The following is a 55,529-nucleotide window of genomic DNA, read 5'->3' on the forward strand; positions in this document are numbered from 1 at the left end:
TCTCCACCCGCTCTCCACCCGCATGTGCAGCGGCTCGTCTATCGTTATTTTCTTGGCAATACCGGCGATGACGAGGAGGATACGCCTCCGCTCACGACTATCCTGACGACGCACTCACCGCATATCGCCAGTGTCACCCCAATCCGTTCGATCGTGTTGCTGCGCCACGACGTTAGCGAGGAGACGACGAACGCGGTTTCAACCGCGAAGGCGCCACTTACAGAGCGAGATGAGGCGGACCTTCAGCGCTACATTGACGTCAGCCGCGGCGAAATCTTCTTCGCACGCGGCGTGATTCTGGTTGAGGGCGATGCCGAGCGATTTCTCATCCCCGCCTTTGCGGAGGCGCTGGACATCCCACTCGACATGTTGGGCATCACCGTGTGCTCGGTGAGCGGCACGAACTTCACTCCCTATGTGAAGCTGCTAGGCCCCCAGGGGCTGAACATCCCGCATGTCATCCTGACCGATCGTGATCCGAACGGCACCAACCCGCCACTCGTCAGGCGACGATTGATCAACATTCTTTCGCTCCTGGAGACGGGCGTGAACTACGTTCCTCTGGATGCGGACGCGATGATCGCGCGCGCCGAACCATTTGGCTACTTCGTCAACGGCAACACCCTCGAGCCCGAGCTTTTCGTCGGCGGGCTGGCGGAGGCCATGCTGGAGGTTATCGAACAAGAGCTGCCCATCAACCAGACCACGCGCGATCTTGTGCAGAGCTGGGTGGACGATACCGATGACCTCGACGAGGAGCGCCTGATCAAGCTCATTGAGCGCATTGGAAAAGGCCGCTTCGCACAGGCGCTCGCTCCCCACGTCAGCAATGAGGCGTGCCCGGATTACATTCGGCAAGCGTTGGAGCATATCCGCGATGCCGTTTCGTAGCGTCAGCGCCGCATATCTCGCCCAGGCGGGCGATCTGGCTGGCAATCCGGGCCAGCAGGCGGCTTACGATTCGACCGGCCATTGCGTCGTTCTGGCCGGCCCGGGCAGCGGCAAGACCAAGACGTTGGTGCTCAAGCTGGCCCGGATCATGGCCGAGGATGTGCGCACGCCTCGCGGCGCCGCCTGCATCACCTATAGCCAGGAATGCGCACGCGAGCTGACGAGGCGTCTGGAACGGTTGGGGCTGCGTGAGGCGCCGAACCTGTTCATCGGCACGGTTCACGGCTTTTGCCTGAGGCATCTCCTCATGCCTTATGCCCGTCTCGCCAATCTGCCCGTGCCGTTCCCACTTGCCGTTGCGACCCAGCGGCAGAGCGACCAGGCGATGAAGCGGGTCGGCGATCGGCTCTTCGGCGTGGGGCATCCCAACAAGCCGATGGATCTGGGACGCCATAGGCGGTCGATCCTCGATCGCGGCTCGGTTGCCTGGACCAGCGAAGAAGAGCTGGCCGCATGGGCGGAAGAGTACGAGGCCGAGTTGCGTAAAATGGGCCTGATTGACTTCGACGATCTCGTAATTTTCGGGCAACGGCTGGTGTCGGAGCATGACTGGGTGCTCCCCTTGCTTCAGGCGAAATTCCCGGTCCTGGCGGTCGATGAATATCAAGATCTCGGAGTGGCGCTGCACCGTATCGTCAAGCGCATGGCGTTCGACGGCGGCGTTCGGCTCTTTGCCGTGGGAGACTCGGACCAGTCGATCTACGGCTTTACAGGCGCGGACGGCGCGCTGCTGCAGGAGCTCGCCGAGCGGGAAGACGTAGAGCGGGTCCAGCTCCAACTCAACTATCGCTCGGCCTCGCAGATTGTCAGCGCCTCTGAATTGGCGCTTGGCGAGGTGCGTGGCTACGTCTCGAGCGAGCCGGATCGGCAAGCGGTGATCGCGTTCGTCGAGTGCGACGATGGGCTCGAAGGTCAAGCGGTGCACGCCGTGGCTGAAATAATCCCGGCGGCGCTGGCCGCGAAGCCTGGCCGCGCGTTAGGTGACATCGCCATCCTGTACCGGGACTATCGCACCGGCGACGTCGTCGCCGAGGCCGCAGCTGCTGCAGGCCTCGACTTCATCCGCGTCGATACAGCCGCGCCATATCGCAAGGTGGCGCTTACAAGCTGGATCGAGGATTGCGCAGCCTGGTGCGCCGATGGTTGGCGTGAGGGGCGGCCACAATTACGCGGATTGCTTGACCGGTGGCTTGGCTTTCACCGCACCCGTCTCGCAGAGGCCGAATCCCGCGGCGAGGCCCAGCGGCTGACCAAGCTCCTCTGGTCGCTGCGGACCGACGCCGGGTTGGCGCGGGACTTCGTCGGCGCGCTACGGGTGGGAATGCTCGACGCGCTGATGACGGCAGAGCCAAGCCTTGCCGATCAGCGCGAGCAGGTGGTGCGCATGTCGGCGGCGCTCGCTGTCGGTGGGACGCTCGCCGACTTGGATTTGGCGAGCCTCGGTGGACGCGACGGGTCGCCTCTCCATTTGAATCTGTTGACGCTGCACTCCGCAAAAGGCTGTGAGTATGACGTTGTGATCATGGTGGGGCTCGATCTGGGCGGTTTGCCGTGGAGGAACGAGTTGCCGGCGGCGCGACGCGAAAGTCGAAGGCTGTTCTATGTCGGGCTGACCCGGGCTCGTGACGAAATCCACATGCTGTATTCCGGCTACGTCGATACGCGCAGCGGAAGGATGTATTGGGGCCGCTCGCCGTTCCTGAACGAACTCGAAGCGCGCATGGAGGGGGCCGAGGTCGAGTAAATTATGCTGTCATTCCGTGAAGCCCAGGCTGTCGAGGACCTGGCCGATCTCTTCTACGATTTCCTTCCCGGCAGTGGGAACACTCGCACGGCGTTTCCGCTTGCAGCTGCCCAGGCTGGCGTCGGCGAGCTATGGATTCCAGGGAGCAAGCGGCCGGCGATCGTCCAGCTCTTGACCGGCACTCTCGAACAGCGCCGGTCGCTTTTCACCAAGCTCATCGTCGCGATCGTTCGACAGGCGATGACCTATCGGCGCGGCAAGGCGAATCCCTTGACCCGCGCCGAAATCGATCGCCTGAACGCGCTCCTTCCGGGCGTACAATTCAAGATTCCCGAATTGCTCGATCCCAGCTTCCTCAGCAGCTTTGGCCAGCCCAAGACGGAGGAGCCTTCCTCACAAGCGGCGACGGTGCTGAGCGAGGCAAAGGCACAGGAGCTCGCGACGCTTCTGATCGAGATCACCAAGCTTGATCCCCAAACCCGGGGGCTCCGGTTCGAGGGCTTCCTCAACGAATTGTTCGCCGGGTTCGGGCTTGCGCCACGCGGCGCGTTTCGGATCGTGGGAGAGCAGATTGATGGCAGCTTCAGGCTGCAGGGCCACACCTATTTGGTGGAGGCCAAATGGCACGGACCGCAGATTGGCTTTGCCGATTTGATGACGTTCTCAGGAAAGGTCTCGGGCAAGGCGGCTTGGTCACGCGGGCTGTTTGTCAGTAATTCCGGATTTACGGCCGAAGGGCTGGAGGCGTTTTCTCGAGGGCGACAAACCAATCTCATCTGCGTCGATGGGCTCGATCTGTACGAAGTGCTGTCGCGCAAAGTGTCGTTGATCGACATGCTGGAAGAGAAGTCGCGTCGCGCTGCCGAAACAAATCGCGCCTTCATCGCGGTGCGAGATCTCAATCTTCGAGGCAGTTGAACAGCGGCATCGATCCTCAATGACGGTATAGAAAGATGGAGCGTAGTTCGCCCTGGGCGTAGTTTAGCGTGGAAACGGCGATGTCGGTCTGAATGCCTTGCGAGAGACCGTTTCAGCCGTGGTTGGCGATAGATGGCGGAAGGTCCTTTTCCGATATCCAGCCAAAAAACCCAGTGTTTTCAGAAGCGCCGTTTTTTGACGGTGCGCTTGGCGGTATAGCGTTCCGTGAAAAATATTTTATCAAATAAAATCAGTTTGTTATGGCGCTAGGAAATAATCGAGTGGGAGTGACGGGGAGTACCGTGGAGTGGTATTGGATAGCGCAGGACACTCGAGCGAATCCTGGGCCACCGATAGCGGTCGATAGATTCTAAGCAACCCGCAGATCTAGCCACTCTGTCGGGCGTCTCCCCGCTCCTCGAACGGCGCCTATGCGCCGTCAGGCCCACCCCAACCCTCGCAACTTTGTGGCCTTCAAATATTCGGTCGCGCGCTGCTCGAAGAAGTTAGCGCGCGCGACCAGCTTTCGGCGTCGATCAAGCGGCGTAGATCGATTACTGCTCCTTCTTGAACAAATCCTGGAAGATGAGCTGGCCCCAGATGCGGTCGCGTGCGTGCACCAGCGCGCCACCTTCGTTGAGCTTTCCCAGTTTGACGGGTGCGAATCCCAGTTGTTTGGCCAAGGCCGCCACGGGAGCGGTCGCATCCTCGTCGTCGCTCGACAGGAAGACCACCCGGTGGCCGCCCTCGATGATCGGATCGGCAGCGAGGGTGGCCGCGACCAGGTGATTGAAACCTTTCACGAGCTTGGCGCCGGTGAACGCCTTCGCGACGAAGGCGGAGGACGGGAGGCCGTCCAGCTCCTCAAGGGGAACTAACGCGTTCATGGCATCGATGATCGTCTTGCCTTTCCAGCTCGGCAGGGCCTTCGCAACCTCGCGATGTTCGCCGAACGGGACCGCCAAGATGATCGTATCGGCCTCGAGTGCATCCCGCAGCGACCTGGCGGCGACCGTGGGTCCAATCGCCCGAGCCTGCGGCGCCAACGTCTCGGGCGGCCGGCGGCTCGCGACGGTCACGTCGATGTTCTTACGGGCGAAGGCGTGGGCGAGAGCCTGGCCTACCTTACCGAATCCTACAATCGCATAGCTCATAATGCTTCTCCAATCCGTGTTGATATTGATTCCGGCCTTCAACGGCGCCGGGTTATCCGTTTCGCAGTGTGGCGACCTTCGTAGACGTTCCCGCCGATCACCACTCCCCACGATCCGGTGCGAATTCAGATGGCCGAGAAGCCGCCGTCGACAGACAATTCCACGCCATTCACGAAGCTCGAATCGTCTGAAGCGAGAAACAGCGCAGCCGCTGCAATTTCCTCAGGACGACCCATCTTTCCCCGCGGGATCAGGGATTCGAACATCCGCTTCGCTTCTTCGGTGAGAACCTGGTCCTGCATCGGTGTGGCGATCGGCCCCGGGCTCAGCACGTTCACCCGGATATTCCTGCCCTTCAGTTCGTTGAGCCAGGTGCGTGCGAATGAGCGCAACGCCGCCTTGCTCGCCGCATACACGCCGTAACCAGGAAAACCTTTCACCGAAGCAACTGACCCGGTCATGAAGATCGATCCGCCGTCGTTGAACAGCGGCAACGCCTTCTGAACCGTAAACAGCGTGCCGCGCGTATTCAGGTTGAAGGCCGCATCGAAGTGCTGCTCGGTAATCTCGCCCAGTGGGACGGCTTCGCCCATGCCGGCGCTCGCGTACAGGACGTCGATCTTGCCCTTTTCCCGCTTGACCGTATCGAACAGGCGGTCGAGGTCGTCGAGATTGGACGCGTCGCCGCGCACACCGGTCACGTTCCGGCCGATCAGCCTGACGGCCTCGTCCAGCGCCTCCTGTCTCCGGCCCGTGATGAAAACATAGGCGCCTTCTTCAACGAACCGCTTGGCGCTCGCCAGCGCCATGCCGCTCGATCCACCCGTGATGACTGCAACCTTACCGTCTAGCTTTCCCATGAATTTCTCCTTTCGGGCTTTGTCTTTGACCGTTCGGGGAGGCCCCCGAGAACCTCGAAATAGGTCTGCTAGCTTCAGGCGTTGAGTGCGGAAACGCGCATATCGGTGGTGCGAAATCGATCCGGTTGGACGACTGACGGCAGCGGCGGCGATCGGCGTCCGCCATTCGGAATTAGGACCTGTTTGTCGGGCATTGAGCTATGATGGCCGCCCGTGCTACCCCACATTCGAGAGGATGTTCGATGGCGTTGGACACGGGCCTTGGGAGGCGCACCCCGCGGTGCGGGATTGCACCATGATCGACTGGGACGACGTTCGCTATTTTCTTGCCGTCGCGCGCGGAGGCTCGGTGCGGTCTGCCGCCGAGCGCCTCGGCGTGAACCACTCGACTGTGCTGCGACGCATCGCCCAGCTCGAGGAACGCCTCGGCGTGCAGATGTTCGAAAAGCTGCCTTCGGGCTACCGCCTGACGGCTGCGGGCGAGGAGGTCCTCGAGTTCGCGGACCAGATGGAAGCGTCGTCGCACCTCTTGGAAACGCGCGTCTTCGGGCGCGACCAGAGCGTGCGTGGGCTTCTGCGGGTGACGCTGGCACCGCCCCTTGCGGCACACCTGCTCATGCCGGACTTCGCCGATTTCGCGCGCCTGCATCCGGACATCGAAATGGAAATCTTGTCGTCGGGCGAGCTGGCAAATCTGACCAACCGAGAGGCCGACGTCGCGATCCGCGTCGTCTACGACCGCAAATCCCTGCCGCTCAATCTTCACGGTCTGAAAGGACCGGAGCTGTTCGGCGGCGTCTACATGTCCCGCGATCGACTGGCCGCGTGGCGCGCGGGGGCGCCTGATCCCATCCGGTGGATCGTCATAAGCATTCATGGAATTCCGGACTGGGCCAGCGACGGTGAGGTTCGCGCCACAGGGGTTCCGTTCAGGACCACGGACGGCGAGGCGCAGATCGTCGCGGTGCGGCAGGGGCTCGGGATGACGGCGCTGCCGTGCTTCGTCGGAGATGCCGACCCCCTATTGGTGAGGGTGCCGGGCACCGACCTGCACATGTACGGAACGCTCTGGCTTCTCACACAGGGGGAGACACGCAAGACCAAGCGCGTGCGGCTCTTCACGGAGTTCGTATCCCGCAGGCTCGCCGCCTACGCTCCGCTTCTCGCGGGCTTGTCCATTTCGCGCGACTGACGCGCGGCGGGTCGCCGGCGACCCGGATTGTCCACCGGCGCTCAGCGAGGCTGCCGAGGTGCTGTTCGACGTCGATCACGACGGAATGCTGCCGGATGACCGGCTGAACGAGATCGAATCTTTCTTCGCCGCTGCATCGAGCCTGGACCATGAGTTTCGCGCCTATGACGATGCACTCGATTTCATCGCGGGACGGCGCGATGCGGAGATCCGGGTGTCGTCCGCCTTGGGTGCGCGCAGCCAGGTGGGGTTCGACGAGCGGAAGGGTGCGACCAGTCGGCGGCAGGCGGCGAACAGCGCCACATAGAGCGTCGTCGTGGTACCTGATATCCGATCGAGATGCACCCCGTCCGGGGACTTGGTCATGCTGCCGACCAGGCTTCGGCGGATATTCTGTTCGATGCCACGGATAAAGGCGGCGGTCTCCGGATCGAACCAGCCCAGAAGCGCGTCATTCGGCGACAGTTTCGGCGGTGCCGAGCGGGCGTGCGATAGAATCGTCGCTGCCAACGGTCGGAGGTGATCTGCCTCGCTCGGCGGCAACGGGCGGGCGCGTTCGACGATGATCAGACCGGGTTCAGGTCGATCCTGATAGCGTTCAGACCGAGCGACGTGGCCCTATAGGTCGTGGTGCCGCTGCCGTTCCACGGATCTAACACGACTGCGCCGCGCGGTAGCTTGGCGCTCTGCAGCAACTCGCGGGCGAATAGCTCGGGATAGCCGGCGTAGTAAGGAAAGAAGCCTTCCCAGTCTGCAGGCGTTTGTTCCGCTTCGGCGAAACGATGCGAAGTCGCTTGGCCATTAGTTGGCCCCAGGGCGGACGGAAGGGCGGTGAGATGGCCTGATCATGGCGCATAGCCCCGTTGGCGGCGTAGCGTGATCCCCAGGCGGGTGATTTCGGCCGGCAGCAACGCTGCCTGCAGCAGGCCGATCGGGACTGTTGCCGACAATGCGGAAAAGGCGCGATCGTAGATGGCGACGCAGGCACCACTGGTCAGGCGCGAGTCGAACAAGATGGCGTCGACATCTGCCATCTGATCGTGGACAAGTTGGGAGAAGGTCTGGCCGGCGGTGTGGTCGCGAGCCCGACTCGCGTCGGTGTCGACACCCAGCTCATAGGCCGCGGCTCCCCGCAGATCGAGCAGCGTGAGATCTCGGCTGGAACCGATGGCGGTTAGGCACACCTGCTCCAGATGAGGCCGGTAGAGATAGCGCCGTGACTTGTCCTCAAATCGGTCTCGCACGACGGCCTCGGCGAATGCAGTAGAGAAGTTGTCCGCCGCGTAGAGCACGCGGAAGGAGTCGGTCGGACTAGAGTAGCGGCTCGACCCGAACCCGGCGCCGGKCGGCGCCGCCCGGTGCTTTGTGGGCAGAATGCGCGGCCAGTCTGAGAGACACGCGGCGATCACCCGGTCACGAAGTTTGGACATTACGAGCTTCACGCGTAATCAAAGGCGCCCGCCGCCGCGCTCACGACGCCACGAACGTCGCCGGCATGCAGGGCGTCGATCGGAGCCTTGCCGTCCGTCATCCGATTAGGCGCGACCAACCACTCCCACGTCTCTTCGGCTGAAGCGAAGTGCTCCGCCACCTCGTCGAGACCGTCTAAAGGCCGGCGACGATCAAACTGCCGAAGTGGATACACGAAATTCCGCAACCCCTTTCGCAGCGCGATGACCTTTCCCGCCTTACGCCAGTTATCGAGGGTTCCCCGCGCAATGCTSAGTCGCCGGACTAAATCTCCAGCCCCGACGAGTTCGCTCTCGGTCCAGTTGGCCGCTTCATCGTCGACAGTGATGGCATCCAGAAGCCTGCCGCCCTCCGCCGCCGAGACGACCGGGCCGACACCGTCGCCTTGCAGCACGCGGCCATCGGAAGGTGGCGGCGACGACATTGATTTCGGCTCTCGCCGACGGATCGCTTTAGCGACAGCGGGCATAGGCACCTTCAGCGTCGAAGCCAGCTCGACAAGGTCATGCAAGGGCATGCGCTCGACCTTGCTTTCGATCGCCTTGGTCAGGGCGGCCCGCGTAAGATGAGATGGTTTGACTGCGCTCATGACTCGTTCTCCTTGGGCAATATAAGCAAAATAGGCAAAATAGGCAACCCTAGAACTGGAAAACCGTTTCGCTGAGGGCAGATGGGTTAGCGGAGCTGCCGGCTATGACCACTGGCGTGTCGTATGGTTTAGAACGCCCGATTTCTGGCTGAATCGGAGAGTCAGCTCTCCGAGCAGGGCGTGAAAATAAAGTCGTCGAAGCGTGTGATCTTGAAGGATGACCCACGGCAATTGACCAATGCGAAACGCGGTGATCTCGTGAAATTTCCGATCCATCAGTGCTTGTCCGCATCCTTGGTCGCGGTTGCGTGGGAACGTTGACATGAAGCAAGCCACGTCAACTGGCTCGGACTGAGCGGCGAAACCGACCGGGGCTTGATGCCTCTTCATCGTCGTCCCTCAGGTCGCTGCCGACAAACATTGGGAGCTCTTGGACGGTCTTCTTGCTGACCTCGGACCGGAGGAATTTCTCATCAATGAGATCATTGAAATAGAGAGCGAGAACGGCGTTGCGGTCGTCAACCCCACAGCGCCATATAACGCCTGTTCCGCCGCATTCTTCACCTTCGTGATCTTGATTGATAACTTGCTTCTCCTGTTGCGCTGAAAATGCGTCCTTCTTTGAAGAAGCTTCACCGATCATCGAGATCCTGCAACAACGAGGCGGCCAGGGCCTCTTCGGCGATGGCCACGCGATGCTCACGCATCGCGGGCGCCAGCGCTCCGTCCCATGATGCTTCGGCCACCTTTCCTCCAAGCGGGTGTGCCAGGCTCTGTGCCGTCCGCACCGCGGCAATATAGTCGACGGCGCCAAACCGCCAAGGCTCCGCACCGTGTTCTCGCATGACTTGGTTGCCGATACGCAATCCGGGCCAGTCGAAATCGCCGTGATAGCGGAGCCGCGCGCCGGCCAGTGCGAGTTGATCCAGAAGGCATCGTTGCGCGGCGGCGGGCATGCCGTCGGTACAGACCAGCGGCGCGCAGCCAGCCCCCCATCGGTCCGCGGCAATGGCGAGCAGGTTGGGATTCTCACACACGTAAACGTCGCGGCCCGCCACATCCCATCGAGGCGGCGAGCGCAGCAGCGATCGCAGCGATGCAAAGGCCGGCTCTCCCAAGGGCCAACGATCGCTTTCGGTCCCGTTTGGCGGCAGGTTCAGAAAGAGGGCCGGGCGTGCCAACTCGTTGACCAGAACGCCTGCTCTGGCCCATGTATCCCGTATCCGCTCGGCACCGGCGACCGGCTCCAAAACGACATCCTCTCTCGATTTCCGTACCATCTCGCTGTCTTCGTCGGCAATGAGTGCTGCGGCGTCGAGAGTGGGCGTGGCGATCTGGCGCAAGACCGCCAGAACGAGGGCGGCGACCCCGCGACCGTTGTCAAGCGCATGGGCGTCGCCCAGCACGTCCGCGGCCAGTTGCGAACGCGTTATGCCTTTTGCCGGCAGGTGCCGCAGCACTTCTTCGGCGCGCCAGCAAAGCTCCGCTGCCGCAGCCGTATCCCCCCGAGCGAGCCGTTTGAGCAGACTGATACCTCCCGGAGTCAGGAGCAGGCTGGCCAAGTCGGAGTGGCTGCAACTGTCTATCACGCCCGACCACAATGTTTGCTGTCTAAGGCGTATTCCGGCGAGATGAGGGATGGTGCCGTCAAGCTTTTCCAACGCATCGCGCAGGGATGTGGCGATGCCGGAGCGCCGCAGGTCGGCATCAAGCCGGAGAACGTCGATCTGCAGGGACTTGGAGCGGCGCTGCCGGCGGCCGAGCAGCGCGGCCAGTGCCGCGTATTCCTCTGCGCTCAGTCCGACGACGCGAATATGATCGACGGCGCCCTCGATCGGCGCACGCTCGAAGCGTTGGCGCAGCCGCTTGCGCAGCGAGGCAAGATGGTCACCACCGAGCAGGCGTTGAAGACGCGGGTCGACTTGATCGCTCATGCTGGCGCAAATCTGCGATCGGGATCGGCCTCGGGCTTCTTCTCTCGTCCGTCCCAGGTCCATCGCGAGACGAATACGGCGTCGATGCCTTCGCGCCGCTGCAACTGGCAGATGGCGACACCCGGCAATTCGGCATAACAAGCCCACTCGCGCTCGCTGGTGATGACGAAGTCCAGATCGAACTCGCGGATCAGCCCCATGCAATGCGCTCGCGCTGTGTCATCGATGCCGGCAAAGGCTTCGTCGAGCAGCATCAGCCGTGGAGCCAGAGCATAGCTGCCCTGGCTGTAGAAGCTGGCGACCGCGGCAAAGAGCGGCACCGTGAGGCCGAGCGCCCGCTCGCCGCTCGATGCGGGCCCGGACAGCTTGCGCCAATGGCCCTCCTGCCAGCGTTCGACGCGGAAACCGTGCCAATGACGATAATCCAGGGCGCGGGCGAGCTGGTCGAGCAAGATGCCGCCGCTGTCCTTTCCGCCGCTGGAATCAGCGCGCTCCCGTTCGGCGGAGATACGCTGCTGCAGCATCGCGCCGACGACACTCCGGTCGTCTGCCGACCAAAGGTCGGCGCTGGTGTTGAGCAGGCGCTTGCGCGCCGCGTCGAGACCCACCGGCGCGCCTTCCTCTTCAGACAGCGGCTGCCACAACAGGCGATAGCGCACGCCGGTGGAGGTCGGGCGCTTGTGCAGTTCGCCGTTGATGGCATCGACCTGGCGTTCGGCAGCCTGTAACAGACGTTGGATCTCCGCGGCGATTTCGGCCTGCAGATGGTTCTCCAGGACGGCGCGTTCGTTCGCACTGAGCAGTTCGCCGCGCTGGGCGATCTCTTCGGCCAGCCGCATGGCGAGGCGGTCCGGCCGTTCGCGGCGGTTCTGGTAGACGATGTCCACCCTGAAACCCCAGTCGCTGGGATCGGCCTGGGCCTGGTGGCCCAGCGCGCCGAGCGCACGCTGCAGCTCGGTCAGTTCTTCGGCTATCTGCCGCTGGATGCGCGCCCACGCCTCGTCGTCGTCCTTGAGGTTCGACAGCTCCTGTTCCGCGCGGCGGGCCAGTGTCAGCGCCGGGTCGATCGTCCACTGAACGCCCATATCGGGAAGTTCGACATGCGGCAGCGCCGCCGAGAACAAGCCGGTTTCTGCAAACTGCTGCAGTTTGGAGATCGTCTGGCCGCGCGCCTCACCGCGCTGCTGCAGGACAAGGTTCGCCGTCTCGGCCTGCTGGCCAGCGACCGCCCGTGTCTCGCCCGCCTTGCGCAGGGCTTCGCCGGCAAGCTTCAGCGTGGTTTCGCCGGTCTCGACGGCACGGCGGGCTTCGCTCAGCCGCAGCTGCAATTCCTCGACCTTGGCGCCGACCGTTTCCCTGAGCACATTGAGCCGGGCAGAGGCCTCTTCCGCTTCGACATGTGCCGCCGCGAGATCCTCCTCGCGCTGCCGCAGGTCACCATGCGCTTCGTTCTCGCGAGCGCGTTGGCGTTGCCATTCCGGCAGCGCCAGACGGAACTCGTGGGCTGTCTGTTGGAGTCGGACCTGCGCGTCGCGACAATGATCCAGCGCTGTTTCGACGGCGGGCAGCGTGTCAGGCATTTCGGGCAGGCGCAGGTCTGCGGCATCCGCGGCGCGCTGTTTGCACACAGCCTTGAACGCCTGTTCGGCTTCACGGCACCGCGTATCCGCTTCCGCCAGTCTTTCGCTGGCGAGACGCGCCGCGTGGGCGCTGGCGGCCGCCGCCATATGAGCGCCTCGTAACACCTCGTCGGCGGGCGCAAGGCGCCACTCTTCGTCGGCCTGTTTGCGATCCAGCGCGAGCTGCTCCACTTTGACACGCACGGCTGTCAATTCTTCGGAGAGTTGCGCAAGGCGGCCGGCAATCTCGGCCAATCGCCGCATGCGGGCGGCGGCGCGGGCCACGTGGCCGATGTAAACCGCCGCAGGCTTGCCCCACGCACCGGACAGCGCGCCGAGGCGAAAGCGGCCGTCGAGAGCGATCCACGCCTCACTGTCGACGGGATCGTCATCGGCGCAGGCGATGCCCGACAACAGGCGCTCGACGATATCGGCCGGCACAGCGCAACCAGCCGGTACGGTAGCCTCCAACCAGTCGGCGAGCGACGGAGAAGACTTTTGCCGTTCCAGCGCCTGCGTGTCGTAAGGCAGGATCCCGTCATCGCCGGCCTGGAGGCGTCCGTCAGGAGAGATCCAGGCGTCGAGAAGCCCGGAGGCATCGAGCGCGGCCTCGAGGCCGGCGCGTTGCGGAGCCGCCACCGCGTCGCGAAAGTCGACCACTTGCCAGAGCGGCGCGCCTTGGCGCGCCTCGCGTGCATCGAGACCACGCGTATACGGCAGGGGCGGCGCCATGTCGTCGCCGGCTTCCAAGCGTCCGCGTTCGTCTTCGAGCGCCTCACGTTCCGCCCCCAGTGTCTGCTGTTGGCCGTCGAGCGCCACGCGACGCTGTGTCAGGGAGAGGCCGGCCCCATCATATGCCGATTGCAGGAGGTCGCGGGCAGGGTTGTCGCCCTGCAGCGTCGCGGCCCATTCCGCCAGGGCCGTCAATGCCGCGGGCCTGCTGTCGGGATCGATCTGCAATTGCTTCAGGCCGACGAAATGGCGGTCCCAGCTTTCCACCAGATTCCAGCCTTGCCGCTCGACCTCGGCATCAGCTTGGGTCCGGCGTTCGGCGGCCTCTTCGGCTTCGACCTGTCGTTCATCCCGGATTTCGCGGCGTCGCATATAGGTCGCCTCGGCCTCAGCGACTTCGCCGTGGCGGCGACGCAGCAACGCGATCTGTTCACGCCGGACGGCAACGAGGTTGCGAAGCTCGACGCATGCTCCGTCGAAAGCATGCTGCGTCAGTTCGACCAGCGCGGAAGCCTCCAATTGGGCGAGGAGGTTTTCGGCGTGCTGGCGGGCGATGCCAGCCGCATCGGCGTAAACTGCGCTTTCGCGACGCAGATCGGCCAATGCGCGTTCCGCCAGTTCCACGCGCTGGGCTGCGCGTCCGGCTTCCTCGGTGCTGAGCCCCAGTCGTCGGCCCGCTTCTTCGACGGCTGCAGTGGCCTTCAGCATTGCTTGCAATCGCGCCGCCCTCTCCTTCTCCGCGTTTTCGAGGCGGTTGGCGTCCTGCATCGTTGGGTCGGAGCGCAAGGTATCGAGCTGTGCACGCCCGCGCGTCAGAGCGATCTCGGCACTATCGTAAGCGGTCCGATCCAGCACTTCCTGCCTTTGCGCTTCGTCGAAGTGAGCCTGGGCCTCACCTCGTGCCCGGCTGGCGTTGTCGAACTCCGTCTGGGCCTGGCGCAACAAGCGGGCCTGGCGGCGGGTCTGCGTGCCAGCGTAGACGCGATAACGTTCCTCAAAACGGCCGACGGCCTTGGCCAGAGTCTGATATTCGTTGAGCTGACGGCGGTCTTCTTCCAACTGTCCGAGCGCTTCGGCAACGTCGCCGAGCAATTCGGGCGCCAGCGGCGGCAAGGCCTCGGTCAGTGCGTTCGACAGTGCGGTCTCGTCTGGCTTTCTGGAAAGCTGCGGCTGGCGAAGCTGGATCAATGTGTCCATCAACGCGTCGTAGCGCTTGACGCCCAGACGGAACAGGCGCTCGTCGACGGCGCGACGGTAGCCGGCCGCGGTGTCGAACACCTGACCACGGCCATCGAGCGCGTCGCGCAGGCGCTCCTTGGTCAGCACCACCCGCTGCCCACTCGTCAACCAAATATCCTGGTTGATGCGTGTCGCGCCGTCGGCGTCTTCCAGCAGGAAGAACCAGCTGTCGACCTGCGGACGGGCGGCCGTCGCCGAAAGGCCGGCGCCGAGCGAGAGAAAACGCGGCGTGCCGTCTTCCGCGACGCGGCCGAACTCGATCCACGCGTAGCCGATGCGCCGGTCGTAGCTGTTCATCAGCAGGTTCCAGGCCATCTTCTTGCCGCCGTCCCCATCGGGCTCAATGCGCGAAGACTTGAGCTGTGCGTCGAACAGCAGCGGCAGCGTCAGTGACAACACCTTGGACTTGCCCGTGCCGTTGTTGCCGCGCAGCAACAGATGGCCGTCGCGGAACCAGAATTCCTCGCTGTCGTAGTGAAAGAGCTCCACCAAGCCCAGGCGCAACGGCTGCCAGCGCTGCCGCGTCGGCATCGGCAAAGCCGGTTTTTCCGGCGTCAGGGAGAACAGATTCAAGCGGTCATTCATGTCGGTTCGAACCGAAAGCCGACGTCCACGGTCGGCGCCTTGCGAGTTTCGCGGATTTCGGCGTCGCCCATCGCGAAGCGCGCGAGCGCCGGCAGCGGGTGTATGGCACCGGCGTCTCGCACAGCCAGCTGCAGTTTTTCCAATCGTTCGATCGCGATGGCAGCGAGTTCGCGTTCGGCGCCTGGTTCGCGGGCCGATTTACGCCAATAACGGCCGTATTGGGCCTTCGCCTCGTGCAGGAAGTCAGCGATGTCATGTTCGTGGATATCCCGGGCTAAGGCTTTCGCCGTGTCGGCGCCATTCGCCTGCCGCTGCCTTTGCCCGGCGGCCAGATACTCGGCGACAAGCAGTGTCACATGGGCATCGGTGCCTTCGGCCGGCATCGCCACGTCGGTCAGCAGACCGGCGTCGTCGACCAGCGCCAGCCCTTCTGCGCGCTGTTCCGCCACCAGGCCGGCGGCGTCGCACAGGCGAGCGGCCATCGCTCCGCGCTGGTTGAAGAAATACGCCCGGGCTTCCGGCTCCAACGTCTCCACATAGACTACCGGATCGTCAAGAAGCCGGCGCGCAATCTGGTGGCGCAGCGCCGTACGCCGACCTTCCTCGCTATCCGCCACATGTTCGCCGACCAAGGCGCGCAGCCGCTCCTCGATCGCCGCCGGCGCCTCTTCCGGGGTCCAGGTGGAAGGGCCACGCACGGACGCCAGCACGCCGGCAAGCATGCGGCGCTGCACGTCATAGAGCGCATCGGCTTGATCGCCGCCGGCCCGCACGAACGTTTCTTCGTCGCCGGCCACGCGGTACAACACCCCGAGGCTCAGCAATGTGCGGCACACCGAAACGAGTTCGCGCCGTTCGTGTTGCGCCTCGAGCGTGAAGGTGAAATCGAGCGTCGGCTCAGCGGAGAACTCCAGCAGCCTTTCGCCTAGCAGGCGCAAAGTGATCTGCGGGTCGGCGCGTTCGAGCACGGCACAGGCGAGGCAAAGCAGCACATAGCGCCGGCGATCGTAGCCAGGGATGCCGCGCGTGGCGTCGGTCAGGTTTCCGGGCAGCTTATAGAGGCGTGCGCCCTCGCGCTCGACCTGCAGCATCCAGCCCGTCTCGCGAGAAAACCACTCGCGCAATGCTTCGGCCTGGCGGCGTATGGCGGCAAAATCCTCATGTGCCGGACCTATCAAAGGCGTCATCAGCAGCACGCGCACGCAGGCGCGAAACTCCTCGCGCTGGAAGCGCTGTTGCAGCAGGCCGATGCCGCGGCTGTCGTTGTCGTCGTTCGCCGCCTTCATCGACCGTCCTGCAAGGGGGTGATGGTGATCAGATGGTCACGCCCGGCAAAGACGCCATGCGGCGTGTCGATCGTGGCGCGACTGTCGGGGGCAAGCGGCTTCAGGTGGATGCGCAGCAAGCCGTCGCTGGTCTGGCGTTCCACCGGCGTCTCCGGCCCGGCTTGTTCAGCCAGAGCCTCCCCGAGCAGGCCCAGGAACAGACCGAAGGCATGCATGTCGAGTTCCCCCAGATCCGAAAGCCGCGCCGGGCGGCTGGTCGCGAGACGCCTGCGCGCCGCTTCGACCTGCCGTGATTCCTCCGCAAGCTGGCGTGCCAGGAACGCGCGCTCTTCGGCGCGGTCTCGCACGCGCGGCAGGGGTCCGCGCGGTGCCGCTTCGCCATATTCGCGCAAACGCGGGTGAACCTTGAGCGGCGCAGCGTCAGCCCATGAGATGCTGGCCGGCAGCTCGGTTTCCGCATCGGCGTTAAGCGAGAAATGCCGCGCCGGATTGAGAGCGAAGGCAGCCCGCCCGAGCCGGTGTGCCTCGCCGTCGTCTGCGCAGGCGGCAAACCAGCCGGCAAGCAGGCGGAAGTCGGCAGAGCGGTCGCTACGGCCGCTGCGCCGTTCGTTGAGCGCTGCGATCGCAGCCAGAAGCTGCGGGATGGCCGACCGCGCCCGCGCTCGCAGCAGCTCTGCTTGAGGCGGCTCGTGGCCGGTGCTGAGGAACCAGCCACGCAGACCCTTCCAGCGTTCTCGCCAGGCCTGCAGGTAGGCTTCCCGCGACTTGGCCTGATCCTGCGCTCCACCGGGAGCCGCGTCGCGAGATTCGCGTTCGGCCACCTGTCCAAGCAGGCCGTCTACATCTGGCTCCAAAGCCTGGACGAGGCGCGCGATCGTGTCGGAACGGCGCACCAGATCGCCCATGAAACGTTCCAGGTAATCGATCAACCGCCTCTTGTAGGTTGCAACCGCCCCCGCCTCGGCCTGTTGCAGCTCGATGCTGCGGGCGACACCGGCCATGAACGCCTGCGCGTTCTCGGCCAGGCCTTCGAACACCCGCACCAGATCCCGCAGCGTTTCATGGATCTTGGCCACATCGGATTCGGCGGCACCGGCCAGCGCCTGAAGGGCGTGCAGTCGGCTCGCTATGTCCTCGAGCGCCACCGTTTGCAGTTCGGCGCGGCGCTGCAAGGTCTGCAAGAACACCGTCAATGCCGATTCCACGGCCTCGCCTCCCTGCGAGAGCCGGTATAGAAAGCGCGCGCGGTAAAAGTCGCTGAGGCTCGAAACCCGCGCAGTGTCGGGGTGTGATTCGAGATTGCCCCATTGCGTGAGTTGGGTGAGCGCCACATTCACGTCCTCAAGGCGCGGTGACCCGTCCGGCCAGCGGGCTTCGGCAAGCACTTCGTCGGGCCGCAACTGCAAGCGGTATTGCCGTTTGGCCGCTGCGAAGACGTCCATGATGCGGCGGTAGAATGCGGCCTTCTCGGTGCTCACGTGACGAAAGAGATCCGCCGGGTCATTCACAACGTGCATAGGCAATCGCTGCCTCCACAAACTCACTTCGGATGTTTTTGCTTTGTTCTCGAATCTTGTCAAGACGCTATGTTGATCGTTGAGCATAACCACCTGTGTGGGGCGCTCCGTCCATGCACCCTGTCAGAAGACTTTCTCAGTCGGGTCAAGGACAGGCATTGTCGCCAAATGACAGTCTCGCCAGGCTTCTCCACAGCCTTGGAGACATGCTTTCAGTTGCGCTGCCTGTCTCCGAAGGAAAACCGACGGTCCTATCGATAGTCCACGAAAGCATGGAATTCGCGAACAGCGAAAATTCATTAATGAAATCAAAGCCCAGATTTCCGACGTTATGTCCGGCATTACCTCCGTTGAACGAAAATAAATTTCCTTTCAAAATCGCCGGAGAATTTACGCCACCAATGTCGAACAAGGCGCTACCGGCAATATACATTTAAAAGATATGATTGCCGGCGACGACAAGTTCGTGGTCGCGGAAATTCTCCGGCGATTTTGAACAGTGGAAGAGACCGCATTGGATGGTATAAATGGTTGAAGGCGTCGAGGCCTGGTGTAGAATCTCAACAACATGACGATGCCAACGACTTCTGCACAGGCTTCCGCTCTGTGGTGGCCGGATTCAACAATGGAGCCATCGAGTGCTATTCGATCTATTCAGCAAAAAGAAGCGCGAGAAGAAGGCCGATGCGTCGGCAATATCCCTGTCCGCGCTCCTCGAAGCTCCCCAGCACACCCTTCTTCCGTTCTTCGAAGCTCCCGAAAACAAGAAGCTGTTTGCCAATTGCCCGTGTCGAAAACACCTTGCTCGCCTGCACACCCTTGATGCTGGGACTGCCCGCCGCATTGTGCTCCATATGCTCGGCCACGTCATTGAGCTGAAGGCAGGCCAGCCGTGTCTCAATGAGAAAAAGGAAACTATATCAGCGATCGATCAGGACGGTATCGACGATGAAATTCGCTACGTCTACAACGATTTGAACAATCCGGCGCTGGGCGAAGCAAGAAGCATCAAGCCGGATGCCGATCAAGCCGACGATCCTGAATATCGGGGCTTCGGGCCTGAGCAGAGAGGGTGCTTTGGCGCTGATGCACGGGCTGAACTGATGGCGGAAGCCTTCAGAGCCTATATGCAGAATCCAAACTACTTGAAAACCGTGGCACCAAATGTGGCACACCGGATCCGCGCCGCCGTCAATCCAAATCCCAAGATAAATACCATCATTCAATTCAATTGAGGGACGGTCGACTTCCCGCGCGCGGGGGAACACTTGGTCGCTCCAGTTGATTCCGATTTTCGGCGTGCTGCTGCTCCGATCACGCATGCTGCGGCATTCTATATGCCGGTACGCCTTCAGTCTCGAGCGGCTCAAGGCATCGCTCGCATTGCCGCCGCTTGAGACTGAGCACGCGATATCTCGCCAATGCACATAGCGGAAATCGCCCGCTATACCTCTCAGGGAATGCGAGCGATCACCTTGATTTCGAAATCGAAACCAGCGAGCCAGTTCACGCCGATCGCCGTCCAGTTGGGATAGGGCTTGGCGCTAAAAATCTGATTCTTGACGGCCATGATGGTCTCGAACTGATTTTCCGGGTCCGTGTGAAATGTGGTCACATCGACAATGTCGGCGAAAGAGCAGCCAGCTGCTTGCAGCACTGCCTCAAGATTGTCGAAGGCCAATTGAACCTGGCGCGGGAAATCAGGCTCGGCGGTTCCATCGGAGCGGCTGCCAACTTGTCCTGAGACGAACAGGAGCTCTCCGGAGCGGATTGCGGCTGAATAGCCATGCGCTTCATACAGTGCGTGCCTGTCGGCAGGAAAAATAGCTTCGCGCTGGGTCATCCTATGATCTCCTTTTCATCGTTGTCGATTGGGCAATGCGCGGCGCGGGAACTTCCATATCGCCGCGCCATTTGATATACGCAATGTATGTGAGATACCGACATACGATGCGTATGTCAAATAAGATACGATACGTATGTGAATATGGGTAACGACAATGGCCAAGCGACGCGTCGAGACGATGGAAGAGAACCGTGCAAAACTGATTGCCGCGGCGCGAAAAGCCTTTGCCGAAAAAGGATATGCCGCCGCATCCATGGATGAACTGACCGCGGAAGCCGGTCTGACGCGCGGGGCGCTTTACCACAATTTCGGGGATAAGCGCGGACTTCTGGCTGCGGTCGTTCATCAGATCGATGCCGAAATGGCTTTGCGGGCGCAGGCGATCGGCGCCAGGGAGAGAGGCGATTGGGACGGCCTGCTGGCCGAGGGGGCCGCCTATATCGAGATGGCGCTCGACCCCGAAGTCCAGCGTATTGTTCTCCTCGACGGGCCGGCGGTGCTCGGAGATCCATCGCAATGGCCGAGTCAGAACAGCTGTTTGCAGGTGACCAAGGAGACCGTGGAACGGCTTCTCGCGCAGGGAATTCTGAAGTCCGTGGACGCAGAAGCCGCAGCCCGGCTCGTCAGTGGCGCTGCGCTCAATGCGGCCCTCTGGATTGCGGCCAGCAACGCTCCAAAGGATGTTCTTCCGAAGGCCGTCGAGGCCTTCCGACATTTGGCCAGCGGTCTGTTGGCAAAACAGGAGTGATCCAGGAAATTCCGAGCAAACTTGGCGTGGGCTTGGCACAAATGGTCGAAAGACGGCCAAACGACATTCGGATGTCCTCGTGTGATTGGAGGACGTCGAGAGAATCGGATTTGATTTGGTCGCTGAGATGCTGAGGACGCTGGGCACTGACGGTTCATAGAGGGGCTTCGGAGAGGCATATCGCTCTGCGGACGGTGCTGTTGATAATTAACTATTCCATCACCAGTCGAAGCTTGGCTTGTGATAGACAGATGTCGATTTTTAACGCTTCGGCTTCGATCACCGCCTTGTGCTGATGGTGGCCGATAATTTTGACGGCGTCTCCGACGGACCTGCAATCTGCCATGGGCTGCGAGATCAACGTCTCACGAGAAACCTGGTCTGAACGGAAGATAGCGCGATGAAGTCCAAGCCCCGAAGCAAATCTGCGGCCAAGCCAAAGGAACCAAAACTCTCACGCACCCACGCACCCGCCGATTTGTCGCCGGTGGACTGGCAACGCGGCTTGCGCCGCCAGTTCGGCCGCGAGCAGGCATTCGGGCTCGAGAATCTCACCAAGGAACCGTTCTTCTCCGAATTCCGGGTGAGCAACCCGGCCTCCAAGTCAAGCTATCGCGTGGTGATCCGAGGCAAGGGGCCGGGCGGCAATTTCTGCTCATGCCCCGATTATGCGACGAGCGAATTGGGGACCTGCAAACATATCGAGTTCACCCTCGCCCAGTTGGAGAAGAAGCGCGGCGCCAAGGCCGCGTTCGCGCGGGGCTACCGCCCGGCTTTTTCTGAACTCTATCTCCGCAATGACGGCAAGCGCCGTATCCATTTCCGGGCCGGTACGGATTGTCCGCAGGCGCTCATCGAGGCGGCCGAGGTGCTGTTCGACACCGATCACGACGGAATGCTGCTGGACGACAGGCTGAATGAGATCGAGTCTTTCCTCGCCGCCGCCTCGAGCCTGGACCATGAGTTTCGTGCCTATGACGATGCGCTCGATTTCATTGCCGGAAGGCGCGATGCGGAGCGCCGGGCTGCGAAACTTGAAGAACTGTTTCCGCTCGGCGCTGCCGATCCGGCACTCGGAAGTCTTCTGAAAGTGCCGCTCTTTCGCTATCAGGCCGAAGGCGCGCTATTCGCGGTCCGGTCCGGTCGGGCGTTGATCGGCGACGATATGGGACTGGGTAAGACCGCCCAGGCGATTGCCGCCATGGAACTGCTGGCGCGGCATTTCGGCGCAGCACGGGTGTTGGTGATCTGCCCGACTTCGCTCAAATATCAATGGCATAGCGAGATCCTGCGGTTTTCCGGCCGGCAGGGCGAGAATGCGGCGCGGGTCATCAATGGTGGCCGGGCACAGCGTCAGATTGATTATCGCCTGGACGATTTCTGCAAGATCACCAATTACGAGAAGCTCAGTCCCGACCTCGACCTGATCGCTGCCTGGGCGCCAGACCTGGTGATCGTCGATGAAGCGCAGCGGGTGAAGAATTGGAACACGATCGCGGCGCGGGCCCTGAAGCGCATCGATAGTCCCTATGCCATCGTGCTGACAGGCACGCCCCTTGAGAACAAGCTCGAAGAGCTGGTGTCCATCGTTCAGTTCGTCGACCAGCATCGGCTGGGGCCGACATGGAAGCTGCTGCACGAGCACCAGATCAAGGACGAAGGTGGGCGGGTCACCGGCTATACCCAGCTCGATAAGATCGGCCAGACGCTGGCGCCGATCATGGTCCGCCGGCGCAAATCCGAAGTGCTCAAGCAATTGCCCGAACGCCTCGACCAGAACCTTCTGGTGCCGATGACAGAGATGCAGATGCTCTATCATCAGGAGAATGCCGATATCGTGGCGAGAATCGTGCAGCGCTGGCGCAAGACCGGGTTCCTGTCGGACAAGGATCAGCGGCGGTTGACCTCATCGCTGCAAAACATGCGCATGTCGTGCAACAGCACCTATCTGCTCGACCAGGAGACCGACCACGGCGTCAAAGCGGACGAATTGGCAGCCCTGTTCGACGATCTGTTTGCCGAGCCGACGGCCAAGGCGGTGGTGTTCTCGCAATGGACGCGGACCCATGAGATCGTCATCAGGCGCCTCGAAGAACGCGGCTTCGGCTATGTCAGCTTCCACGGCGGCATTGCATCGGAAAACCGGCCGGCGCTCGTCGAACGCTTCCGGGGGGACCCCGCCTGCCGGGTATTCCTGTCCACCGACGCCGGCAGCACGGGTCTCAATCTGCAGCATGCATCTACCCTGGTGAACATGGACTTGCCGTGGAATCCGGCGGTGCTGGAACAGCGCATTGCCCGCATCCATCGCATGGGGCAGGTACAGCCCGTGCGGATCATCAATTTCGTCGCCAAGGGCACGATCGAGGAAGGCATGCTTTCGGTGCTGGCGTTCAAGCGCTCGCTGTCATCGGGAATTCTCGACGGCGGCAGCGGCGAGATTTCGTTGGGCGGTTCGCGCCTCACACGCTTCATGAAAGAGGTGGAGAACGTCACCGGACGCATGGGCGCAGGCGAGGCCGTGACGCCGGCGGAGGAAATCGGGAGCACCGGCGGCTTTGCCGACGATGCAGGATCCGAGCAAGACGTGAAGGCAGGGGCGGGCATCGATCACGGCGATGTCGCGCCGCCGAGCATGCCTGTGGCGCCGCCGAGCAACCTTGCGGCCGATCCGTGGTCCGCCCTGGTCCAGGTGGGCGCACAATTGGTTTCAGCTCTCGCGGCCGCCAACGATCCCAAGGCCCAGCCGCATCCCTGGGTCGAGCGCGATCCGGCAACCGGCGTACAGAGCCTCAAGCTGCCGATGCCGCCACGCGAAACCGCCCAACAGCTCGCCGACGCGCTTTCGGCGCTTGCGAACGGGTTGCGACGCGCGAACGGGTGAAGGCCTTCTTCGCCGGATCAGGGCGTTGCCGCCCTGATTCGGCGCGGCCAGGTTATGTTCGACATACAGCCTTTCAAGTCAGCCAAATAGCCGCGTCAGCCGTTGCAGCCGAGCGGCAAACACGTTGAAGCACTTCAAGATAATTTTCCAAAAATCTTGCAGGTGGCGATCCGTTTCCGGTCGTCGCGTCGTCCTTGGTGTGTCCAAAACACAAGGAGAATTGCAATGGCCCGCATGCTGGTGATTTACCCAACCCCCAGGGATGTAGAAGCGTTTGACCGTCATTACTTCGACATCCACGTGCCGCTCGCCAAGAAGATCCCTGGTCTGAGGAAATACGAGGTCAGCCATGGTGCCATCGCGATGCCGGTCGGAACCACCAAAATTCATCGGATCGGAACGCTTTATTTCGACGACCTTGCGGCGATCCAGACTGCGTTTGCAAGCCCGGAGGGACAGGCGGCCGGCGCGGATCGCCGTCTCTATGCGCCGGATGACTCCGGCGTGCAGATGTTCCTCTTCGACAATAGGGACGTTTGACTGGCTTCCTTTTGCTCGTCCCTGCAGAGCCGCTTGTTCAGGTCGTAAGAATCGTAAAATCAGATAAAGAGGGCTGAGATGTCAGCAACAAGAGCAGTTTTTGTCCTGGTCCACGGTGGTTGGCACAACCATTCGGCATGGGACAAGGTTACGCCAATCCTCGAAGCCAACGGCTTCGGGGCTTTGACGCTCGACCTTCCAGGCGCCGGGGTCCATGCGGTAGCGCCAAAAGCGTTCGGCGCCCGCCCGTTCGACCCTGCGGCGTTTGCCGCCGAGCCGTCACCGATGGCTGGCGTGACACAGGAGGAGCGGACGCAAGCAGTCGTCGCGCTGGTGAAAGAAGCCGCGTCAAGCGGCGACAAGGTCATCCTGGTCGGTCACTCGGCGGGCGGAATGACGATCTCAGCTGTCGCGGAAGAGGTTCCGAACCTGCTTCTGGCGGTCGTCTATCTGGCCGCCTTCATGGTGCCGAACGGCATGCCGCTGCTGGCGATGCTTCAGCATGAAACCATGTCTTCAGCGCTTGCGCCTTTGCTGTTCATCGGCGACCCCGTTGCCATTGGTGCGACCAGGATCAATCCTGGATCATCCGACGAAGCCTATCGATCGCTGCTCAAAGCGTCATTTTACGGCGACGTGTCGGAGGCCGAATCCGCCCATATGGCATCGCAACTTCATTGCGACGAATCGAACGCTGGCGCCTTTGCTCCATCGGAAATCACGCCCGAAAGATTTGGCACGGTGCCGCGCCATTACATCCGTTGCACACAGGATCGCGCGGTTCCGGTAACAGGTCAGGACCACATGATTGCGGCGGTTGACGCCGCCATCGGCGGCAAGACGGTGACGCACACGTTGGAAAGCAGCCACTCGCCATTCCTGTCACAGCCGGCCGCCTTGTCGAATATCCTCATCGACGTTTGTGGCGTGTCTCTGACAGAGCAGAATGCAGACGCGCGTGTCAGCCTCGGAGCATGAAAGCAGACGAATTCGAGCTCGCCTCATAAGTGCCGGACATGCTGCGCTTATGAGGTCAAGGAGTGATCGGCATTGTCGTGTTCAAGCGCCCGCTTCAGGGCCGCACACCCCAACGACATCAGAGGTCTGACAGTCTCAGCCCTCGAGTCCGGTAGAAAGTCGCTGGTCCAGACGAACCGGCAGTGATCGGCGTCGATGGCTTCGATCTGCATCGAAGAGGCATGATGTTCAAAGCGTCCGCCCAGGACGGTATAGGCAATTCGCCTGAGCTCGTCAGCGATACTGATGATGCGTTCCTGGACGGCCGAGCCATTGGCGAACGTCACCGTGCGGATATCGCCCTCGAGCGAGGACCCCACGAGCACGCCGGGGAAAAGCTCGTGGGTCCTGGATACATCCTTCAGCTTGGTCCAGGCAAAGGCTGCGGGGACGTCGATGGAAATTTCATCGCGGACCGTGGTCATGCTGCTTCCTTTCGCCTCGTCGTGCTCAATGCAGTCAGCGCGACAGCCTCATGTGACGGTTGACATCCTTATAGAGGAGATAGCGGAATTTTCCTGGGCCTCCGGCATAGCACGCCTGCGGGCAGAAGGCGCGCAGCCACATGAAGTCGCCGGCTTCGACCTCCACCCAGTCCTGGTTCAGTCGATAGACCGCCTTGCCCTCAAGCACGTAGAGGCCATGCTCCATCACGTGGGTTTCCGCAAACGGGATGACAGCTCCGGGTTCGAAGGTGACGATTGTCACATGCATGTCGTGGCGCAGGTCCAGCGGGTCGACGAAGCGGGTCGTTGCCCACTTCCCCTCTGTCCCAGCCATCGGCGACGGAGCAATATCCTGCTCATTGGTGAAGAATGCCTCCGGCGTGTCCAGGCCGGGAACGGCCTCATAGGTTTTGCGAATCCAGTGGAAGCGTGCGGCAACCGAACCGCGATTGTGGAGACGCCAGCCGCTTGAGGGCGGCAGGAAGGCGAAACCGCCGGGTTGCAGCACGTGTATGTTGCCCCCGAGCTCGACCGTCACTTCCCCTTCCATGACGAAAAGCACGCCTTCGGCGCCTGGATCCAGTTCCGGCTGCTCACTGCCGCCGCCCGGAGCGACCTCCATGATGTACTGCGAGAAGGTTTCGGCAAAGCCGGAGAGCGGACGCGCGATCACCCAAAGACGCGTGCCATTCCAAAAGGGCAGATAGCTGGTGACGATATCCATCATCACCCCCTTCGGGATGACTGCATAGGCTTCGGTGAAGACGGCACGGCCGGTGAGAAGATCAGTCTGCGCCGGGGCGCCGCCCTTGGGCGCGAAATAGGTCGGTTTGGTCACTTTGGCACTCCGCGAACTATGGTGCACATCATCAATAGGCGTTCGACGGCGCTAGGCCGTGGCGAACAGGGTGTTGTGTGATTTGCCCCTATCCGACGGCCTTGTCCAGTCGTTGGCGGCGCTGAAACAATCACCCCAGCCTGACATAGCTTCAAAAATTTGACAGCCCTTGTCGCTCTGCGGGAAATCTCGCTCCAATGCGCGATGGCATCTTGGTGCATGCATTGAAGCCAGTCTTATGCTGCAGTTGCCTTTTCCGGCCATTGGCCGTACATTTTCCAAAACTTTAGGAGATCGAGAAAATGGCTATAGGTGAAGCAACGGGCCGCGTCCGTAGTGAGCGACTTGAGACGCGTGTGACATTGGAACAGAAACGCCTCATCGAACATGCTGCCGCACTACAGGGTCGGAGCGTGACCGACTTCGTCCTGACCAGCGTTCAGGATGCCGCACGACGAGCAATCGAGGAATATCAGCATCTCACACTTTCCATGAGAGACGCCACAGCGTTTGTCGACGCACTGGTCGAACCTCAACCTGTCAACGACCGGATGCATGACACGATTCGCCGCTATCGCGAGAAAACAGGCGTCTAATTCATGGGAGAATGGTTGGACGATAGGCTTCGGGTTGAAGTTCTTGGCCCGCAGCACGACCGTGTTGGGTTCTCGAGCGGCGTGGAGCCGCTCGACCGATATTTCAGGACCCAGGCCGGACAAGATTACAAGAAGAAGATGGCGGCACCGTTCGTCCTTGTTCTGTCCGACGGGACGGTGGCAGGTTATTACACATTGTCGTCGACGGCGGTTGAGCTACCGGAATTGCCTGAAGCCGTGGTCCGGAAAATTCCACGCTACCCGCTGATTCCGGCGACCTTGCTTGGCCGCCTCGCCGTCGACCGAAGATATCAAGGAAGGGGCTACGGCCGGTTCTTGCTGGCTGACGCACTCTTTCGCGCGGTTCGGAGCGAGATCGCGTCATTTGCGGTCATTGTCGATGCCAAGGACGAGAGCGCCAAGCGCTTCTATGAGCGCGAAAGTTTCCTGCCGTTTCCGGATCGGCCTCTGAAGCTCTTCCGATCAATGGCGGACATCCAAAAGCTATTTGACTAGCCATGAGCCTTTCTACGTCAAGAGAAGGCACGGGAGCATGCTGGAGGCGGACGGCATCCTCCGCCCGGCCGCTTTATCGAGCGTCGGGTCGACCTCGCATAAGGAGATAGACACGACAAAACCGAGGTCGCCGCCAAACCAAGACTTGCGGCATGCCAGACACTATCAAAATCTCCCATAGCGCCTATCCGTTTAACGCAGGATTCTCCGAGGCTTGCCTCCGCTCGAATTGACAGCCGCGTGCTTGCTTGGAATATGCCAGCCGCAGCGCCGTTTGCCACTGCTCAACGAAGACAGTCGTGGTGGAACCGGCGTTATATGCAGACATAAAGCGAGATTTCATGGCCGATTCATACAGACCCGTCGCTCTTTCCAAAAATCCGGTATTGAACGGTTTGATCGATGGAGGAGCATGGAACGCTCAGACTGTCACCTACAGTTTCGCCGACGGTGACATCAACAGCAACGGTATTCCGGATTTCAACGAGGGCGACTGGAAGGCGTTTTATCGCGAGATCCTCGCCAACATCGAATCCTTCACCAACCTCAATTTCAAGCATGTCGCCAGCCAGGGCAATATCAACTTCAAGCTGGTGGAAGGCGGCGGCGGTGAATCGGGCGTTCCGGCGCCGGGCGTGACCACGCTTGACTCGACAGTCGGCATCAATGTCGACGTGGCGGGATCGGCGGCAGCCGTCAAGCTCGGGACCTTTTCCGAAACATGGCTGCACGAAACGGGACACGCGCTCGGGCTGAAGCATCCGCATGACGTATCGAAGGGGCCGAAACTTCCGGGCGTGGTCAATCCGGAAGACCACGGGACCGGCCACCTGAACTCGCAGCTCTATACCGTCATGGGATATACGTTCCCCTTCCTGGGAGAGGACAATCCGTTCACCGATGCCGTGGATCTGGACACGCCGGTCAATGCGCAGCCAGGTTCCTATGGCGCGATCGATATCGCGTCGCTGCAGCACATCTATGGCGCGCGCGCCCACAATACCGGCAACGACACATATACGTTCACCGACAATGTCGACTTCGACCACGGCTACACGACCATCTGGGATACCGGCGGCACGGACACGATTGCCTATCGCGGCGAGAGCCGGGCAAAGATCGACCTGCGCGCTGCCACGCTCAAAGCCGAGATCGGCGGCGGCGGCTGGGTTTCGACATCCGAGACACTGACCGGCGGCTACACCATTGCCCATTCTGTCGTCATCGAGAATGCCAGGGGTGCTGCCGCCGCCGACATCCTGATCGGCAATGACGTCGCCAACGTCCTGTCAGGGCGCAACGGCGACGACACGCTCTCCGGCGGCGCGGGTGCCGATACCCTTTATGGCGGTCTCGGCACAGACACGATGACCGGCGGCACGCAGGCAGACAGCTTCGTCTTCAAGACGCTGGCCGACAGCACGGTTGCCGCTGTCGGCCAGGATTCGATCCTCGATTTCTCGGGCACAGACGGCGATCACATCGCTCTCTCGGCCATCGACGCCAATTCGCAGATATCCGGAAACCAGGCTTTCACCTATCTCGGTTCGGCGGCTTTCACCGGCAAGGTCGGCGAACTGCGTTTCGTCGAGCAGGACGCCGACACCTATGTGTATGGCGACACGAACGGTGACAAGAAAGCCGATTTCGCCATTCACCTCGATGGTGCGATCGCGTTGACGAAGGACGATTTCATTCTCTGACAGGTGGTCGCCGACACGCCTGCTTCCCGGTCACGCAGACGTGTCCCCGCCGTCAAAAGGCCAGCGACTGCTGCACCGGCTTTGGCGGCGTGACCTCCACGCCTTCCAGCTCCAGCATGCGCCGCTTGGAATCAGAGCCGCCCGGCGCCGAGAAACCGCCGATCTTGCCGCCGGCCGCCAGCACGCGATGGCAGGGGATGATCAGCGCCACCGGGTTCTTCGCCATCGCCTGACCGACATCGCGGGCGGCCTCGGGGCCGGCGCCGAGTTGCCTGGCAAGCGTGCCATAGGTGGTCGTGTGGCCCCATTCGACGCGGCGGGCAGCATCATAGATGCGCCGGAAGAAATCGTCCTGCTCGCCGAGATCGAGCCTCACGCCGGAGAAATCGACAGCTTCACCGTCGAAATAGCGTTTCACGGCGGCGATGGTGTCCATGACCTCGGCCGGCGGTGTGGCGGGGCTGGCAGTCGGGATGCGGCGCAGCAGCAGTCTCTCCGTGGACTCCGCGGCTTTGGTCGGCAGTTGGAAGCGTGTGACGCCGCTTTCATTCCAGCTGATCCCGCAGAAACCGGCTGCGGTTTCGAAGACATGATAGAATTGATTCATCTGAGCCATGGTTCAGCCCTCGTGTTTCGATATGCCCCATATATCGTGCTCAAATCCTCCAGCCTCCACCCGATTCTTGCACAAAATGCGCATTTCTCGCGGTTTCTCACATCGAGCTGAAACGTCTTTGGCTTCGCCTGCGTATATCAGTTTGACTCGAAACCACGGCCCTTGCCAAAGCAATTTGTTCTCTTTTTGTTCTTGATCTGCCGGTATTTTTGAGGCTTAGTGAAGGCGTCAAACGAACTGATGGAGATGCCAATGTCACGCGCACAATTCGAATTCGATTTGACCGGGGGCGAAGACAACAATCCGCCGCCAAGTTTCAAGGCCAGAGTGGATTTGTTTGTTGGCCTGCAGGCATCCGCTGCCGCGGCCAGACAAGCGACCGATATAGCCGGAGTTTTCATGCGCCGCCTCGGTGTCGCCGAGGAGATTCGGCCGCCGCATGTCACGCTCCAAGGGCTGGGCATGCATAACATGTTCTCCCTTATGGATCTGGCTGCGAAGAAGGAGGAATTGTCGTCGGTCGCGGTCGAACCCTTCATGCTGACGTTCGACCAGATCATGAGCTTCCAGCGGCCGCATGACAAAAAGGCGCTGATCTTATGCTGCAGCCAGCCAAATCGCTACCTCATCGAACTGCAGAAAAATATCGCCGCGGCCCAAAGCCAGCCGGGTGTCGAGAGTGAAGCGACACGGACATTCACCCCGCATCTGACGCTGTTTTACACCGAACAGCTTGTGATGCGGCAATCGCTGGAAACGCCGGTGCGATGGCTGGTGCGGGATTTCCATATCATCTGGAGCCATATCGGCGAATGCCGGCACGAGAGCCTCTGGCAATGGCCGCCGCTAGCGTGAGCGGCGTTCATGGTCGATCAGCCAGCGCTTGCGTTCCATGCCGCCGCCATAGCCGGTCAAGGCACCGTTGCTGCCGACAAGGCGATGGCAGGGGATGACGATGCTGACGGGATTGAGCGCATTGGCCGATCCGACGGCCCGATGCGCGTTCGGCCTGTCCAGCCGGGCAGCCAGTTCGCCGTAGCTCAATGTCGTGCCGGCTGGAATAGCGCGCAATGCCATCCAGACCTGCCGCTGGAAAGACGTGCCGCCCGGCTCGACAGGTATGCTGTCGAGCGCATCCAAGGCGCCGTCGAGATAAGCATGGATGGCGGAGGCAATGTGGGTCGGACAGACGGTTTCCTCGAAACTGAGGTCACGGCCGTAACGCGGCTGCAGAATTTGACGCAGACGGCCTTCGGGAGAATCGAAATCGAGGGCGACGAGTTTCTCCCCGTCCAAGACGATCAGTATCGGACCGATCGCATGATCGGCTTCGATGGAGGAGAGTTGAAGGCTTTTGATGGCCATGAGAAATCCGGAAAACGGGTCATTCGGGAATGGCGGCAGCCAATAGATAGAGTCGAGATGTCGCGGTCGCCACCCGATTTGATCGACGCCAGGGAAATCTCATATTCCAAATCCGCAGGTGGATTGATAGAGACGGCAGAAACAGACAGGAAGACAAGCATGTCCGCCAGGATTTACGGCATCAAGAACTGCGACACGATGAAAAAGGCCTTCGACTGGCTGAAGACGAACGATGTCGCTTATGATTTTCACGATTATCGCGCCGAGGGAATCGATGCCGGCACGGTCAAGAACTGGGTGAGAAAGCTTGGCTGGGAGAAGGTGCTGAACAAGGCTTCGACGACCTTCAAAGAGCTTCCCGATGCCGACAAGGTCGATCTGGATGCAGACAAGGCTATCCGGCTGATGGTGCAGAACCCGACGATGATCAAGCGTCCGATGCTGGTGGAAGACGACAGGATCACCGCCGGATTCAAGCCGGACATATACGCTGCATTGTTTCAGCGCTAATCCATACCGATAGCCGATCGGGGGGCGATCATGTCCAAATCCACGCGTGCGACGCTCGCGCTTGCCAAGGCGGGCGCCATATTCGAAGTGCTCACTTATGATTACGATCCCGATGCCGACAAGATCGGCATCCAGGCAGCCGAAGCGCTCGGCGTCTCACCCGCGATCGTGCTCAAGACGCTGATGGCGGAGGTGGACGGCAAGCCGGTCTGCGTCGTCATCCCCTCGGACAAGGAAGTCAGCATGAAGAAGCTGGCGGCCGCCTTCCACGGCAAGTCGGCCAACATGATGAAGCCGGCCGCGGCGGAGAAGGCCACCGGCTATGTCGTCGGCGGCATATCGCCGTTCGGCCAGAAGAAGCAGGTGCCGACCGTGTTCGAGGCCGAAGCCATGGCGCATGATCTGGTGTTCATGAATGGCGGCCAGCGCGGGCTGCAAGTGAAGCTGGCGCCGCAGGCGGCCGTAAAGGCAGCCAGCGCGATTTTCGCATCTGTTGTCGCCTAGCCGCCGGGAATATTTCTCCAGGCGGCCAGGAGGTCATTTGAAAAATGTGCCTTATCAGGCTGCGGTTTCCGGTGTGCCGCTCTGGGCTTCCGCCTTGGGGCCGCCCTTAGAAACGCCGACCATGGCGGGCCGCAGCACGCGATCGCCGATCACATAACCATCCTGCACGACCTGGACCACGGTATTGGCCGGGATTTCCGAGTTCGGGATCTCAAACATCGCCTGGTGGAAATTCGGGTCGAATTTCTGACCGGTGGGCGCGATTTTCTTGACGCCGTGGCGTTCCAAAGCCGAAAGCATGGAGCGCTCGGTCATCTCGACGCCTTCGACCAATGACACGAAGCCGGCATCGCCGCCGGCGCGCGCTTCGGCCGGAATGGCATCGAGCGCGCGGCGCAGATTGTCGGAAACCGCCAGCATGTCGCGGGCAAAGGCGGTGACGGCGTAGGTCTTGGCGTCCTTCACATCCCGTTCGGTGCGGCGGCGCAGATTGTCCATCTCGGCGGCGAGCCGGAGATAACGGTCCTTGAGATCGGCATTCTCGGCCTTCAGCACATCGATCGGATCGGGCTCCGGCGCTACGGCGGGCTGGCCATCGGCACCCTGCGCCGCATTCACATCATTGTCGGCGTCCGTCTGATACGCATTGTTATTTTCATCCGTCATGGCGGTCTCCGCATACTGGTATGTCGTGATTTGCTGCGGATATCGAGGTTTAGCGCGAAAAAATCAAGGGTTTCGGTGAAGATTCCTACCAGTGCATGGAGCATGGCAATCGCATGACAGATGTCGCAATCAGGTTATTGCGGAGATCGCAGAGATATAGAGGCGGCGCTGGCGCCGGCCCGTGTGCCGATGCGGAGGACCTGCTCAGATGGCGATGAAGTCGGTGTTGGTCATCGCAAGGCCTGTCGACAGCTGAGCGAACTTGATGGCGGCCGCACCGTTCCTGCTGCCGTCTGCGTCATACATCAAGGCACCTGTGGCGTCGTTATAAATGATGCGGTCGGATCTGTCATGCGCCTGTGCACCATCGAAGAAGGCCGTGGGATCTAGAACGCCCTCGGGGAGAGCAGTGAACACCTTGTTCTCAAGGCGAACGAGATCGCTGCCGACCGTATAGTCGGTGATCGAGTCGACATTGTTGACACCGTCGAGAAGGGTCCTGAAGATAAAGACATCGTTGCCGTTGCCACCCGTCAGGATGTCATTGCCATAGCTGCCGTCGAGGCGGTCGTTGCCATCGCCGCCGATGAGCGTATTGGCAAGCACATTGCCGGTGAACTTGTCGTTGCCGGTGCCGCCCGTGGCGTTTTCGATCAGCGAGGCGGTTTTGCCTTTGTAGAGAAGCGCATTGTAGACGTTGGCACGGGCCATGTGATGGCCGTCGCCGAGATCGGCGAGCGGCCCGAAGGTCGACCCTTCGCCGGCATTGAGGTTGACGGTGAGATTCGCGGTTTTGTTGGAAAAATCATAGGTATCGGTGCCGCCGCCGTCCCAGATGGTCAGGAGGGCGCGATGATTGACGGGCGTGCCTTGCCCTGTGCCGTTGATCAGCAGTTGGTTGTTGTCGTCCCAGCTATAGACGGTATCGCCATTGTTGAAGCTGAAATCGGCGCCGTAGAGATATTGCAGGGCGGCAATGTCATCCTGCATCAGAGTCGTCGGATGGTCGATCGCGCTGTCGCCCCGGGTCGTGTCGCCGACATATTGATGATAGGTCATGACGGAATATTCAAAGGAATTGTGATCCGCGGGAAGCTGCGGAAATGTGATCCCGTGACCGCCCTGGCTTACATGGCCGTGTTTGAGGCCGAGCGAGTGGCCGAGTTCATGCATCAGACCTGACGCATAGGCGAAACTGCCGACCGTCGGCATGTCGTATGTGTTGTGGACGAACCAGCAATCGCCCCAGCCGACCGTCGCCCTGGCCGGGTCGGGAGGATTACCCTCGGCCGTGCGGCTGCCGGGGATATGGGCTCCGCTTCCGTCCGAATAGTCGATCGTATCGGCCTCGCCGAAACGAATATCGGCGTTTACGTCGGCAGTCTGCGTGAAGGTCAGCCCGCACACGCCCTGGACATTGGCAAGGATGGTGGCGCAAGCGCTCTGCTGGTCCGCATTCATCGCCTCGAAGCCGGTCACCGCCTTGTAGCCGTTATGGGTGTATTCATCGGAACTGGTGGGGAAGGAATAGGTGAGATCCTTGTGATCCCATTTCCAGCCCCAGAGCAGTCCGTTGATGTCGTCCGTATTGGTCAGGTTGACCTGCGGCGGCTGATTGCGGAACGACATATTGTCGACGCCGAAGCCCTGCACGTCATTCTTGTCGTTGTTGACGACGACGCGCGCGATTCCGACCGCGTTGCTGTAGACGAAATGCTGGAAGCCGGTCTGGTCATTTTTGAACCGCTCGAGCAGGTTGCCCGCCGCGTCGAAAAATTTGACCGTGGTGGTGTCGACATCGTCGAAATAGCCGACATCGAATTCGACGCGATCGACCGGATTGCTGAACGTCCAGGACACCGGCCCCATATAGGTCGTGTCGTGTGCCAGCACCGGCGACGTCACCTGGGCGCCATCGGCAACGATCTGGCCGTGGAACTGGATGATGTTGACCTTGCATTTGTAGATCGGGTCGAAGGAACCGAAGTCCTGTTCCGAAAAGGTAATGGTCTGCATCGCAATGCCCTCCCCCGAACGCATGACTGACGAAGTTGACGCGTCATTCCGCCCGCGCCGACCGAAATCGGCGCGTTGCTTGCATCACCAAAATATAGACCAGAAATGGAAGGCTCACCGTAGCTTGACAATTACAAACTGCGGGAATTTATATTTAGAAAATACTGAAATTCTGCCCAAAAGTCAATGTAAAAGCAAAAATGTCGGAGATTTTCCGGATCGTCAGCGCGCCTGTCCATTGAGTTTCGACATCAGCTGCGCGGTATAATCGACCATCGGCACGATGCGCGCATAATTGAGTCGGGTCGGGCCTATGACGCCGACGGCGCCGATGATGCGGTCCTCGGCATTGCGATAAGGTGCGACGATCAGCGACGAGCCGGAGAGCGAGAACAGCGTGTTCTCCGAGCCGATGAAGATGCGCACGCCCTGGCCGCTTTCGGCAAGATTGAGGATGTCGCTCAGCGATTCCTTCTTTTCGAGGTCGTCGAACAGCATGCGCAGCCGGTCAAGGTCCTCCATGCCTTCGAGCCCTTCGAGCAGGTTGGAACGGCCGCGAATGATCAGCTGCGTCGGCCGGCCATCTTCAGTGCCACCCGACCATATAGCGAGCCCCTTGTCGACGAGTTCACCGGAGAGCTGGTCGAGCTCGGAGCGGATTGTGGTCTTGAGCTTTTCGGTCCGCTCCAGCGCCTCGCCCAATGTCAGGCCGGACATATGCGCGTTGAGGAAATTGGCCGCCGCCGTCAATTGCGACGAGGTCGTTCCGGCCGGCAGAGTGATGATACGGTTTTCAACCTCGTCGCGGTCGCCGACCAGAATGGCAAGCGCCTTGTCCGGCGACAGGCGGACGAATTCCACATGCTTGAGCTGCGTGTCGCTCTTGGCGGTGATCACCAGGCCGGCGCCGCGCGAGGCCGACGAGAGCAGTTGGCTCGCATCATTGAGCGCGTTCTCGACCGAACCCACCCGGTCGGCCGGACGGATCTGCCGGTCGATCTGACGGCGCTCGTCTTCCGACAGCGCGCCGACCTGCATGAAGGCATCGACGAAGAATCGCAGGCCCTGCTGGGTGGGCAGCCGGCCGGCGGAAACATGCGGCGAATAGATGAGGCCGAGCTCTTCGAGATCGCTCATCACGTTGCGGATGGACGCCGGCGACAGCGACATCGGCAGCACACGCGACAGCGAGCGTGAACCGAGCGGCTCACCGGTGCCGAGATAGCTTTCGACGATGCGTCGGAAGATTTCGCTGGAGCGGTCGTCGAGCGCCTTCATTCCTTTTCCATCACATCGATCAAACTCATGCCTGAAATATARGGATTCGAAGCGGGTACGCAAAAGGAAATTCGCCCCTTTTCCTTTGCAAAAAGACTTAACGCGCCTTAATACGCGTCTCAACATTCCAAGGAGTTCCGAATATGCGGCCATCCGGGCGTAAAACAGACCAAATGCGCAAGGTGAGTTTCGAACGCGGCTTTTCCAAGCATGCCGAAGGCTCGTGCCTGGTGAAGTTCGGTGACACGCATGTGCTGTGCACGGCCAGCGTCGAAGAAAAGCCGCCGGCATGGTTGCGCAATTCCGGCAAGGGCTGGGTCACTGCTGAATATGGCATGCTGCCGCGCTCGACGGGTGATCGCATGCGGCGTGAGGCGACCTCCGGCAAGCAGGGCGGCCGCACCCAGGAAATCCAGCGGCTGATCGGCCGCTCGCTGCGCGCCATCGTTGATCTCACCGCGCTTGGCGAACGCCAGATCACCGTGGATTGCGATGTGCTGCAGGCCGATGGCGGCACGCGCACGGCCTCGATCACCGGCGGCTGGATCGCGCTGCATGATTGCCTGAAGTGGATGGAAGTCCGCAACATGATCAAGGTCGAGAAGGCGTTGAAGGATCATGTGGCAGCGATCTCCTGCGGCGTCTTCGCCAATCAGCCGGTCCTGGACCTCGATTATCTCGAAGATTCCTCGGCCGAGACGGATGCCAACTTCGTCATGACCGGCAAGGGCGGCATCGTCGAGATCCAGGGCACGGCCGAAGGCGCACCGTTTTCCGAGGAAGAACTGCTGACGCTGATGGGTCTCGCCAAGCAGGGTATCAGCGACCTCGTGCAAATGCAGAAGCAGGCGATCGCCTGAGATGAGACGATGAACAAGGCTCCGTCGCAAATTCTGGAATCGGCACTTTACGTCGATGACCTCGATGCGGCGGAGGCGTTCTACGAGCGCATTCTCGGACTGGAGAAGATCGGGCGGTTTGGCAACCGGCATGTGTTCTTCCGCTGTGGCCCAGGCGTGCTCCTGATCTTCAATCCAGCCGAGACGATCATTCCTTACAAGGAAGGTCAGTTGCCGGTGCCGCCGCATGGGGCGCATGGGCAGGGCCATCTCTGTTTCCGCGCCACATCCGACGAGATCGACGAATGGGCCGCGCGGCTGACGGCGGCCGGCATCGAGATCGAATCCGTGGTCGAATGGCCACAGGGTGGCCGTTCGATCTATTTCCGCGATCCGGCCGGCAATTCGCTGGAATTCGCTGAAGCCCGGATCTGGAACATCATTTGACAGACTTGTCGGCCGGCAGGAGGACAGGATGATCATACGCGAATGGCGTGGCCGTGCATCGGCGTCCAGTCCGGAGACCTATCCGGCGCATTTCCGCAACAATGTGCTGCCGGAACTGCGCCAATTGCCCGGCTTCGTCGGCGCGCATCTCAGCCGGCGCCCGCTCGGCGACACCATCGAATTTCTGGTGCTGACGCGCTGGAAGGATCTTGAGGCGATCCGCGCCTTTGCCGGCGACGAGATCGGCAAAGCGGTCGTAGAGCCGGGTGCCGTGGCGGCGCTGATCGATTACGATGCGACCGTGCAGCATTATGACGTGATAGAAGAGGCCTGAGAGAACAGCGAATGCGCAAGCTCGACACCAAGACCATCGTCGTCGCCAGCCACAATGCCGGCAAAATCCGCGAGATTCGCGATCTGATCGGACCATTCGGCTTCGAGGCCAAGTCGGCCGCCGATCTCAGGTTCGAAGAGCCTGACGAGACTGGCACGACCTATGAGGAAAATGCCCGGATCAAGGCGTTGGCTTCGGCCACGGCTTCCGGCTTGCCGGCTTTGTCCGACGATTCCGGGCTTGCCGTCGATGCGCTGGATGGCGCGCCAGGCGTCTATACCGCCAATTGGGCCGAGCGCGAGGATGGCAGCCGTGACTTCCGCATGGCGATGGAGAAGGTGGAAAAGGCGCTGCAGGAGAAGGGGGCTTCGACGCCGGACAAGCGCGCCGCCCGTTTCGTCAGCGTGCTCTGCCTTGCCTGGCCGGATGGCCATACCGAGACGTTCCGGGGCGAGGTCGAGGGCCATCTCGTCTGGCCGCCGCGCGGCGATCTCGGTTTCGGCTACGATCCCGTGTTCCAGCCGAGCGGCTATGACATCACTTTCGGCGAAATGCTGGCCGATGCGAAGCATGGCTGGAAGCCGGGCGACGCCGCGGCGCTATCGCACCGCGCCCGCGCCTTCAAGCTCTTCGTCGAAACCGGACTGGACATCTGACCTTGGACATCAATGCGCCGCTGCTGCCGGATACCGGCGAACCAGGCTTCGGGGTCTATATCCACTGGCCGTTCTGCGCGGCCAAGTGTCCCTACTGCGATTTCAACAGCCATGTCCGCCATCAGCCGGTGGATCAGGAGGCGTTCGTTGCCGCCTTCCTTCGGGAAATGGCGGCGATGCGGTCGATCTCGGGATCGCGCACCGTCACCTCCATCTTCCTCGGCGGCGGCACACCATCGCTGATGAAGCCGGAGACGGTCGACGCGATTCTTTCGGCAATTGCCCGGCATTGGCATGTGCCAGATGGCATCGAGATCACCATGGAAGCCAATCCGTCGAGCGTCGAGGCCGAGCGCTTCCGCGGTTACCGTGCCGCCGGCGTCAACCGCGTCTCGCTCGGCGTCCAGGCGCTCAACGACCCAGATTTGCGCTTTCTCGGCCGGCTGCACAATGTCGAGGATGCGCTCAAGGCCGTGAAGCTGGCACGTGACATCTTTCCGCGCATGTCCTTCGACCTGATCTATGCCCGACCCGGCCAGCAGGCGGAGGACTGGGTCAGAGAACTCGAGGAGGCCATCTCCTACGCCGTCGATCATCTGTCGCTCTATCAGTTGACCATCGAGGAGGGCACGCCCTTCTTCGGCCTGCATAAGAATGGCAAGATCGTACTGCCTAACCAGGACGAAGCGGCCCGGCTCTACGAGATCACCCAGGAGGTGACAGAGGCCGCCGGCATGCCGGCCTATGAGGTTTCCAATCACGCCGCGCCGGGCGCGGAGAGCCGCCACAATCTCACCTACTGGCGCTATGGTGACTATGCCGGCATCGGACCCGGCGCGCATGGCCGGCTGACCTCCGGCGGACGAAAATTTGCCACCGCCACCGAGCGCAATCCGGAAGCCTGGCTGGAGACGGTCAAGGCGCAAGGTCACGGCATGGTCGACAATGACAGCCTCGACCGCGACGAACAGGCCGACGAAATGCTGCTGATGGGGCTTCGGCTGCGCGAGGGTCTCGATCTGGCACGCTGGAGCGCACTTTCCGGCCGGTCGATCGAGGTCGAGAAAGAAGATTTTCTCATCGGCCACGGCCTCCTCGAACGGCTCGGCAATTCGCGGCTGCGCTGCACCCAGGCCGGCATGCTGGTGCTTGATGCGGTGGTCGCCGACCTCGCCTCCGAATGAAATTTCAGTGCGGCAAAAGCACCACGGAAACAGCGATTTGACGAAAATCTACCAAAATCATCGATTTCTTTTGCAAGCGACCCGTCAGGCCTCTTGACCGCCGCGCAAGCTTGGCCGCATATATCTATACATAAGGTAGCGCCAGGACGATTTGCTCTCCGCGTTCAGAACCTGATTTTGACATTCGCGGATTTCAATGGCGACGATTCATTTCGATGATCCGAGCTCGATCGCGAAACGGCAAAAGAAATCCCGTTTCGCGGTCGAATGGCCCACCCTTTTTCTCGCGGTTCTTATCTATACGGCCTGGTTCCTGCTCACCTATTTCTGGGCCTCCGTACCCTATATCGTGCTCGTTATCGCCGGCGGCTGGCTGCTGGCCTGGCACGGCTCGCTGCAGCATGAGGTGCTGCATGGACACCCGACCCGCTTTCGCCAGGTCAACGACCTGATCGGTTGGTTCCCGATCGCGCTCTGGCTACCCTACGCGCTCTACAAGCGCGCCCATCTCAAACATCACAATGACGAATGGCTCACCGATCCGATCGAGGACCCGGAATCCTATTACCTGACCGGCGACGCCTGGCATCGCACCGGCGCTGTCGGCCGGCTGATCACCACGACCGACAATACCTTGGCCGGCCGGCTGCTGATCGGGCCGCTGGTGTCGCTCGCCACCTTCTGGGGCCATGAAGTCCTGCATGTCGCGCGCGGCGATTTTCGCAATGCCCGCATCTGGTTCCTGCATCTGATCGGCTGCGCTGCCGTGCTCTATTGGGTGCTTGCGGTCTGCGGCATGCCGCTCTGGATCTATCTGACCGCCTTCCTCTATGCGGGAATCGCCTTTTCGCGGCTGCGGTCCTTCGCCGAGCATCAATATGCCGGCGTCAAAGAAGAGCGGACGGCGATCGTCGAGAATTCGCCGGCCTTCGGCCTGCTTTTCCTCTACAATAACCTGCATATCGTGCATCACACGAAGCCGGCACTCGCCTGGTACAAGATCCCCGGCCTTTACAGGGCCAATCGTGACGCCTTTCTGACCATGAACGGCGGCCTCGTCTATAACGGCTATCTCGACGTGGCGCGGCGCTATCTGTTCAAGGCGCATCATGAACCCATCCACCCCCATCATCCCACGACGGTGGCTGGAACGGACCTGCCGGAACTGCAGAACGATCAGGCGATGATCGGATAGCCCTGCCGCTCGGCCTCGCGGCGATAGGCGTCGAGCCGATCATAGTCATCGTCGCCGAGAATCTCGATACGCTTCAGGCCCAGTGCAGCCATGGCTTCGACATAGGCCGGATCGGCGATCGTGTCGGCGATTGCCCGGCGCAGGGCATCGACCTCGGCGTCCGAGGCCGTCAATCGGGTGATGAAAGGCAGGCCGGGGCCGCTGGGGGTCTCGGTGAGGATGCGGACACCGGACAGCATGTCCGGCCGGTGCCGGTCGAGCATGCCCCAGGTGACCGTGTCTATCGAAGCGACATCGGCCTCGCCCGCCCGCACGGCCTCGATGGAAAACAGGTGGCCGCCGGTGATTTTGACGACGGAGAAGAACCTGCCGTCTTTCGCCAGCGGCATCAGCGCGGCGCGAAACAGATTCATGCCGGAATTGGAGCCCCAATCGTTGATCGCCGCGACCTTGCCGCGCAGGTCCTCAAGGCCTTGCGCCTTGCTCGCCTCAGGCACGATAACAAAACTGACCCGCTCAGTCCCCTCGCCGCCGGCAAAGTCATAGGCCGGCGTCGCCACCAGCCTGACCTTGCCCTTGAGATAGGAAACGTAAGGATAGCCGCAGGTCTGCGCCAGCACGACGTCCGGCTTGAGCCAGACATCGTCGTGCTCGGTTTCGAAATCGAGCGCCTCCGGCGCCTCGAATCCCGCGGCGCGCAGACGGTCGCAGATACCTTGCCAGAGCCGAATATTGGCCGCCCGGACGGGTGGCAAAGAATCGTACATGGCAAGGCTGGCGCGGGCCATCGGCACTCCCCTAAAGGATTGAGGCTATTCGTTGATCAGACGGCGCAACAATTCGATCTCATGCGACAGTTTCTGATCGTTGGAGATCAGCTCCTCGATCTTGCGCACCGCATGCAGCACCGTCGTGTGGTCGCGACCGCCGAAGCGCCGGCCGATTTCCGGGAAGGAACGCGGCGTCATGGTCTTTGACAGATACATTGCCACCTGCCGTGGCTTGACGATCACGCGTGTGCGGCGGTTGGATACCAATTCCTGCCGCGACACATTATAGTGCTTGGCGACGATGCGCTGGATGTCCTCGATACGGACGCGCTTCGGCTCGCCGGCTCCGACGAGATGCGACAGCAGTTCGTCGACACGCTCGATGGTCAGGTCCGGCTCGAAGGACCGGCGGAAGATCAGCTGATTGAAGGCGCCTTCCAATTCGCGTCCCGACGCCGTGACATTGGTCGCCACATGTTGGAGGATTTCGTCGGAAATATCGAGGCTCGGGTCTTCCTGCCTGGCCTGGGCCAGGCGGATCTTCAATATTTCGAGCCGCATTTCGTAATCCGGCGCCTCGACCTCGATCGCCACGCCGCCCTGCAGCCGCGAACGGACGCGCGGATCGAGCGATTCAAGCTCCCAAGGCGCCCGGTCGGCCGCGACGACGACCTGCTTGGCGCTGTCGAGCAGCATGTTGAGCAGATGGCAGAATTCGTGCTGGATCAGCTTGCCCTGCAGGAACTGCATGTCGTCGATGATCAGGATATCGATATTGCGCAGCGATTCCTTGAGCGTCAGCGCATCATTGTCGCGGATCGCAGTGGCGAAACGCCACATGAAATATTCGGCCGTCAGATAGACCACGCGCGGATTGCGCGGATTGCTGAGCGCCGCCGCGGCAATCGCCTGCAACAGATGCGTCTTGCCCAGTCCGACGCTCGAATGGATGAACAGAGGGTTGAAACGGATGGCGCCGGCACCGGATTCGGCAATCGTCTTCGCCGCGGCAAGGGCGACACGATTGGACGAACCTTCGACAAAGCTTGCAAAGGTGTAACGGCTGTCGAGCGGCGAACCGAACAGGGTGGAATTCTGCACAGGCTTGGCAGCCGGGGCCGGCTGCGATGCAGCGGGCAGGAACGGCGCCGAGGCAATCGACTTACGCGGCAATTGCGTGATCGACGCGTCGACAACGACAGGGGTGTCTGCGATATCAGGCCGGCTCGGCTTCGCCGCGCTGCGGACCAGAACCTCGACCTTGAGGATATTGGCATCCTCTTCCTGCAGCAGTGCCGTCATGATGTCGAGATAACGATTGGTGATCCACGACTTGAGGAAGGTCGTCGGCACGGTGAGCCGGACCACACTCTTCGAGATCGAATGGATTTTCAGCCGGCCGAACCAGCTTGCATAGACATCCGGGCCCACTTTCGCCTTCAAACGCGCGCTGAAGCGCTCGAACAAGGCGTCGTGTTTCATCCCCGTTTCCCCCGAATCTGCATCTGCATTGCTGGATGGCACAATACGCGCATTATCCCTGCTGGAATACGCGTTTTTATCTGTCATTGTCATATGCATGTCGCCGCCTTTTGTATTTCGTGGTCCAAGGGTGTACCCTTGGTTCCTCTCCCGACGTCCATCGTACCTTGCCGTCCCGTCCCCAGGACTGAGCAGAGGTCCTCGCTCGACTCGACAATCGGGAATAACGTTCAATAAGTCTTCCGGTTCCTGGATCGACAGACGTGCTGCCGTCCTCTGCCTATCTCCTTCGCCGCACCACCGTTTCATGAGCCCTTCCCGACAGACAAAAACCTTCCATCGGGCGCTTGCGTGCCCTTTGCCTTGCCTAACGGTCCGGGATGAAGCGGAATTCGAGATTCCACCGCGAATACAGGTCTTTGGACTGCCGATCCAGAATGCCCTTTCAGCATTCCCGGACCAGAGCGCCTCGCCTCTGTGGAAGGCATTTAGGCAAGTTCATCGGGCAAGATCAATGCCCTTTTTTACGCATTCTTAAGAGAAAGCGATTGACATTACCGTGGGCGCCCAAACCACCGCTCGAGTGGAAAAATAATCGCTTGGGAATCAACGGGATTCAGTTGTGAAGCGCGCGACTCGGCCAATCGACGAAAAAAATAAAAAATTCACTTGACTCGCTCTTGCGACAAGTTGCCGTAGCGTAAGCGGACAGCACCTTCCGCGGACCTTCTGTATCTATTTGAATTTGTTGAATAAAACTTGTCATCTCAAATTATCGCACTGATGCCGCGTGAAGGAAATATTAACTATTTGCAACAGAACGACAAAAAGCCCGGCACGACGTGCCAGGCTTTTTTAAGCATGAATTTAGACGAAATTAAGCGCTGATCGCCTTGACGCGCTGCGCGAGACGCGACACCTTGCGGGACGCAGTATTGCGGTGCATCACACCCTTGGTTGCGCCGCGCTGCAGCTCCGGCTGAGCCGCCTTGAGCGCCGCCTCGGCGGCCGCCTTGTCGCCGGAAGCGATCGCTTCCTCGACCTTGCGCACGTAGCTGCGGATGCGCGAACGACGCGACTTGTTAACTGCCGTGCGGCGCGCGATCTTGCGGGTCGCCTTCTTCGCCGAAACTGTATTGGCCATCTATGCCTCTCTTCAATCGATTCTGGTCCAACATGCCCCGATGCCGCTGCCCTAGGACGGGCGGCCTCAATGCCGGGCAATGAGGGAACATCCAGAAAAGCGCTTGGCTTTTCAAACTGTGGCCGGGCGTATAGCGCCAATCCCCGGGAACGTCAATCGACTTTCGGAAAGAATCTGCGGCCCTATCACCGGTTCCGGAACTTCGGCTTGCGCTTTTCGGTGAAGGCGGCCATGCCTTCTTTCTGATCCTCCGTGCCAAACAAAGAGTGAAATAGGCGCCGCTCGAAGCGCATGCCTTCCGAAAGCGTCGTTTCGAAGGCGCGGTTGACGCTTTCCTTGGCCATCATCACCGACGGACGTGAGAGCGAGGCGATCTTCTCTGCCACTGCGAGCGCCTCCTCGATCAGCTTCTCGGCCGGCACGACGCGAGCGACCATGCCGATGCGCTCGGCCTCGGCGGCGTCGATCATTCGGCCCGTCAGCACCATGTCCATGGCCTTGGCCTTGCCGACCGCACGCGTCAGCCGCTGGGTGCCGCCCATGCCGGGGATGACGCCGAGGGTGATCTCCGGCTGGCCGAACTTGGCTGTGTCGGCGGCGATGATGAAGTCGCACATCAGCGCGACTTCGCAGCCCCCACCCAGGGCAAAGCCGGCGACAGCGGCGATCAGCGGCTTGCGGAAGGTGGCGACCTTGTCCCAGCCGGACGTATGGTCGCCGAGATAGGCGTCCATATAGGAGAAGTCTTTCATCTCCTTGATATCGGCGCCGGCGGCGAAGGCTTTCTCGTTGCCGGTCAGCACCACGACATGGACGCCGTCATCGTCGGCGAAGCGGGCCAGAACCTCCAGGAACTCGTCCAGCAGGATCTTGTTGAGCGCGTTGAGCGCATGCGGCCGGTTGAGCGTGACCAAAGCCACGCTGCCGCGCTGTTCGACGATCAGGGTTTCGTAAGCCATCGGAACTCTCCTCTATTTCTGGCAGACCGGACAGTAGAAGGTCGAACGGCCGGACTGGGTGATGCGGGTGACGGTTCCATTGCAGTCCGGCGTCAGGCAGGGTTCGCCCTCGCGGTCATAAACGCGGAAACTGTGCTGGAAATAGCCGAGCGAGCCATCGGTACGGATATGGTCCCTCAGCGACGAGCCACCAGCCGCGATCGCTTCGGCAATCACGACATGGATGTCGTCGGCTAGGAGTTCCAGCGACTTTGCCGGCTTGCCGGCCTTGGTGACGACGGACGCGGCCGCTCGGGTCGGCAGAAGATGGGCGCGATAGAGCGCCTCGCAGACATAGATATTACCCAAGCCGGCCACGACCCGCTGATCGAGCAACGCGCTCTTGAGCGGCTGCTTCTTGCCTTTGAACCGGCCGGCCAGATAGTCGGCGGAGAGGCTGTTGCCGGTCGGCTCCGGCCCAAGGCCGGCAAAAGCGGGATAGGTATCGAGCTCCGAGGTCGGCATCAGATGCATGAAGCCGAAACGGCGCGGGTCGTTATAGATGATGCGCACCGGCCCATCCTTGCGATCCACGTCGAAGAACACATGGTCATGCGCCTCGTCCTTCGAGCGCGGATGATGGAACTGGCCGGGCGCGCTATCCGCCTCGGCCTCGATGCGGAAGGAGCCGGACATGCCGAGATGGGCGATGATGGTGAGATCCTGGTCGAGATTGATCAGCAGATATTTCGCCCGCCGGCCAAGCGCGATGATCCTGCGGCCCTCGACCTTGCTCGCGAACTTCTCCGGAAAGGGAAAGCGCAGATCGCCGCGCTTCAATGTCAGCTTGCGAACCGATCCGCCTTCCATGAACGGGGCAAGCCCGCGTCGGACGGTCTCCACCTCTGGCAATTCAGGCATCGCGCACTCTTGATAATCAATCCTGGTCACAGATATAGGCGGAGCGGGCTGCTTCGGTCCATAGGCAAGTGGCCCGCTTGCGGGCCGGCGGACATGCGATTTCGCTGCCTGGCTTACTGGCGCGCCATGAGGCGATTGGCTATTGTGCGCCGCATATAGGAAGAGTGGAGTCACGACGATGAACGAAGCGCGCACCAATGCCGAAGGCGGGATGGAAACATCCTACGGATTCCGCGAGGTCGGCGCGGGCGAGAAGCAGCGTCTCGTCAACGACGTGTTCCATAAGGTCGCCAAGCGTTACGACGTCATGAACGACCTGATGTCGGCCGGCATGCACCGCGTCTGGAAGGATGCGATGATTTCCGCGCTCAACCCGCGCAAGAGCGCCGATTATAAGGTGCTCGACGTCGCCGGCGGCACGGGCGACATTGCCTTCCGCATCGTCGAGGCGTCCAACCGGCTGGCGCATGCCACCGTGCTCGACATCAACGGCTCGATGCTGGCCGTTGGCGCCGATCGGGCTTCGAAGAAGGGCTTGACGCCCAATGTCACCTTTGTCGAGGCCAACGCCGAGGAACTGCCGTTCGAGGCCAATACATTCGACGCCTATACGATCGCCTTCGGCATCCGCAACGTGCCGCGCATCGATGTGGCGCTGTCGGAAGCCTACCGGGTGCTGAAGCGCGGCGGACGGCTGCTGGTGCTGGAATTTTCGGACGTGGAACTGCCGCTGCTCGACCGCGTCTACGAAACGTGGTCATTCAACGCCATCCCGAAGATCGGCAAAGCGATCACCGGCGACGCCGAGCCCTATCAATACCTGGTCGAGTCGATCCGCAAATTCCCCAATCAGCGCGATTTCGCCGCGATGATCACCAAGGCCGGTTTTGCACGCGCGAACTTCACCAATTTCACCGGCGGCGTCGCAGCCCTGCATTCGGGCTGGAAACTCTGATCTCATGAGCACTGCTGGAGCCTATGTCCGCCTGATCAAACTCGGCTGGGTGCTGGTGCGCGAAGGCGTCATCTCGGCGCTGCCGTCCGACGACCTGCCGCCGCTTTTGCAATTCGGCCATTCGCTCGCCGGTCTTTTCGCCCGCAACCGGGCGAAAAGTGCGACGCGATCCGACAATCTCGCCCGTGCCGTCGAACGGCTGGGACCATCCTATGTCAAGATCGGCCAGTTCCTCGCGACCCGCCCCGACGTGGTCGGAAATGATTTTGCCGCCGACCTGGCGCAGTTGCAGGACCGCATGCCGACTTTTCCGACCGAGCAGGCTACGGCCCAGATCGAGGCCTCGCTCGGCCGGCGGATGACGGACCTGTTCGCCGATTTCGGCACGCCGGTGGCCGCCGCCTCGATCGCCCAGGTCCATGCTGCGACAGTGGTCAAGGATGGCATCGCCCAGAAGGTGGCAGTGAAGGTGATCCGTCCCGGCGTGCGCGAACGTTTCGCCAGGGATATCGAGACAAACTATGTCGTCGCCCGCATGCAGGAGCGCTTCTATCCGCCCGCCCGGCGGCTGCGGCCCGTCGAGGTCACCAGGACACTGGAGCAAACGACCAAGATCGAGATGGACCTGCGGCTGGAAGCGGCGGCACTTTCGGAGCTTGCGGAAAATACCAAGGACGATCCCGGCTTCCGCGTGCCGAAAGTCGATTGGGAACGGACCGGCCGCGATGTCGTCACCATGGAATGGATCGACGGCATCAAGATGTCTGATGTCGACGGCTTGCGTGCCGCCGGCTACGACCTCAACCAATTAGCCGAGAAGCTGATGCAGTCTTTCCTGCGGCATACGCTCAGGGACGGCTTCTTCCATGCCGACATGCACCAGGGCAACCTGTTCGTCGACAAGGATGGCGTGGTGGTCGCCGTCGACATGGGCATTGTCGGCCGGCTGGGCAAGAAGGAACGGCGTTTCCTCGCCGAGATCCTTTACGGCTTCATCACCCGCGATTATCGCCGCGTCGCCGACGTGCATTTCGAAGCCGGTTACGTGCCCTCGCACCACAACCACGCCTCGTTTGCCCAGGCGATCCGGGCGATCGGCGAGCCGATCCATGGCCAGCCGGCCGATACGATCTCCATGGCCAAGCTGTTGACGCTGCTCTTCGAGGTTACCGATCTGTTCGACATGGAGACGCGGCCTGAACTGATCATGCTGCAGAAGACCATGGTGGTGGTCGAAGGCGTGGCGCGCTCGCTCAATCCGCATTTCAACATGTGGAAGGCGTCGGAACCGGTGGTCGGCGGCTGGATTCGCGACAATCTCGGCCCGCGCCGGATCGCTGGTGACCTGAAGGATGGGCTTTATGCCGCTTTCCGGCTGGCTGAGGCCATGCCTGAGATCACCAGGAAAGCAGAAAATTTCGCCATCCAACTGACAGAGATGACGGAAAAGGGCCTGCGCTTCGAACCGGCGACGGCAGAGGCGATCGGCAAGGCGGAAGCGCGCGCGACGCGCTGGGGCCGCGTGGCGCAATGGGTCATCGCGCTGTCGCTGTTGGCGATCGCGGCAAAGCTTTATTTTTAGAGCCCCCGCCCGGACGTCCGGACATGCTCCCGGATCGTGGTGATCATGATCTGCAATGCCAGATTGGGCACCGCATCGGCTCGCGTCGTAAAGCCCACGGCGCCCGAGGTCTCCGATGTATCGACATCGAGCCTTGCCAACCGCCCCGCATCGATCTCGCGCGACACGACACCCCTGGAGATGACCCAGATCGCATCATGCGTTTCGAGGAAGGCGCGGCCAAAGCTGTCCGACACCGTCTCGATGACATTGGTGAGTTCGGCGATGCCGTTGGTCAGCAATAGGCGATCGACGAATGGACGGATGACCGAACCTTCCGTCGGCATCAGAACTGTATAATGGGCGAGTTCCGTGAGCGAGAAATTCCGCCGAGAAAGCAGCGGATGGCCGGTGCGGACGACGAAACAGACCTCTTCCGAATAGAGCGGCTCGAAATGCAGTCCCGTCATTCGCTCCGCCGCTGCAAGCCGGCCAACGACGAGATCGAGATCACCGATCCTTAACGCGTCGAGCAAGGTTCGGTTCTCGCCAGTGACGATGGTGACGAGGCTGCCCGTCCCGGCCTTCAAAAATTCCGCCATTGCTTCCGGCATGAAACTCGCAGAGGCCGTCGGTAGCGCCCCGATCCGCAGCGGTGGGCCGCTGGAATTCCTTGCCCTCACGATCGAGTCGAGCCCGCGCTGCACGGCTGCGACGCTTTCGCCGGCATGGCGCAGGAAAACCTCGCCGAAACGAGTGATACGAATGCCGCGCCCTTCCTTTTCGAAGAGATCGACGCCAAGATAGTCTTCGAGTTCGCGGATCGTCCGCGTCACCGCCGGCTGGGTGATGGCAAGCACGTCCGCCGCGCGGCCGACGCTTTTCTGCCGCGCCACTTCGATGAAGGTCTGCAGATGACGAAACTTGATCCGGCTGTCCAATTCATGCCAATCCAATTATGATTTCTGGCAAAAATATCATTATACCAAAACAAAATCATCCAATAACGTGCGACTGAGGAGACATTCATGGCTTTCGCAAAAATCAACGGGACGGTTCTTCACTACGAATATCTCACCGAGTTCGAGGATGAGCCGGTGCTGGTGCTGATCAATTCGCTGGGCACCGATTTTCGCATCTGGCTGCCGCTGATCGACGAATTGACGGAGAACTGGTCGATCCTGCTGCATGACAAACGCGGCCACGGTCTTTCCGATCTCGGTCAGACGCCCTATTCGATGGAAGACCATGCCCGCGACGTGATCGGCCTGATGGAGCATCTCGGCATCAAAAAGGCGATCCTGTGCGGCGTTTCGGTCGGTGGGCTGGTGGCGCAGATGGTCTATAAGCTGAAGCCGAGCCTGGTCGAGAAACTCGTGCTCTGCGACACGGCCGCGAAAGTCGGCACCGAAGACAGCTGGAACACGCGTACCGCCACGGTGAAGGACAAAGGCATCGAGGCGATCGCCGACGGTGTGATGAAAGTCTGGTTCACGCCGGATTTCCATACGAACAAGGCGGCCGAGCTTTCCGGTTACCGCAATATGCTCGTCCGGCAATCGGTCGAGGGCTATACCGGCACCTGCGTGGCCTTGCGTGATGCCGATCTCACCGCCGATGCATCGAAGATCAAAGTGCCGACGCTGGTCGTCGTCGGGGACCGGGACGGCTCGACGCCGCCGGATCTCGTCAAGGCCACCGCCGATCGCATTGCCGGCGCGCAATTCGAGATCATCGAGGGCTGCGGCCACCTGCCCTGTATCGAGCAGCCGGAAAAACTGGCTGAATTGTTGACCGATTTCATCAGCGGAGATTGAGATGGCGAGCAAGGCTCCGTCGGAACGTTTTTTACAGGGCATGGCGACCCGCCGATCGGTGCTGGGCGACGCCCATGTCGACCGCGCCGAGGCCAACAAGACCGCATTCGACGAGCCGTTCCAGACGCTGATCACCGAAGCTGCCTGGGGCCATGTCTGGTCGCGGCCGAACTGGACGAAGCGCGAGCGCTCGATCGTCACGATCGCGCTGCTCGCGGCCCTCGGCCATGACGAGGAAGTGGCGATGCATGTGCGCGCCACGGCCAATACGGGCGCCACCCCGGACGATCTGAGCGAAGCCATGCTGCATGTGGCAATCTATGCCGGCGTGCCCGCCGCCAATTCGGCGATCAAGATCGTCAAGAAGACTCTCGATGAGATGAGCGCGGCGAAAGAGACGCGAGGAGGACAGGCATGAAGAACACATTGCCGGAGACGGGAGCATTCTTCGCCCGCGACCGCGGCTGGCATCCGCCGGCTTATGCGCCGGCCTACAAGACTTCCGTGCTGCGCTCGCCGCAGAAGGCGCTGATTTCTTTGGAAGGCACGACGACGGAATTGACCGGCCCGGTCTTCGGCCACAATATGCTCGGTCCCTATGACAATGACCTGATCGTCAACTATGCCCGGCCTGGCGAGATGGCGATCGGCCAACGCCTGCTCGTCCACGGTCGGGTGCTCGACGAACGCGGCCGCGGCGTGCCGGGCGTGCTGGTGGAATTCTGGCAAGCCAATGCCGGCGGGCGTTATCGCCACAAGAAGGAGACCTATCTCGCGGCGATCGATCCGAATTTCGGCGGTGTCGGCCGTGCGATCACCGACGAGGACGGCAGCTACTGGTTCAAGACGGTGAAGCCCGGCGCCTATCCCTGGCCGAACGGTGTCAACGACTGGCGGCCGGCGCATATTCATTTCTCGGTATTCGGCCATGGTTTTGCGCAGAGGCTGATCACGCAGATGTATTTCGAGGGCGATCCGATGATCGCCAAATGTCCGATCGTCAACACCATTTCCGACCCGCGCGCCATCGAACAGCTGATTGCGCCGCTCGACTGGAACGCGACGATCCCGATGGACATGCGCGCCTACAAATTCGACATCGTGCTGCGCGGCCGCCGCTCGACCTTCTTCGAGAACCGCAAGGAGGGCAACTGACATGGTCCAGCCGCTCAACTATCTCAAGGAATCACCGTCGCAGACCGCCGGTCCCTATGTGCATATCGGCTGCACGCCGAATTTCGTCGGCATCAACGGCGTGTTCGACAGCGATCTCGGCTCGGGACCGCTGACCAATGAGCATACGCGCGGCGAACGGATTACCGTGCGCGGCTTTGTCTATGACGGCCTTGGCGCGCCGCTCAAGGATGCACTGGTGGAAATCTGGCAGGCCGATGCCGATGGCTTTTATCAGAGCCCGTCGGAGACGCGCGGCAAGGCCGATCCGAATTTCCTCGGCTGGGGCCGGCAGCCTGGCGACATGCAGACCGGCGAATTTGCCTTCGAGACGATCAAGCCCGGTCGCGTGCCGTTCCGGGCAAACGATGCACGGCTGATGGCGCCGCATATCCTGTTCTGGGTGGTGGCGCGCGGCATCAATATCGGGCTGCAGACGCGGATGTATTTTTCCGATGAAGAGGCAGCCAATGCCGAGGACCCGATCCTTGCCCGCATCGAACACAGGCAGCGGGTCAAGACGCTGATCGGACAGAGGAACGGCAATGAGGTGCGGTTCGACATTCGTCTGCAAGGCGAAGACGAGACTGTGTTTTTTGATATGTGAATGAGGGCGGCGGTATCGTCCTCCTCTTCACGCAAGAACCTTCGCCAGTTCCGCCTTGACCTTCAGCAATGCCGGCAGGAGGCGATCCCTGACCGTCGAGATCTCCTCCGGCCCGGCAGCCAGACCGACGTTCAACGCAGCGACAGTCTGCCCCCGCGCCGTCGTCAGGGGTACTGCGATGGAGCGCAAACCGATTTCGACCTCCTGGTCGTTGACTGCATAGCCCTGCTTTCGCGTCTCTTCGAGCAGGGCCATCAGCCTGTCCGGATCGGTCACCGTGCGCTCGGTTCGCTGCGTCAGGTCCGAGCGCTCCAGGAGATGCCTTGCCTCCGCCGGCTCCAGCGCCGCCAGCAGGACGCGACCCATCGAGGTGCAATAGGCAGGCAGGCGCGAGCCCGGCATCAAGGCGATCGACATGACCCGCCGCTGCGCCGCGCGGGCGACATAGACGATCTCGGTCTCGTCGAGGATTGAGACGGAGGTGCTTTCGCCGATTTCCTGTGACAGGCGATCGAGAACCGGTTGGACGATGCGCGGCAACGGCATGGCGGCTAGGCATCCCGTTCCGAGCCTCAGCACGCGCGGGGTCAGTGTGAAGAACTTGCCGTCATACTGTGCATAGCCCGTCTCAGAGAGCGTCAGCAGGCAGCGGCGCGTCGTGGCGCGGTCGAGGCCGGACACGGCCGCTGCCTCCGCGATCGACAGCCGTGGCCGGTCGGCAGTGAAGGCTTCGATAACTTTCAGGCCCTTTGCCAGCCCACCCATCATGTCTCGCTCGGTGACTGCCATGCTCATGTCCTCGGCTTTGTTTTTGTGCGATATTCGAACAAAGATCGTATAACGCACAAAATGCTAGACGTCGAGCCTTTCTTCGCCTACTGATCCTGTCGAGATCACCGGCGAAAATTCCGTCGGAGATGGAGGTTTTGATGGACAAGACGATAGCAAGCCTGGCGGATGCGGTTGCCGATATCGGCGATGGCGCCACTGTCATGATCGGCGGCTTCGGCGGCTCGGGCGCGCCGATCGAACTCATTCACGCGCTGATTGACAAGGGGTCGAAAGACCTGACTGTGATCAACAACAATGCCGGCAATGGCCGCATCGGCATTGCAGCGATGATCGATGCGGGACTGGTGAGAAAAATGATCTGTTCCTTCCCTCGCTCATCCGATCCCCGCGCCTTTACCGAAAGATATCTGGCCGGCCAGATCGAGCTCGAACTCGTGCCGCAGGGGACTCTGGCCGAGCGGATCCGGGCAGGAGGCGCGGGCATCCCCGCCTTCTACACGCCGACCGGCTATGGCACGGAACTGGCGAACGGCAAGGTGATCGCCGAATTCGACGGCCGGCACTATGTGCAGGAGCGCTGGCTGAAGGCCGATTTTGCCATCGTCAAGGCGCATATCGGCGACAGCCAGGGCAACCTGACCTACAACAAGGCCGGCCGCAACTTCAATCCGCTGATGTGCATGGCGGCGGCGAAGACGATCGCCCAGGTGTCGAAGATCGTGCCGGCCGGCGGCATCGATCCCGAGCATGTGGTGACACCGGGCATATTCGTGAATGGCGTGGTCGAAGTCGCCAATCCGCAGCAGGAAGAAGAGCTCATTCGAGCCGGGGTGGTCTACGCATGACGATCGATACGCGCGAAGACATAAAACTTTCCAATGCCCAGATCGCCTGGCGTGCCGCCCAGGACATCGCCGATGGCGCCTATGTCAATCTTGGCATCGGCTTTCCCGAAATGGTGGCGAAATTCCAGCCGCCGGGCCGACAGGCGATTTTCCATACGGAAAACGGCATCCTCAATTTCGGCGAGGCGCCAAAGCCCGGCGAAGAGGATTGGGATCTGATCAATGCCGGCAAAAAGGCGGTGACGCTGAAGCCGGGTGCGGCCTTCTTCCACCATGCCGACAGCTTTGCCATGGTGCGCGGCGGCCATCTCGACGTCGCCATCCTCGGCGCCTATCAGGTGGCCGAGAATGGTGACCTCGCCAATTGGCGCGTCGGCTCCAAGGGCGTGCCGGCCGTCGGCGGCGCGATGGATCTCGTCCATGGCGCCAAGCAGGTGATCGTCATCACCGAACATGTCACCAAGAACGGCGAACCGAAGCTGGTGGAAAAATGCGCCTTTCCGCTGACCGGGGTTGGCTGTATCACACGGGTGTATACCAGCCACGCCGTCATCGACATCGTCGACAAGCATTTCGTGGTGCGGGAAAAGCTCGCCGCCATGACTATGGAAGAACTCCAGGCGATGACCGGCGCGCGCCTCCATGTCGCTAGAACGGTCGCCGATCTCGTCGTGCCTGAACTGCAGGAAAAGTGAAATGACCGAAGCCTTTATCTGCGCCTATATCCGCACCCCGATCGGACGTTTCGGCGGCTCACTCTCCGCCGTCCGCGCCGACGATCTCGGCGCCATCCCGCTCAAGGCGCTCATCGCCAGCCATCCGTCGCTCGATCTCGCAGCAGTCGACGAGGTGATTTTTGGTTGCGCCAACCAGGCGGGCGAGGATAATCGCAATGTCGCGCGCATGTCGTCGCTGCTATCAGGCCTGCCAGTCAGTGTGCCCGGCACGACGATGAACCGGCTTTGCGGTTCGGGCATGGATGCGGTGATTACCGCCGCCCGCGCCATCAAGACCGGCGAGGCCGACCTGATCATTGCCGGCGGCGTCGAGAGCATGAGCCGCGCACCCTTCGTGCTGCCCAAGGCCGACAGTGCCTTTTCGCGCAATGCGGAGATCCATGACACCACGATCGGCTGGCGCTTCATCAACCCGTTGATGAAGAAGCAATATGGCGTCGATTCCATGCCGGAAACGGCCGAAAACGTCGCCGATGATTACAAGGTCAACCGTGAGGACCAGGACGCTTTCGCCGTCCGGTCACAGGCCAAGGCATCCGCCGCGCAGGCCAATGGCCGGCTCGCCAAGGAGATCACCGCGGTGACCATTCCGCAGCGCAAGGGTGATCCGATCAGCGTCGACAAGGACGAGCATCCTCGCGCCACCAATATGGAGGCTCTGGCCAAGCTGCGGCCGATCGTGCGTGAAGGCGGGACTGTCACGGCCGGCAACGCCTCGGGCGTCAATGATGGTGCGGCGGCGCTGATCATCGCCTCGGAAGCGGCGGCAAAGAGACATGGCCTGACGCCGATCGCCCGCGTCGTTGCCGGCGCCACTGCCGGTGTGCCGCCGCGGATCATGGGCATCGGCCCTGCCCCGGCCACGAAGAAGCTCTTGGAGAAGATCGGCTGGACCGTCGATCAGCTCGATGTGTTCGAGCTCAACGAAGCCTTTGCCTCGCAGGGTCTGGCGACACTGCGCGAGCTCGGCATTGCCGACGACGATGCGCGCGTCAACCGCAATGGCGGCGCCATCGCGCTCGGCCATCCGCTCGGCATGTCCGGCGCCCGCATTGCCGGCACGGCGGCATTGGAACTGGTCGCGACCGGCGGGAAACGTTCCATCTCGACCATGTGCATCGGTGTCGGCCAGGGCATTGCGGTGGCGCTCGAACGGGTGTGAGATGACAGGCTTGCTGGCGGATTTCCTTGGACCACTGCTGATCGATCCGGTGCTCGCCGGATTGATCGGCACCAGGGTCGAGCTCGAGGCG

Annotated in this window: 58 protein-coding genes (1 of these 58 running past the window's edge); 32 read left to right on the forward strand and 26 right to left on the reverse strand. The window is 61.4% G+C overall.

All coding sequences use genetic code 11. From position 1 onward, the window contains the following. From AC1DYF_RS07420 to AC1DYF_RS07430, 3 genes are all read left to right on the forward strand, one after another. Positions 1-891, forward strand: an 891-nt coding sequence (locus AC1DYF_RS07420; protein WP_477876060.1) for an ATP-dependent nuclease, incomplete at its 5' end; no start/stop codon positions are given. After that, positions 878-2,695, forward strand: a complete 1,818-nt coding sequence (locus AC1DYF_RS07425) for an ATP-dependent helicase (RefSeq protein WP_477876061.1) — start codon at positions 878-880, stop codon at positions 2,693-2,695. The genes AC1DYF_RS07420 and AC1DYF_RS07425, both read left to right, overlap by 14 nt. Before the next feature lie 171 nt (positions 2,696-2,866). Continuing rightward, the gene (locus tag AC1DYF_RS07430) at positions 2,867-3,613 is read left to right on the forward strand and encodes a restriction endonuclease (protein ID WP_477876062.1); all 747 of its coding nucleotides are present in this window, start codon (positions 2,867-2,869) and stop codon (positions 3,611-3,613) included. 554 nt (positions 3,614-4,167) lie between these two features. Here AC1DYF_RS07430 and AC1DYF_RS07435 read toward each other — a convergent pair. Together AC1DYF_RS07435 and AC1DYF_RS07440 are read right to left on the reverse strand one after the other, a co-directional pair. Further along, positions 4,168-4,767, reverse strand: coding sequence for an NADPH-dependent F420 reductase (locus AC1DYF_RS07435; protein ID WP_477876063.1), 600 nt, complete (start codon positions 4,765-4,767; stop codon positions 4,168-4,170). Between the two features lie 125 nt (positions 4,768-4,892). After that, a complete protein-coding gene (locus AC1DYF_RS07440; RefSeq protein ID WP_477876064.1) occupies positions 4,893-5,627 on the reverse strand; it encodes an SDR family NAD(P)-dependent oxidoreductase in 735 nt (244 codons plus the stop codon). A 295-nt stretch (positions 5,628-5,922) separates the two neighbouring features. On the opposite strand from AC1DYF_RS07440, the gene AC1DYF_RS07445 reads away from it, so the two are divergent. Then, on the forward strand, positions 5,923-6,819 hold the full coding sequence (locus AC1DYF_RS07445; RefSeq protein ID WP_477876065.1) for a LysR family transcriptional regulator: 897 nt from the start codon (positions 5,923-5,925) through the stop codon (positions 6,817-6,819). Between the two features lie 58 nt (positions 6,820-6,877). Next, complete coding sequence (locus tag AC1DYF_RS07450) at positions 6,878-7,126, forward strand: hypothetical protein (RefSeq protein WP_477876066.1); 249 nt, start codon at positions 6,878-6,880, stop codon at positions 7,124-7,126. A 259-nt stretch (positions 7,127-7,385) separates the two neighbouring features. Here the strand turns inward: AC1DYF_RS07450 and AC1DYF_RS07455 are convergent, their stop codons facing one another. The 8 genes from AC1DYF_RS07455 to AC1DYF_RS07490 all read right to left on the reverse strand — a co-directional run bounded on the left by AC1DYF_RS07455 (position 7,386) and on the right by AC1DYF_RS07490 (position 17,790). Next, positions 7,386-7,634, reverse strand: a complete 249-nt coding sequence (locus AC1DYF_RS07455) for a DNA methyltransferase (protein ID WP_477876236.1) — start codon at positions 7,632-7,634, stop codon at positions 7,386-7,388. A gap of 30 nt (positions 7,635-7,664) precedes the next feature. Further along, positions 7,665-8,249, reverse strand: a complete 585-nt coding sequence (locus AC1DYF_RS07460; RefSeq protein ID WP_477876067.1) for an RES family NAD+ phosphorylase — start codon at positions 8,247-8,249, stop codon at positions 7,665-7,667. Between the two features lie 8 nt (positions 8,250-8,257). Then, complete coding sequence (locus tag AC1DYF_RS07465) at positions 8,258-8,878, reverse strand: antitoxin Xre/MbcA/ParS-like domain-containing protein (RefSeq protein ID WP_477876068.1); 621 nt, start codon at positions 8,876-8,878, stop codon at positions 8,258-8,260. A gap of 337 nt (positions 8,879-9,215) precedes the next feature. Next, complete coding sequence (locus AC1DYF_RS07470) at positions 9,216-9,521, reverse strand: hypothetical protein (RefSeq protein ID WP_477876069.1); 306 nt, start codon at positions 9,519-9,521, stop codon at positions 9,216-9,218. After that, positions 9,511-10,812: a TIGR02679 family protein gene (locus tag AC1DYF_RS07475; protein ID WP_477876070.1), complete on the reverse strand. Its 1,302-nt coding sequence runs from the start codon at positions 10,810-10,812 to the stop codon at positions 9,511-9,513. The genes AC1DYF_RS07470 and AC1DYF_RS07475 overlap by 11 nt, the downstream gene beginning before the upstream one ends. Further along, on the reverse strand, positions 10,809-14,987 hold the full coding sequence (locus AC1DYF_RS07480) for a TIGR02680 family protein (RefSeq protein WP_477876071.1): 4,179 nt from the start codon (positions 14,985-14,987) through the stop codon (positions 10,809-10,811). Before AC1DYF_RS07480 ends, AC1DYF_RS07475 begins: the two co-directional genes overlap by 4 nt. Then, positions 14,984-16,273, reverse strand: a complete 1,290-nt coding sequence (locus AC1DYF_RS07485) for a TIGR02678 family protein (protein ID WP_477876072.1) — start codon at positions 16,271-16,273, stop codon at positions 14,984-14,986. The genes AC1DYF_RS07480 and AC1DYF_RS07485 overlap by 4 nt, the downstream gene beginning before the upstream one ends. Beyond that, positions 16,270-17,790 (reverse strand): TIGR02677 family protein, encoded by a 1,521-nt coding sequence (locus AC1DYF_RS07490; RefSeq protein ID WP_477876237.1) that lies wholly within the window; start codon positions 17,788-17,790, stop codon positions 16,270-16,272. Before AC1DYF_RS07490 ends, AC1DYF_RS07485 begins: the two co-directional genes overlap by 4 nt. A gap of 638 nt (positions 17,791-18,428) precedes the next feature. Here AC1DYF_RS07490 and AC1DYF_RS07495 point away from each other — a divergent pair. Next, a complete protein-coding gene (locus tag AC1DYF_RS07495; RefSeq protein ID WP_477876073.1) occupies positions 18,429-19,025 on the forward strand; it encodes a hypothetical protein in 597 nt (198 codons plus the stop codon). A gap of 218 nt (positions 19,026-19,243) precedes the next feature. Here the strand turns inward: AC1DYF_RS07495 and AC1DYF_RS07500 are convergent, their stop codons facing one another. Beyond that, positions 19,244-19,633, reverse strand: a complete 390-nt coding sequence (locus AC1DYF_RS07500; RefSeq protein WP_477876074.1) for a RidA family protein — start codon at positions 19,631-19,633, stop codon at positions 19,244-19,246. Between the two features lie 157 nt (positions 19,634-19,790). Between AC1DYF_RS07500 and AC1DYF_RS07505 the strand changes: the two genes are divergently transcribed. From AC1DYF_RS07505 to AC1DYF_RS07520, 4 genes are all read left to right on the forward strand, one after another. Beyond that, positions 19,791-20,384 carry a TetR/AcrR family transcriptional regulator gene (locus tag AC1DYF_RS07505; RefSeq protein ID WP_477876075.1) on the forward strand — a complete coding sequence of 198 codons (594 nt, stop codon included), beginning with the start codon at positions 19,791-19,793 and terminating at the stop codon, positions 20,382-20,384. 400 nt (positions 20,385-20,784) lie between these two features. Beyond that, positions 20,785-23,268: a DEAD/DEAH box helicase gene (locus AC1DYF_RS07510; protein WP_477876076.1), complete on the forward strand. Its 2,484-nt coding sequence runs from the start codon at positions 20,785-20,787 to the stop codon at positions 23,266-23,268. Positions 23,269-23,493: 225 nt separating this feature from the next. Further along, positions 23,494-23,808: an EthD family reductase gene (locus AC1DYF_RS07515; protein WP_477876077.1), complete on the forward strand. Its 315-nt coding sequence runs from the start codon at positions 23,494-23,496 to the stop codon at positions 23,806-23,808. Positions 23,809-23,886: 78 nt separating this feature from the next. Beyond that, complete coding sequence (locus AC1DYF_RS07520; protein ID WP_477876078.1) at positions 23,887-24,786, forward strand: alpha/beta fold hydrolase; 900 nt, start codon at positions 23,887-23,889, stop codon at positions 24,784-24,786. Between the two features lie 47 nt (positions 24,787-24,833). Here AC1DYF_RS07520 and AC1DYF_RS07525 read toward each other — a convergent pair whose 3' ends face one another. Both AC1DYF_RS07525 and AC1DYF_RS07530 read right to left on the reverse strand, forming a co-directional pair. After that, entirely contained in the window at positions 24,834-25,250 is a 417-nt protein-coding gene (locus AC1DYF_RS07525; protein ID WP_477876079.1) for an SRPBCC family protein, read from the reverse strand. Between the two features lie 34 nt (positions 25,251-25,284). Further along, positions 25,285-26,109 (reverse strand): bifunctional allantoicase/(S)-ureidoglycine aminohydrolase, encoded by an 825-nt coding sequence (locus AC1DYF_RS07530; RefSeq protein WP_477876080.1) that lies wholly within the window; start codon positions 26,107-26,109, stop codon positions 25,285-25,287. A gap of 302 nt (positions 26,110-26,411) precedes the next feature. On the opposite strand from AC1DYF_RS07530, the gene AC1DYF_RS07535 reads away from it, so the two are divergent. The 3 genes from AC1DYF_RS07535 to AC1DYF_RS07545 all read left to right on the forward strand — a co-directional run bounded on the left by AC1DYF_RS07535 (position 26,412) and on the right by AC1DYF_RS07545 (position 28,924). After that, positions 26,412-26,705 (forward strand): type II toxin-antitoxin system TacA family antitoxin, encoded by a 294-nt coding sequence (locus tag AC1DYF_RS07535; RefSeq protein WP_477876081.1) that lies wholly within the window; start codon positions 26,412-26,414, stop codon positions 26,703-26,705. A gap of 3 nt (positions 26,706-26,708) precedes the next feature. Continuing rightward, positions 26,709-27,221, forward strand: coding sequence for a GNAT family N-acetyltransferase (locus AC1DYF_RS07540; RefSeq protein WP_477876082.1), 513 nt, complete (start codon positions 26,709-26,711; stop codon positions 27,219-27,221). A 341-nt stretch (positions 27,222-27,562) separates the two neighbouring features. Then, positions 27,563-28,924: a M10 family metallopeptidase C-terminal domain-containing protein gene (locus tag AC1DYF_RS07545; protein ID WP_477876083.1), complete on the forward strand. Its 1,362-nt coding sequence runs from the start codon at positions 27,563-27,565 to the stop codon at positions 28,922-28,924. Positions 28,925-28,976: 52 nt separating this feature from the next. Here AC1DYF_RS07545 and AC1DYF_RS07550 read toward each other — a convergent pair whose 3' ends face one another. Next, positions 28,977-29,540, reverse strand: a complete 564-nt coding sequence (locus tag AC1DYF_RS07550) for a methylated-DNA--[protein]-cysteine S-methyltransferase (protein ID WP_477876084.1) — start codon at positions 29,538-29,540, stop codon at positions 28,977-28,979. A gap of 137 nt (positions 29,541-29,677) precedes the next feature. Next, complete coding sequence (locus AC1DYF_RS07555) at positions 29,678-29,941, reverse strand: hypothetical protein (RefSeq protein WP_477876085.1); 264 nt, start codon at positions 29,939-29,941, stop codon at positions 29,678-29,680. Between AC1DYF_RS07555 and AC1DYF_RS07560 the strand changes: the two genes are divergently transcribed. Then, positions 29,940-30,395 (forward strand): 2'-5' RNA ligase family protein, encoded by a 456-nt coding sequence (locus tag AC1DYF_RS07560; RefSeq protein WP_477876086.1) that lies wholly within the window; start codon positions 29,940-29,942, stop codon positions 30,393-30,395. The two genes, AC1DYF_RS07555 and AC1DYF_RS07560, sit on opposite strands and share 2 nt — an antisense overlap. On the opposite strand, the gene AC1DYF_RS07565 is transcribed toward AC1DYF_RS07560, so the two are convergent. Further along, positions 30,387-30,905 (reverse strand): methylated-DNA--[protein]-cysteine S-methyltransferase, encoded by a 519-nt coding sequence (locus AC1DYF_RS07565; RefSeq protein WP_477876087.1) that lies wholly within the window; start codon positions 30,903-30,905, stop codon positions 30,387-30,389. The genes AC1DYF_RS07560 and AC1DYF_RS07565 overlap by 9 nt on opposite strands. 159 nt (positions 30,906-31,064) lie before the next feature. Between AC1DYF_RS07565 and AC1DYF_RS07570 the strand changes: the two genes are divergently transcribed. Together AC1DYF_RS07570 and ybaK are read left to right on the forward strand one after the other, a co-directional pair. Next, positions 31,065-31,415, forward strand: coding sequence for an arsenate reductase (locus tag AC1DYF_RS07570; protein ID WP_477876088.1), 351 nt, complete (start codon positions 31,065-31,067; stop codon positions 31,413-31,415). Positions 31,416-31,445: 30 nt separating this feature from the next. Continuing rightward, the gene (ybaK, locus tag AC1DYF_RS07575; protein ID WP_477876089.1) at positions 31,446-31,919 is read left to right on the forward strand and encodes a Cys-tRNA(Pro) deacylase; all 474 of its coding nucleotides are present in this window, start codon (positions 31,446-31,448) and stop codon (positions 31,917-31,919) included. Between the two features lie 54 nt (positions 31,920-31,973). On the opposite strand, the gene grpE is transcribed toward ybaK, so the two are convergent. The 3 genes from grpE to hrcA form a co-directional block, all read right to left on the reverse strand. Then, complete coding sequence (gene grpE, locus AC1DYF_RS07580) at positions 31,974-32,585, reverse strand: nucleotide exchange factor GrpE (protein WP_477876090.1); 612 nt, start codon at positions 32,583-32,585, stop codon at positions 31,974-31,976. A gap of 204 nt (positions 32,586-32,789) precedes the next feature. Beyond that, entirely contained in the window at positions 32,790-34,601 is a 1,812-nt protein-coding gene (locus AC1DYF_RS07585) for a M10 family metallopeptidase (protein WP_477876091.1), read from the reverse strand. Positions 34,602-34,823: 222 nt separating this feature from the next. Further along, positions 34,824-35,879 (reverse strand): heat-inducible transcriptional repressor HrcA, encoded by a 1,056-nt coding sequence (gene hrcA / locus AC1DYF_RS07590; RefSeq protein WP_477876092.1) that lies wholly within the window; start codon positions 35,877-35,879, stop codon positions 34,824-34,826. Positions 35,880-36,022: 143 nt separating this feature from the next. On the opposite strand from hrcA, the gene rph reads away from it, so the two are divergent. The 6 genes from rph to AC1DYF_RS07620 all read left to right on the forward strand — a co-directional run bounded on the left by rph (position 36,023) and on the right by AC1DYF_RS07620 (position 40,534). After that, positions 36,023-36,739, forward strand: a complete 717-nt coding sequence (gene rph, locus AC1DYF_RS07595) for a ribonuclease PH (RefSeq protein ID WP_477876093.1) — start codon at positions 36,023-36,025, stop codon at positions 36,737-36,739. A 9-nt stretch (positions 36,740-36,748) separates the two neighbouring features. Then, positions 36,749-37,165, forward strand: a complete 417-nt coding sequence (locus AC1DYF_RS07600) for a VOC family protein (protein ID WP_477876094.1) — start codon at positions 36,749-36,751, stop codon at positions 37,163-37,165. A gap of 28 nt (positions 37,166-37,193) precedes the next feature. Then, positions 37,194-37,499 (forward strand): antibiotic biosynthesis monooxygenase family protein, encoded by a 306-nt coding sequence (locus tag AC1DYF_RS07605; RefSeq protein WP_477876095.1) that lies wholly within the window; start codon positions 37,194-37,196, stop codon positions 37,497-37,499. Positions 37,500-37,510: 11 nt separating this feature from the next. After that, positions 37,511-38,155: a non-canonical purine NTP pyrophosphatase gene (locus AC1DYF_RS07610; protein WP_477876096.1), complete on the forward strand. Its 645-nt coding sequence runs from the start codon at positions 37,511-37,513 to the stop codon at positions 38,153-38,155. Beyond that, entirely contained in the window at positions 38,152-39,339 is a 1,188-nt protein-coding gene (gene hemW / locus AC1DYF_RS07615) for a radical SAM family heme chaperone HemW (protein ID WP_477876238.1), read from the forward strand. The genes AC1DYF_RS07610 and hemW overlap by 4 nt, the downstream gene beginning before the upstream one ends. 196 nt (positions 39,340-39,535) lie before the next feature. Next, a complete protein-coding gene (locus tag AC1DYF_RS07620; RefSeq protein WP_477876097.1) occupies positions 39,536-40,534 on the forward strand; it encodes a fatty acid desaturase in 999 nt (332 codons plus the stop codon). Here the strand turns inward: AC1DYF_RS07620 and AC1DYF_RS07625 are convergent. From AC1DYF_RS07625 to mutM, 5 genes are all read right to left on the reverse strand, one after another. Beyond that, positions 40,516-41,322: a phosphate/phosphite/phosphonate ABC transporter substrate-binding protein gene (locus tag AC1DYF_RS07625; RefSeq protein WP_477876098.1), complete on the reverse strand. Its 807-nt coding sequence runs from the start codon at positions 41,320-41,322 to the stop codon at positions 40,516-40,518. The two genes, AC1DYF_RS07620 and AC1DYF_RS07625, sit on opposite strands and share 19 nt — an antisense overlap. A gap of 24 nt (positions 41,323-41,346) precedes the next feature. Continuing rightward, entirely contained in the window at positions 41,347-42,786 is a 1,440-nt protein-coding gene (dnaA, locus tag AC1DYF_RS07630; RefSeq protein WP_477876099.1) for a chromosomal replication initiator protein DnaA, read from the reverse strand. Positions 42,787-43,663: 877 nt separating this feature from the next. Further along, positions 43,664-43,930 carry a 30S ribosomal protein S20 gene (rpsT, locus tag AC1DYF_RS07635; RefSeq protein ID WP_477876100.1) on the reverse strand — a complete coding sequence of 89 codons (267 nt, stop codon included), beginning with the start codon at positions 43,928-43,930 and terminating at the stop codon, positions 43,664-43,666. Between the two features lie 185 nt (positions 43,931-44,115). Beyond that, positions 44,116-44,889 carry an enoyl-CoA hydratase gene (locus tag AC1DYF_RS07640; RefSeq protein ID WP_477876101.1) on the reverse strand — a complete coding sequence of 258 codons (774 nt, stop codon included), beginning with the start codon at positions 44,887-44,889 and terminating at the stop codon, positions 44,116-44,118. Positions 44,890-44,901: 12 nt separating this feature from the next. Further along, positions 44,902-45,789, reverse strand: coding sequence for a bifunctional DNA-formamidopyrimidine glycosylase/DNA-(apurinic or apyrimidinic site) lyase (mutM, locus tag AC1DYF_RS07645; protein ID WP_477876102.1), 888 nt, complete (start codon positions 45,787-45,789; stop codon positions 44,902-44,904). Between the two features lie 178 nt (positions 45,790-45,967). On the opposite strand from mutM, the gene ubiE reads away from it, so the two are divergent. Beyond that, positions 45,968-46,744, forward strand: a complete 777-nt coding sequence (gene ubiE / locus AC1DYF_RS07650) for a bifunctional demethylmenaquinone methyltransferase/2-methoxy-6-polyprenyl-1,4-benzoquinol methylase UbiE (protein ID WP_477876103.1) — start codon at positions 45,968-45,970, stop codon at positions 46,742-46,744. Positions 46,745-46,748: 4 nt separating this feature from the next. Next, complete coding sequence (ubiB, locus tag AC1DYF_RS07655) at positions 46,749-48,326, forward strand: 2-polyprenylphenol 6-hydroxylase (protein WP_477876104.1); 1,578 nt, start codon at positions 46,749-46,751, stop codon at positions 48,324-48,326. Here the strand turns inward: ubiB and pcaQ are convergent. Then, positions 48,323-49,261, reverse strand: coding sequence for a pca operon transcription factor PcaQ (pcaQ, locus tag AC1DYF_RS07660; RefSeq protein ID WP_477876105.1), 939 nt, complete (start codon positions 49,259-49,261; stop codon positions 48,323-48,325). The two genes, ubiB and pcaQ, sit on opposite strands and share 4 nt — an antisense overlap. A 72-nt stretch (positions 49,262-49,333) precedes the next feature. Here pcaQ and pcaD point away from each other — a divergent pair, with 72 nt between their 5' ends. From pcaD to pcaG, 4 genes are read left to right on the forward strand one after another with little or no spacing between them, the layout of a single operon-like run. Continuing rightward, positions 49,334-50,122, forward strand: a complete 789-nt coding sequence (gene pcaD, locus AC1DYF_RS07665) for a 3-oxoadipate enol-lactonase (protein WP_477876106.1) — start codon at positions 49,334-49,336, stop codon at positions 50,120-50,122. A gap of 1 nt (position 50,123) precedes the next feature. After that, positions 50,124-50,540, forward strand: a complete 417-nt coding sequence (gene pcaC, locus AC1DYF_RS07670; protein ID WP_477876107.1) for a 4-carboxymuconolactone decarboxylase — start codon at positions 50,124-50,126, stop codon at positions 50,538-50,540. Then, positions 50,537-51,277 (forward strand): protocatechuate 3,4-dioxygenase subunit beta, encoded by a 741-nt coding sequence (gene pcaH / locus AC1DYF_RS07675; protein WP_477876108.1) that lies wholly within the window; start codon positions 50,537-50,539, stop codon positions 51,275-51,277. The genes pcaC and pcaH overlap by 4 nt, the downstream gene beginning before the upstream one ends. Position 51,278: 1 nt before the next feature. Next, on the forward strand, positions 51,279-51,902 hold the full coding sequence (pcaG, locus tag AC1DYF_RS07680; protein WP_477876109.1) for a protocatechuate 3,4-dioxygenase subunit alpha: 624 nt from the start codon (positions 51,279-51,281) through the stop codon (positions 51,900-51,902). 27 nt (positions 51,903-51,929) lie between these two features. Here the strand turns inward: pcaG and AC1DYF_RS07685 are convergent, their stop codons facing one another. Beyond that, positions 51,930-52,691, reverse strand: coding sequence for an IclR family transcriptional regulator domain-containing protein (locus tag AC1DYF_RS07685; RefSeq protein WP_477876110.1), 762 nt, complete (start codon positions 52,689-52,691; stop codon positions 51,930-51,932). Positions 52,692-52,831: 140 nt separating this feature from the next. Here AC1DYF_RS07685 and AC1DYF_RS07690 point away from each other — a divergent pair, with 140 nt between their 5' ends. The 4 genes in view from AC1DYF_RS07690 to AC1DYF_RS07705 are tightly spaced (at most 1 nt apart) and all read left to right on the forward strand, a layout consistent with a single transcriptional unit that may run on beyond the window. Then, complete coding sequence (locus AC1DYF_RS07690; protein ID WP_477876111.1) at positions 52,832-53,539, forward strand: 3-oxoacid CoA-transferase subunit A; 708 nt, start codon at positions 52,832-52,834, stop codon at positions 53,537-53,539. Continuing rightward, positions 53,536-54,234: a CoA transferase subunit B gene (locus AC1DYF_RS07695; RefSeq protein ID WP_477876112.1), complete on the forward strand. Its 699-nt coding sequence runs from the start codon at positions 53,536-53,538 to the stop codon at positions 54,232-54,234. The genes AC1DYF_RS07690 and AC1DYF_RS07695 overlap by 4 nt, the downstream gene beginning before the upstream one ends. Position 54,235: 1 nt before the next feature. Then, positions 54,236-55,438, forward strand: coding sequence for a 3-oxoadipyl-CoA thiolase (gene pcaF, locus AC1DYF_RS07700; RefSeq protein ID WP_477876113.1), 1,203 nt, complete (start codon positions 54,236-54,238; stop codon positions 55,436-55,438). Between the two features lies 1 nt (position 55,439). Next, positions 55,440-55,529: the start of a 3-carboxy-cis,cis-muconate cycloisomerase gene (locus tag AC1DYF_RS07705; RefSeq protein ID WP_477876114.1), read on the forward strand. Its footprint extends 972 nt past the window's final position; 90 of the gene's 1,062 nt are visible here — the first part of the coding sequence; the start codon lies at positions 55,440-55,442; its stop codon lies off the right edge, out of view.

The sequence above is a fragment of the Rhizobium sp. P2_G9 genome, assembly GCF_056403475.1.

Excerpts from the sequence above, each read along its gene's own strand:
- AC1DYF_RS07425 (WP_477876061.1), top strand. The coding sequence starts at position 878 with ATGCCGTTTCGTAGCGTCAGCGCCGCATATCTCGCCCAGGCGGGCGAT.
- AC1DYF_RS07435 (WP_477876063.1), bottom strand. The coding sequence starts at position 4,767 with ATGAGCTATGCGATTGTAGGATTCGGTAAGGTAGGCCAGGCTCTCGCC.
- AC1DYF_RS07440 (WP_477876064.1), bottom strand. The coding sequence starts at position 5,627 with ATGGGAAAGCTAGACGGTAAGGTTGCAGTCATCACGGGTGGATCGAGC.
- AC1DYF_RS07445 (WP_477876065.1), top strand. The coding sequence starts at position 5,923 with ATGATCGACTGGGACGACGTTCGCTATTTTCTTGCCGTCGCGCGCGGA.
- AC1DYF_RS07470 (WP_477876069.1), bottom strand. The coding sequence starts at position 9,521 with ATGATCGGTGAAGCTTCTTCAAAGAAGGACGCATTTTCAGCGCAACAG.
- AC1DYF_RS07475 (WP_477876070.1), bottom strand. The coding sequence starts at position 10,812 with ATGAGCGATCAAGTCGACCCGCGTCTTCAACGCCTGCTCGGTGGTGAC.
- AC1DYF_RS07480 (WP_477876071.1), bottom strand. The coding sequence starts at position 14,987 with ATGAATGACCGCTTGAATCTGTTCTCCCTGACGCCGGAAAAACCGGCT.
- AC1DYF_RS07485 (WP_477876072.1), bottom strand. The coding sequence starts at position 16,273 with ATGAAGGCGGCGAACGACGACAACGACAGCCGCGGCATCGGCCTGCTG.
- AC1DYF_RS07490 (WP_477876237.1), bottom strand. The coding sequence starts at position 17,790 with ATGCACGTTGTGAATGACCCGGCGGATCTCTTTCGTCACGTGAGCACC.
- AC1DYF_RS07500 (WP_477876074.1), bottom strand. The coding sequence starts at position 19,633 with ATGACCCAGCGCGAAGCTATTTTTCCTGCCGACAGGCACGCACTGTAT.
- AC1DYF_RS07505 (WP_477876075.1), top strand. The coding sequence starts at position 19,791 with ATGGCCAAGCGACGCGTCGAGACGATGGAAGAGAACCGTGCAAAACTG.
- AC1DYF_RS07510 (WP_477876076.1), top strand. The coding sequence starts at position 20,785 with ATGAAGTCCAAGCCCCGAAGCAAATCTGCGGCCAAGCCAAAGGAACCA.
- AC1DYF_RS07515 (WP_477876077.1), top strand. The coding sequence starts at position 23,494 with ATGGCCCGCATGCTGGTGATTTACCCAACCCCCAGGGATGTAGAAGCG.
- AC1DYF_RS07520 (WP_477876078.1), top strand. The coding sequence starts at position 23,887 with ATGTCAGCAACAAGAGCAGTTTTTGTCCTGGTCCACGGTGGTTGGCAC.
- AC1DYF_RS07525 (WP_477876079.1), bottom strand. The coding sequence starts at position 25,250 with ATGACCACGGTCCGCGATGAAATTTCCATCGACGTCCCCGCAGCCTTT.
- AC1DYF_RS07535 (WP_477876081.1), top strand. The coding sequence starts at position 26,412 with ATGGCTATAGGTGAAGCAACGGGCCGCGTCCGTAGTGAGCGACTTGAG.
- AC1DYF_RS07540 (WP_477876082.1), top strand. The coding sequence starts at position 26,709 with ATGGGAGAATGGTTGGACGATAGGCTTCGGGTTGAAGTTCTTGGCCCG.
- AC1DYF_RS07545 (WP_477876083.1), top strand. The coding sequence starts at position 27,563 with ATGGCCGATTCATACAGACCCGTCGCTCTTTCCAAAAATCCGGTATTG.
- AC1DYF_RS07550 (WP_477876084.1), bottom strand. The coding sequence starts at position 29,540 with ATGGCTCAGATGAATCAATTCTATCATGTCTTCGAAACCGCAGCCGGT.
- AC1DYF_RS07560 (WP_477876086.1), top strand. The coding sequence starts at position 29,940 with ATGCGCCGCCTCGGTGTCGCCGAGGAGATTCGGCCGCCGCATGTCACG.
- AC1DYF_RS07555 (WP_477876085.1), bottom strand. The coding sequence starts at position 29,941 with ATGAAAACTCCGGCTATATCGGTCGCTTGTCTGGCCGCGGCAGCGGAT.
- AC1DYF_RS07565 (WP_477876087.1), bottom strand. The coding sequence starts at position 30,905 with ATGGCCATCAAAAGCCTTCAACTCTCCTCCATCGAAGCCGATCATGCG.
- AC1DYF_RS07570 (WP_477876088.1), top strand. The coding sequence starts at position 31,065 with ATGTCCGCCAGGATTTACGGCATCAAGAACTGCGACACGATGAAAAAG.
- ybaK (WP_477876089.1), top strand. The coding sequence starts at position 31,446 with ATGTCCAAATCCACGCGTGCGACGCTCGCGCTTGCCAAGGCGGGCGCC.
- grpE (WP_477876090.1), bottom strand. The coding sequence starts at position 32,585 with ATGACGGATGAAAATAACAATGCGTATCAGACGGACGCCGACAATGAT.
- AC1DYF_RS07585 (WP_477876091.1), bottom strand. The coding sequence starts at position 34,601 with ATGCAGACCATTACCTTTTCGGAACAGGACTTCGGTTCCTTCGACCCG.
- hrcA (WP_477876092.1), bottom strand. The coding sequence starts at position 35,879 with ATGAAGGCGCTCGACGACCGCTCCAGCGAAATCTTCCGACGCATCGTC.
- rph (WP_477876093.1), top strand. The coding sequence starts at position 36,023 with ATGCGGCCATCCGGGCGTAAAACAGACCAAATGCGCAAGGTGAGTTTC.
- AC1DYF_RS07600 (WP_477876094.1), top strand. The coding sequence starts at position 36,749 with ATGAACAAGGCTCCGTCGCAAATTCTGGAATCGGCACTTTACGTCGAT.
- AC1DYF_RS07605 (WP_477876095.1), top strand. The coding sequence starts at position 37,194 with ATGATCATACGCGAATGGCGTGGCCGTGCATCGGCGTCCAGTCCGGAG.
- AC1DYF_RS07610 (WP_477876096.1), top strand. The coding sequence starts at position 37,511 with ATGCGCAAGCTCGACACCAAGACCATCGTCGTCGCCAGCCACAATGCC.
- AC1DYF_RS07620 (WP_477876097.1), top strand. The coding sequence starts at position 39,536 with ATGGCGACGATTCATTTCGATGATCCGAGCTCGATCGCGAAACGGCAA.
- AC1DYF_RS07625 (WP_477876098.1), bottom strand. The coding sequence starts at position 41,322 with ATGGCCCGCGCCAGCCTTGCCATGTACGATTCTTTGCCACCCGTCCGG.
- dnaA (WP_477876099.1), bottom strand. The coding sequence starts at position 42,786 with ATGAAACACGACGCCTTGTTCGAGCGCTTCAGCGCGCGTTTGAAGGCG.
- rpsT (WP_477876100.1), bottom strand. The coding sequence starts at position 43,930 with ATGGCCAATACAGTTTCGGCGAAGAAGGCGACCCGCAAGATCGCGCGC.
- AC1DYF_RS07640 (WP_477876101.1), bottom strand. The coding sequence starts at position 44,889 with ATGGCTTACGAAACCCTGATCGTCGAACAGCGCGGCAGCGTGGCTTTG.
- mutM (WP_477876102.1), bottom strand. The coding sequence starts at position 45,789 with ATGCCTGAATTGCCAGAGGTGGAGACCGTCCGACGCGGGCTTGCCCCG.
- ubiE (WP_477876103.1), top strand. The coding sequence starts at position 45,968 with ATGAACGAAGCGCGCACCAATGCCGAAGGCGGGATGGAAACATCCTAC.
- ubiB (WP_477876104.1), top strand. The coding sequence starts at position 46,749 with ATGAGCACTGCTGGAGCCTATGTCCGCCTGATCAAACTCGGCTGGGTG.
- pcaD (WP_477876106.1), top strand. The coding sequence starts at position 49,334 with ATGGCTTTCGCAAAAATCAACGGGACGGTTCTTCACTACGAATATCTC.
- pcaC (WP_477876107.1), top strand. The coding sequence starts at position 50,124 with ATGGCGAGCAAGGCTCCGTCGGAACGTTTTTTACAGGGCATGGCGACC.
- pcaH (WP_477876108.1), top strand. The coding sequence starts at position 50,537 with ATGAAGAACACATTGCCGGAGACGGGAGCATTCTTCGCCCGCGACCGC.
- pcaG (WP_477876109.1), top strand. The coding sequence starts at position 51,279 with ATGGTCCAGCCGCTCAACTATCTCAAGGAATCACCGTCGCAGACCGCC.
- AC1DYF_RS07685 (WP_477876110.1), bottom strand. The coding sequence starts at position 52,691 with ATGGCAGTCACCGAGCGAGACATGATGGGTGGGCTGGCAAAGGGCCTG.
- AC1DYF_RS07690 (WP_477876111.1), top strand. The coding sequence starts at position 52,832 with ATGGACAAGACGATAGCAAGCCTGGCGGATGCGGTTGCCGATATCGGC.
- AC1DYF_RS07695 (WP_477876112.1), top strand. The coding sequence starts at position 53,536 with ATGACGATCGATACGCGCGAAGACATAAAACTTTCCAATGCCCAGATC.
- pcaF (WP_477876113.1), top strand. The coding sequence starts at position 54,236 with ATGACCGAAGCCTTTATCTGCGCCTATATCCGCACCCCGATCGGACGT.